The organism is Bacillus cereus group sp. BfR-BA-01310, assembly GCF_022664325.1.
In the GTDB taxonomy this organism is placed as follows: domain Bacteria; phylum Bacillota; class Bacilli; order Bacillales; family Bacillaceae_G; genus Bacillus_A; species Bacillus_A paramycoides.
Window position 1 is genome coordinate 57672 of record NZ_JAKUHD010000014.1, and the last position, 56636, is coordinate 114307.

Sequence of the window (56636 nt, forward strand, 5' to 3'; positions counted from 1 at the left end):
GATTACTGAAGAATTACAGCATCATTTAGTATGGAAATTCCCGCAAGGAAGAGTTGGAGAATCAATGGATGTTGCGCGCTTAATTTCCTTTTTAGTAGGTGATGAAGCGAAGTGGGTTACTGGGCAAGTGATTCATTCGAATGGTGGTTATTCATAAAAATATTATGTTAACAAAGTTGAGAAACAAAAAAAGTTGGCTTATTTTATTTTTTTGTATAAATAAAATGTCAAAAAAGAGAAAAAGTTGATATGAGAGTATATTGCCACATGTAGATTACAATTCTTTATGTGACAATATACTCTTTTTCTTTTATTACGTAGTAGAAAAATAGGGTAGAAGAAACTCGAATATTAAAATCATTTTATCATTTTTTGTACGTATTATTATGAAGATTACTGTCGGAAAGATGGTGATTCGTGTGAAAAGGAATTTTTTAATGGAAAATAGAATCGTAAAGAGGAGGATAAAATTGTAAACATAGGGGGATTTTTATGAAAATGAAAAAAGTCGCTATCGCTTCGATTACAATTGGTACAATGCTTACTATGGCAGCTTGTAGTACCTCCACGGATAAAGATGCAGCGAAGAAGGACCAAGCAACTGCACAAAATGAGGAACAATCAAAAACGACAAGTGCAGATGAAGCGTCAAAAACAACGAAAGATACTGAAAAAGACACAAATACTTCTTCGAATGAAAAAACAGATAAGGATTCAAAAAATACGAAAGAATCATCAAGCACAGAAAGTAACGGCAAAACATCTACTCAAAATCAAAATGGCAAAACGAAAGAAAAAGAAACGACAGGAAAAACGAATGATCAAACTACTAGTGGAAAAGCAACAGATCAAAGCACAAGCACAAGTACAGACAATAATGGGAAAACAACGAAAGATCCGAAGAAAAACGTTGCTGTGAAAACAAATGTGAAAGAAGTAGTTGTACTAATTGAAAGCTTAGACAAGCAATTAGCGGCAAACCCTAAATTTGAAACAGTTAACAAACTTGGAAAGCAAATTAATGAGAAGTGGGATGTAATTGAAAAAGAGTTAGAAGCATCACATCCAACCGAGTATAAAACAATTGGTCAAAGTATGTATCCGTTAATTGTAGGAGCGGAAAAAGAAAAGATAGATGTTAAGAAAATGAAGTCATTAACGACAAAAACGAAACAAGATTTAAATCAATTATTAACGAAGCTTTCATAGTTTCAAAAGCCTACTCGTGTGAGTAGGCCTTTTTAGTTTGTTGAGGTAGTGTGTGGGCTCGTTATTTATTGTTCTTTTCAATTATGATACGAAATGAATCGAACGTTTGTTGAATGACATAATTTTCTTTACTCACTTTATAAGGAAATGGAAAAGCAACTAGCTGGGAAGATGAAAAGTTTCATGAATTATCCACTTTAATTCAATATTCATAGTATAAAACATGAAGACAAAAATATCTGCAGAGGTGAGGTGAATAAAGAATGCTTTCCAAGCATTTTTACAATGAAATGCAAATGCGTCCTTTAGGAGGGCAGGGACCTGCACAAAGTACTATTCAAGCTGTTCATCAGGCTATACAAGCACAGCAACAAGCATTACAATCACAACAAATGCAACAAAGTTATTACCCATCACAATCGTATTACCCATCACAATCGTATTACCCATCACAATCGTATTACCCATCACAATCGTATTACCCATCACAGTCGTATTATCCATCACAATCGTATTACCCATCACAGTCGTATTATCCATCACAATCGTATTGCCCATCACAGTCGTATTATCCATCACAATCGTATTACATGATGTAGATTATACAAGGATGGAATTTATTTTTGATCGTTACTGTATGAAACTGTATATGTTTTATAGCGAACAATGACAAACAGAAATAGCTCTTTGATGGGAACAAAAACCTTTTTAGCTTGATGGGGATAGGACATTGCCATCAAGCTAAACTCATATAACGTCAATGATAAGCGAGATTGTTTGATCTTGTAATCTTTTTTTGTTCTTTTGTTAGCTGACGAATAATCACATGGATTGGCACTTTATCAGTCATTCCTACATAAGCATTGGATATTTTACATGTTTGTCCTGGTTGAAGAGAGTTCATTAAGACCGTCATATTTATTTTGTTAGCTTGATAGCTATGGGGGAGGAGCAGCAAAAAAATATTTTCACATAGGTAGTTTATCGAAGGTTTTACTATTCCTAATGTGGAATAGAATCTTATCCAAGCATTACTAATTTTTTTAGGGGGAATTGTAATGAAATTAAGGATCACCACTTTGACATTAGCTACAGCCTTAACATTCGGTACTCTAGCAGGAAACAATGTGTCTGCGGAAACAAAAACAACATCTAGCTCAACTCAAACAGAAAAAAGTTATTTGATTGCCTTTAAGAAAGATTTACCTAGCAATTATCAATCTATTATTTCGAATGCAGGTGGGCAAATTCTCCGCGTCATTCCTGCCATCGGAGCAATGGAAGTAAAGTCAAGTAACCCTTCCTTCTTGGATAACTTGAAAGGGGTTTCATCTATCCAAGCTGCAAATCAAGAAGTTTTCCACGCTTTAGATAAAGAAGAAATACGGCCAACCGCAGCGGACGGAAAGCCAGTAACGGATATCCCACAGCCAGAAAATATAGACAGCTATTGGAATTATCAATGGGACATCAAAAATATAACAAATGATGGTGCGTCTTATAAGCTGAATGGAGGAACAGGGAAAGGAGCAACAGTCGGTGTAATCGACAGCGGTATCGATGCGAATCATCCTGATTTAATAAAAAACTATAGTGGTGGTCAGAATTTCGTACCAGCTGGTGCGGATGAAACTGAGAAAGGTGATCCTGCTGATGTGAAGGATAGGGGAGGACATGGAACCCATGTAGCAGGCTCAATTGCAGCAAATGGCAAAATAAAAGGGGTTGGACCAGATCTTAAAGTTCGTTCATATCGCGTTTTCCCCGAATCTGGTAGTGCACCGACAGCTTGGATTGTAGACGCTATTGTTGCGGCTGCAAATGATAATGTTGACGTTATAAACATGTCTATCGGTGGATTTGATAGCATGAAATACTATGATAACGGAAAAAAATATAGCGATAATGCGGATGTTCTTATTTGGAAGCGTGCAATTCAATATGCCGTACAAAAAAATGTAACAGTCGTAGCTGCAAGTGGAAACGAATCACTCAATATGAATGATAAGAAAATGATAACAGATTATTTAAATAAGGAGTATGGCTCAGACGATCTTATCTTTAAAGGGCCTTATGTAGAAACTCCGGGTCAAATTCCGGGTGTAATTAATGTATCTTCTTCTAATCAATGGTCAACTGATAAAATTGCATTTTACTCAAACTATGGAAACAGTTTTATTGATGTGGCAGCACCAGGCGGTGATAACGGTCCTGTATATGCTGAAACAGGCGATCTAGCACAGCGAGATTTCCATTATCGTACATTAAGTACATGGCCAACTTATTTGGAACCATATTTCACTTCAGATCTGCATAACTATGCTTTAATGCATGGAACATCAATGGCCTCGCCAAAAGTAGCGGGAATTGCGGGGGTTATTAAAGCGGCTCATCCGACATATTCTCCTGCACAAGTAGAGAACTTAATTAAACAAACAGCAAAAGATTTCGGTAAACCAGGACATGATGCATTATTTGGATCTGGAGAAGCAAATATTTATAATGCGTTATTAAAAATAAAAAAATAATAAAAAAGTGGGATAGCACCTATCCCTATTAAGTTCAGGTACCTGTTGTTCCAAAAAACGGGCAGAATCTACATTGATAAATATCAAAGGATAAAAATCTCGTTTTCGGAGTACTTCAGAATATTAGTTTGATGGATATGTGGAGGTAGGCTATAAAAACATACATTTCATACTTAAACAAAATTTTTTTAGCGAGAGTGTCTTAAAAATAGTTGAATTGCTTGTTCAGGTACATAGAATTTCCCGTTACTTTCTACAACGATGCTTCCTAGTTGATAATCTTTTCCATCGATACAGATAATGTTTTTATTAACAGACAACTTTGCCTCCGTATTATTGCGTTTTACTACAAGTACAGGGTTTGCTACATCTTTTTTATCAATCGTTACAATCGCACCAATTTTTTTAAAGGATGTTTCGGCATCTAAAAATAATTTCTTCGTTATGTCTCCTAATTGGAAGCCCATTGCTCTGGCCATTGTCTTTGCAATGTCCGTATTTTGAACTAAACCGTATGGCTTTTGAGGCCCGTAAGAGTATAAGAATACATCTTCACCCGTATGACCACCAGTTGTAAAACCGAGGTTCGCACGGTTAGCCAATAATGTAGTAAGGATTGGACCTACATCAGCTTTCTTTTGAGCAGCTTTTAATTTTTCACTTTCATTATTAGTTAGGTTGTCTAAACCGTAAAGAGCAGCGACCTCTTTTATATTAGATAAATCATCTTTTAGTTTATTTGTAGCACCTTCAAGTGTCATTTTCGCCTTTTTCAGTGGGGTAATGAAGGCTGATACTGGTGTGGTATCATATCCTTTTGTAGTATTGCTGTTACCAATGGAAAGACCGCTATTTCCATGATCGGTTACAGCGATGACCATAGTATTACGATCTTTCTTCGCAAACTTTAACGCTGCCGTAACCGCATCATCAAATGCCAATACATCGCTAATCATCCCGATTGGGTCATTTGCATGTGCTGCCCAATCTGCCTTACTGCCTTCTACGAATAAGAAAAAACCATCTTTATCTTTTGATAAAGTTTGAATTGCTTTTTCCGTCATTTGGGAAAGAGTTGGTTGTTCAGGATTGGTTGCTGCACGATCTATATCGAATGCAAGTGCATTACTGGAGAAAGAGCCCCAGATTTTATTTGATTTGGAATTTAATAATGCATTCTTTGTTTCGACGAAGTCATACCCTTTATTTTGAATCACTTTTACTAAATCTTCGTTGTCTTTACGAATACCACTGCTTGTCGGAGGCAGAAGTGCTGCCTTTCCACCACCTAATACAACATCTATATTTTGATAAACTTGCTGTTCACCAATTACTTCAAAATTTTTGCGGTTTGCATGGTGGGCAGAGAAACCAGCAGGAGTAGCATGCTGAATTTCTGAAGTAGCTATAATTCCCGTTGCGCGTCCTGAACGTTTTGCACCTTCTAAGACGTTGGCAACTGGACGAAACTTGCATTCTTCTTTGACGGGTTTTAAGCCAGGCGAATTCACAACAGAAGGTAATACGCCCACATAGCCTGAATTTGATTTATTGCCTGTCGATAAAGCTGTGGCTGCTGGTGCAGAATCCGTAATAGCTGATTCTGCCGAATACGTACGAACACCTCCTGATACAATTTGATCGAGTGCAAGAGGTGCCCCTTTATACCACCGAGCCAATGTTGTGACAGAAGAGCTTGTCCCATCCATAACCATGATAATTACGTTTTTTGGTTGTTTCTCTGCTTTTTTCGCCGCAGCTTTTACTTCATTACCACTCAGCATGCCTCCTGCAGCTAATGAACCTAGTGTTATAGTACTGGCTAAAGTTAGTCCTATTATCTTTTTACAAAGATTAGTCATTGTTGTCCCTCCATAGATTGTTTTCGGCATCCCAATCTAACGTTCGTATGTAAACATAGTTTTGATTTTTTCTATTTGTTAGTAGTACCCCATTGCCAAGAAACTAACAAAAACTATTGAGTCAAAATGGTGAACACAAAAAGTTAAATGTAAGCTAATTCTTCAGAAAAATCTTCTCATCACATAAAGTCTTCTTGTATTCTTAAGTTGTACGTTCTTTCCTATAAAAAGAATCTTCTCTTTATTTTATGGGAACTATTTATAAAAAGGATGGTGGGAAGAATGACAATCGATCGCGTTTGTACAATTGGACCAGCAAGCAATAATAAAGAAATATTAGCTCAGTTAATAGACAATGGTATGAAAATTGTTCGGTTAAATTTATCACATGGCACGCATGAAAGTCATAAAGATATCATTCGCTTAGTAAAATCGTTAGACGATTCTATTAAAATTCTAGGGGATGTACAAGGGCCTAAAATAAGATTGGGTGAAATAAAAGAGGAACAAATTACACTTGTAGCAGGGGAGTTATTTACTTTACATACCAATCCAGTTCAAGGGAATAAAGAAGAAGCAAGTGTTGATTATGTGGGGATTGCGAATGACGTGAAAGTTGGGAATAGAATTCTTATTAATGATGGAGAAGTTGAGTTAATTGTTGAAAAGGTAAGTACGGAAAAAATAGAAACGAGAGTAAAAACAGGTGGAAATATTTCCTCACATAAAGGGGTGAACTTACCAGGTACAATCGTAAGTTTACCAGCTATTACAGAGAAGGATAAAAAAGATATTCAGTTTCTTCTAGAAGAGGATGTTGATTTTATTGCGTGTTCTTTCGTTCGAAAACCTAGTCATATAAAGGAAATACGAAATTTTATACAAGAGCATAAAGAAACTTCACCAAATTTAATTGCAAAAATAGAAACGATGGAAGCAATCGAGAATTTTCAAGATATATGTAAAGTAGCGGATGGAATTATGATCGCAAGGGGAGATTTAGGCGTGGAATTGCCGTATCAAATTATACCGCTTTTACAAAAAATGCTGATTCGTGAGTGCAATCGAACGAATACGTATGTCATTACAGCGACACAAATGCTTCAATCTATGGTAGATCATTCTATTCCTACAAGAGCTGAGGTGACGGATGTATTTCAAGCTGTACTGGATGGAACGAATGCAGTTATGCTTTCTGCTGAAAGTGCGTCAGGAGATCATCCAATCGAAAGTGTGAAAACGTTGCGTCTCGTTTCTGAATTCGCAGAGCACGTAAAAAAAGATGGTCCTTATGCTATGAAAGATGTACTTGAATTGTTGCATAAGTCACTTTAGTATAAAAATTTGCATTTATCGTTTATAGTATTAGTTGGATACTTATACTGAATCAACAAGAATTTGTTGTTCTTTCTGTATGAATTCAACTTTTTATGGAAAGATATGTTAGTGAGTATACGTTTTGAACGTTCTATTTTTTAGAGTGTGATAGGAGGAGAATGAATATGTCAGATATTGAAGTAGGCGAAGTGTTTAGCCTTAGCGATGAAAATAATGAAGAGCAAGATGTTGAAGTGCTTGGAGCGATGGATGTTGAAGGAGCAGAATACATTGCAGTTGCCTTTGTAGAAGACATTCAAGCGGAAACAGAGGAAGACGTTGATATCTTCTTTTTAAAAGTAGAAGAAGATGACGAATTCTCATACATTGAAAGTGACGAGGAATTTGAAAAAGTATCTGCGGCGTTTGAGAAGATTATGGACGAGCAAGGACAAGAATAATAATAGTTAGACAAAAGAGGGAGATGCATATCTGCCCTCTTTTTTGATATGGTTGAAAAATCTTTCGCTAACTTCTATTTTTCAATCCGCTATAAATCATACGCTTCTTTTGTGTTCGTGGAAGCGGCATCTAATAGAAGGAAAATCGACGCTATAATATGTATAGCGATTCGTATATAGGGAAAGAAAGCAACTAGAATAGTGAGGATTCCTATATAATTAGCATAGGTTTTCATGCCTTCTTTTTTAGCTAATAAAATAGTAATGATATGTAGAGTAATTACTATAAGTAATGGTATCTCGGATAAGTCAACTATTCCTTGAAGTAAATAACAAAGAATTAATAACAGATGGGAAATACCTGTAGTCCACTTTAATACTTTTACAACTGCCTTCAAAGTAAATTCCTCCTAAATATGCTCGTATGAATATATTACCAAATATAGTGGGTGAATAGATATGTTTTTGTGATTCACATTAAATCGATACGATAATTATATTATGTAAACTAACTCGAATTTTATTTATTCATTAGAAAAACCACCCAAAGGAGGGTGGCACGTATTATATATAGTTATTAAATGTGTTATTTTCTAAAGAAGAGAGGGGAATCTTTACTTCAGTGCCTTCCTTCATATTTCGTAGCACAACGGTTTCTGTAGTAATTTCCTCTTCTCCAATAATAAGTACATACGGGATATTTTCTTTATTGGCGTAATTAAGGGCACGCTTTAATTTACGACCAGCTAGTTCAAGTTCAACTTTTAAGGAAGTTGTAGCACGTAATTTTTGGGCGATTTGTAAACATTGTAATTCTGTCCCGAGTGGAATGATAAATAGATCTGCCGTAGATGCTATCGTTTCTTGTTTTTGTAGCGCTGTATAAATAACATCTAAACCGAATGAAATCCCTACAGTTGGATAGCTCATATTATCACCACGGAAGGCTCCGATTATATTGTCATAGCGACCACCACTACCAATACTCGATGTGATACTTCCATCTTTTAAAAAGATTTCATATATAGTTCCTGTATACATTGTGAGTCCTCTTGCTAAAAACGGGTTGAATATAGTACTTTCTTTAATTCCGAGAGCGAGTAAATATTGCTGTAATTGCTGTAGTTCATTTACTCCATTTGTAACGAGTGTATTATTGAACGCTTTTTCAAAGTCAGTAATATCAAACTCTATGCAAGATTGCACTGTATCACATATTATTTCTACTGTTTCTTCTATAATTCCGCGGTTTTGCAAATCTTTTCGAATGCCATCAATGCCGATCTTTTCAATTTTGTCTAATGATAAGATAACATCATTCGTTAATTCAGTAGGAATGTTAATCGACTCGAGAATACCAGTTAATAATTTTCGATTATTATATTGAATTTGTACATCTAAGTTTAATGTACGAAAAAGTTCAAATGCCATGCCCATTAATTCAGCTTCTGCAATTACAGACTCTACACCAACTATATCAACATCACATTGTATGAACTCACGAAATCTCCCTTGTTTAATTGGACCATCTCGAAATACTTTTCCAATTTCATATCGTTTAAAAGGAAGGCGGATATTTGGGTTCATCGCAACAACTTTAGCGAATGGAATTGTTAAATCGTAGCGTAAGGCAAGCTCACGTTTTCCTTGATCTTGAAGCGTGTATATTTCTTTCAAAATCTCATCGCCACCACCATATTTATATGCCATAAGTTCGTACATATTTAATGTTGGAGTTTCTAAAGGTTTACATCCATATCGTTCAAATGTATCTTCACAAGCTCTTTTAATTTTATTTCGTAATACTTGTTCCTCTGGTAAATAGTCTTTTGTTCCTTTTACATTTTTCATTTCCATTCTAATCACTCCTCTTTTAAATTAAAAAAAGCTATGCAGGTATAAAAATACCCACATAGCTTTATGAACGCTTCGTGGGTCAACAGGAAAAGCCCTGTACCCACGAAGAAAAATTTTTCTTCGGATACACGGCGTTACGTATGATGATGAAGTTGGAAAGAAGTATTAAAAGTTCGCATTACAAATCTCTCCTTAATAAGTTTTTTCAAAAGTATAACAGAAGATTTTTGAAATATCAATATTTTCAGTTTTGAAAAATGAGTGAAGTTATGCAGGGTAATTTAAAAAAGGTGTATAATAAAAGAAATCTTAATAATATGAAATAATTTTTTAAGGAGAAACTCATGAAAAAAGATAAAACAAATGCGATGCGAATATTAGATAAAGAAAAAATTGAATATTCGATGATGTCATATGATCCGGACGATGGGAAAATTGATGGTGTTTCAGTTGCGGGAAAAATTGGTAGGGACGTGAGAGAAGTATATAAAACACTTGTCGCTCAAGGGAATAGTAAAGAATATCATGTTTTTATAATCCCGGTAGATGAGGAACTGAATTTAAAAGCAGCCGCAAAAGCAGTCGGTGAAAAGAAAATAGAAATGATTCCCGTTAAAGATATTACGAAAGTTTCAGGATATATTCGCGGTGGTTGTTCACCAGTAGGAATGAAAAAGTTATTTGCTACATGCATTGATGAGAGCGGCCGATCACTTGAAACGATGATCGTTAGTGGCGGGAAAATTGGTGTGCAAATTGAGCTTAAAGTTGAAGATTTGGCGAAAGTGACGAAAGCGAAATTTGGTGAAGTAACGAAATAAATATACATAGAAAAAGAAGTTCTAGTTTACTGGAACTTCTTTTTGTTTTATGAGGATGTTTCCTAATAGTTGATTTTGTTAATTGAAGTTGACTTCAAATCCATATTTTGTCTGAAATAAAAGCATATAATAAAAGTATGAGGTGATGATGTGGAAGAGATAAATATTCATAAAATAATTGCGGTTAAGAGGAAAGAAAAAGGCATTACACAGGAAGAATTGGCAGCGTATATCGGGATTACGAAGGCGTCTGTTTCAAAATGGGAAACGGGGCAAAGTTATCCAGATATTACATTTCTACCACAGTTAGCATCGTACTTTAATATAAGTATAGATGCACTAATAGGGTATGCACCACAAATGACACAGGAAGATATTAAAAATTTATATCATAGACTTGCGCAAGCCTTTAGTGAAAAGCCGTTTGATGAAGTAATGATGGAGTGTAGAGAAATGATAAAAAAATATTATTCCTGTTTTCCTTTATTACTTCAGATGGGCGTACTATTTATTAATCACCATATGTTGACGGAAGATACGGATGAAAGAATTGAAATAATAGAAGAGACGATTCATCTTTTTAATCGAGTACAGGAAGAAAGTCAGGATGTTTTTCTTGCTAAAGAGGCAGCCTCGTTAGAAGCGACATGTAATCTTATATTACAAAGGCCGAATGAAGTTCTACATTTGCTCGGTGAAACGATACGTCCTAACCTTCCAGATGAAGAGCTAATAGCGCAGGCGTATCAAATGCTTGGGAATGCGCCAAAGGCGAAGGAAGTGATGCAAATTAGTATGTATCAGCATTTAATGCGACTAGTTGGGGTAATACCAAACTATTTACTATTAAATGCATCAAGTGTGGAAAGGGTAGACATCATTTTAAATAGAGCATTTATACTTATAGAAATTTATAATCTAGAAAATTTACATCCTAATATGACTTTGAAGCTCTACTACGCTGCTGCACAAGTATACTGCATGCAAGAAAACTATGAAAGTGCGTTGGAAATGTTACGTAAATATGCGACCGTTTGTGGTGCTAGTTTTACATTAAATAGTCTACAATTACACGGGGATTCATATTTCGATGCAATTGATTCGTGGTTTGAGGAGTTTCCACTTGGAGCGAAAACGGTTAGAAGTGAATCCGTTATTAAAGAAAGCATGATGCAAAGTATTATAGAGAATCCACTCTTTACTCCTTTGAAGGAATTGTCAGCTTATAAAAGTATCGTAGCGTCATTGAAGTTTAAATTAAGTATAAAAGAATAGATATGCTATTGGGGATTTTATAAATAAATGAACCGAAATGGGAGGGGATGAAAATATGAGTTTTGATGAATATGAAGTATCGGTAAATAACGGTGTAACGATACAAGGTACAATTACAAAGCCAAGAAGTGTTGGGAAATATCCCGCTGTGCTAATTATCACTGGATCTGGCGAAGTTGATCGCGATGGAACAATAGTGCCACTGAATATGAAAGTGAATATGTATAAAGACTTGGCACATTTAATTACGAACCTCGGAGTAGTTACATTACGTTTTGATAAACGTGGTGTTGGAGCAAGTGAGGGTGAATTTATGAAAGCTGGGATGTGGGATTTAGTATCCGATATAGAAGCTGTTATTGCGTATTTGAAAGAGCAACCTTTTGTAGACTCTGAAAAAATCGTTTTAGCTGGTCATAGTGAAGGGTGTTTGTTAGCAACGATAGTAAATGCAAAAACACCAGCTAATGGACTCATATTACTTACGGGAGCTGCGGAATCGTTAGAAGAAGCTACTAAAAGACAAAGAGAGATTATTTATAAGGAGTTAAAAGAGCAAAAAGGAATAAAAGGAAAGTTAATGCGTCTTCTCAATATTGAGAAACGAGGTGAAAAGCAGGCACAAAAAGCAACAGAGAAAATGATAAACTCCAAAAAAGATATTGTTAAAATTGGATTTAAGCCAATGAATGCAAAATGGCTTAGAGAGCATTTTCAGCATGACATTTATAAAGATTTAATGAAAGTAACATGTCCAGTATTAGCAATTGCTGGTGATAAGGACTTTCAGACAGATCCCGAAAAAGCGAAGCGAATTGGTAATTATGTTAAGGGTGATTCTGAAGTACATGTAATAAAAAATATGGATCATACCTTAAAATATTTTGAAGGTGATTTTAAAGCGTTGGAATTTAAAAAGATTTATGCGGAAGGAGCAGCTAAGCCACTTCATCCACAGTTGCAAGAAATTGTTGTGAATTGGATGGATGCGCATTTTGTTAACAATAAAGAGTTCACATTACATGAGGTCTAACAGTTATAAAAACATATGAAACTATCACTTTTGAATAGTGATAGCTTCATATGTTTTATTATTTAATAAGGTCCCCACCCAATATTCACGCCAACAATAAGAAAAATAAGTCCAATTATAAACCAAATGAGTGCAAGGGGAGCCATAAAACGAATCCATTTCCCGTAAGAAATGCCACTTGCTGCGAGTACGCCCATTAAAACGCCAGAAGTTGGATTTAAGCAGTTTACTACGCCTTCTCCAAGCATAACCGCTTCTACAGTCACTTGGCGTGTAATATGCATTAAGTCTGCTAGAGGCGCTAAAATAGGAATGAAAATAACAGATTCTCCTGTTCCTGATGAAATAAGGAAGTGTAGTGCGGCGCTTCCGATATACATTCCCATAACGCCGAATATAGGACTTTGTCCTTCAAGAAAATGTGCTAGTTGGTTAACGATTGTATCAAGTAGTTTTCCTTGTTCTAAAATGACTGAAATACAACGAGCCATTCCGACGATCAAAGCACCATATATGAGTTTTTGACATCCTGCTAGAAACGTAGAGGCGATATCATTTGCTTTCATACCACCAATGAGCCCAGCTGCAATTGCTATAAAAATAAATGTGGCAGTCATTTGTGAATCCGACCAATGTAGACGAAAAGCCCCTATTAAAAATGCAATTAAAGATAATGACGTAACTAGTAATATTAATTTATGGCGAATTGTCCAAGAGACATCTGTTTTATTTGTTTCTTCATTATTATTTGAAAGTCCGTTGCTTGGAAACCAGTCGTTTCCGAGGATACTGCCTTTATTCGGTTTCTTTAAACGTTTGACATAAAAATGTATATACAAAATCGTAGCAATTAAAAAAGATATATAGATTGCGACACGCAAACCAATTCCAGAAAACATCGGAAGTTCTGCGATTTTTTGTGAAATGCCTAAAGGTGAGGGAGATAATAAAGTAGCATTAAAACCAGCATAAGTGCCTAAATAGATGATTGCTACACCGACGATAGCGTCCCATTTTAACGTGCGTGCAACGATGATGCCGATGGGGATGAAACCGATAACTGAGTTAACGATAATGCCAGTTGTGCCAAGAATGGAAAAGAGTGCTGCGACAATGCAAATGAAAAGTAGTTGCTGATTACGAAATTTGTTAATAACATGATAGATTAAGCCATCAAGAGCACCTGTTTTTTCGAGAATAGCAATTGCGCCACCGGTGAATAAAATTAAAAAGATAATTGGGGCAGCAAGTGTCATTCCTTTTTCAATGGCAGTAAAAAAGGAAACAAACCCTACAGGAGATTGCGGAACAGAATGATAGCTTCCTGGTATTGTTGTGGTAATGGCGCCTTTTGTAACTCTTTTGAATTCTCCAGCAGGAACAAAATAAGTTGCAATTGCACAAAGTAAAGCGATAAAAAATAATAGAACATATGCATCAGGCATTTTAAATCTTGATTGACTAGGCTGTTTTTTCGTCTCGGTTTGTAGTTGCATGAAATCCCTCCTTCTTTCATATGGTTAAGTTTTAATATTCTGAATTTTCTTACGTGTGATAGATTATAATAAAGCTTTCTCCTTAAAGCAATAGTTTTTAAAACTACTTTTTTTCTTATTTGGCTTTTACTTCATATGCAAATTATTACAACATTAGACAGGGAAACGAAAAAAATACAAGAATATGTAATATAAAGAGAAATAGGAAAAGAGGGAAAGAGATGTTGAAAACTACTGATCTATGTGATGAATTTGAAAATGAATTACAAATATGTCGCCAGTCTTTTCAGTCTTATGGGAAGAAAGAGCAATTCTATGGAAAAATCGCAACAGTAAAAGTGAAGGATGATAATGTACTAGTAAAAGAAGGATTACAAACACTTCCAGAAGGAACAGTATTAGTTGTTGATGGTGAGGGCTCTACAAATTGCGCGCTACTCGGTGATAATTTAGCGGCTATTGCGGAAGAAAGAAATTTAGCAGGAATTATTGTGAATGGTTATGTTCGTGATTCTAGAGAGCTGAAAAATATTAATATCGGTATTTTAGCATTAGGGACGATGCCAAATAGAAGTATAAAAGAAGGAAAAGGAGAAAAAAATATTCCATTGCAATTTGGAAAAGTTGAATGGAAACCGAATGAATATGTTTATGTGGATGAAGATGGAATTATTGTTAGTGAAAAGAGCTTACATAGTAAGTAGTGAGTTCTATTAATTAAAGCCTAATAAGATAGTTTTATAGGGAAATAAATCTAATAAAACATGGACAAAATCCTTTGTCAATAGTAAAATAATACAGAAATTTATAATTTACAGAATGTATAGGTTTATCGTTTTACGATAACTTGAAATGGAAGTAAATTTTGCCTAGAAAAGTGAATGTTATCACAATGGTGCGTTCATAAACGAAATTATTTTTCCTATACAAATATAGCCGCGAATCATGCGGATAGGAGGTGTTGTGCGCTTTTTGTTCGACACTTACAAAAAAAGAGTGTCAATCGCACGCCCTTGAAGGGCCTTTTTTTGTGTGAATGTTAGTAAAGGGAGGAATAATTGAGGATGGCAATGTTAAAGAAATGGCTGCTTACATCATTAATGGCAGTCGCACTTGTATTTGTTTCTTTTACGAATTCCGTACATATTGCGTTTGCTGAAGGAAAAACAGCGAAACTTGTAATTGTTGGTGAATCACAAAAAGGAATTATGTTATGTCCGAAAGAAGTTTCCATTGAAGATGGAGAAACAGCTCTTAGTTTGCTCCAAAAAGTAATGGGGGACAAAGTTACATCTGAAAGTATGTCATTTGGAACGTATGTAAAGGGCATTGATGGATTAATGGCTGGAGCAACGAGCGGCTGGATGTATGATGTAAATGATAAATCTGTAGAAGTTGGTGCGGATAGTTATAAATTAGAATCTGGGGATGTTGTTGCATTTCGTTACGTTTCAGACTGGAGCAATATGAGTCAAGAAACATTGAAAGAAACGTTAGATAAGTTCGGAACTTGTAAAACGGAAGAACCTAACGGCGAAACAAAACCAGAAGGCGAAAATGGTAAACCGACAGGCGAAACAAAACCAGAAGGTGAAAATGGTAAACCGACAGGCGAAACAAAGCCAGAAGGCGAAAATGGTAAACCAACAGGCGAAACAAAACCAGAAGGCGAAAATGGTAAACCGACAGATGGAACGCAAACAAATGATAAAACAAAAGAACAACCAAAGCAAGAGAATATTCAAATTCCAGCGGCACAATTAAACGAAGCAATTTCTAAAACGTCAGAAAAGATGTTACAAGATGGAATTGGTAGTGATTGGGTAGCGATTGGGCTTGCTCGTTCAGGTGTAAACATTCCGGTTGAAACGAAAGTAAACTATGTTAAGCCAGTAGCCGAAAAGGTTAAGAAGCGTTTAAATCGTTTTTCAGCAACAGATTTAGCTAGAACGATTATCATGATGAATGCAATGAATGTAGATCCTACAAAGATAGAGGGACAAAACTTAGTACAAAATTTGTTTGAATCAGATAAAGTGGATTCTGTAACAGGATACGCATTTGCTTTACTTGCATTTGATACAAAGAAATATGAGGTTCCAGTTGAAGCGAAATGGAATCGAGTTGCATTAGTACAAGCACTTTTACAGGCGCAACATACAGATGGCGGCTGGACGTATGATAGTTCAAGTAAAAAAGAAAGTGCTAGTAACATTGATGTAACAGGTATGGTTTTATCAGCATTAGCTCCTTACCAAGAACAACAAGATGTTAAGCCAGTTATTCAAAAAGCTGTTGATTACTTATACAAGCAGCAGTTAGACAATGGTGGCTTTGCTGCTGATGGACAAGAGAATTCTAATAGTACTGCACAAGCAATTATTGGACTATCGCTAGTTAAAGATGTAGATCACACTCGTCTTAATAAAGCAGTACAAAATTTAATGTCATACCAGCTTCCAAATGGTGAGTTCAAATGGTTACCAAAAGATCAAAAAGGTAGCGGAATGGCTACAGAGCAAGCATTTTTAGCTTTACTTCAGTTTAAAGATCTTGGGAAATCGATTTATGATTTGTCAAATGTATCAGGTAATGAAATCGATACGAAACCAATTGTAGAACCAGAAACAACTGTAGAAGAAAAAGAAGTTGTAGAACAGCCGAAACAACAAGAAGAGTTACAAAAACAACCAAAAGATGAAAATTTGAAAGTTGTTGTAGATAACGAACGAGTTAATAAAGAAACAAACAAGAATAAAAATCAATTACCAAAAACAGGAGCATCTTCTCATAGTGCAGCTACAGAAGTAGGTATGGGTGTATTATGTATTGCTTCTGCATATGTATTATGGAGACGTAAAGCAGCTTAACAAAAATTAGGAGCAATTATTTGCTCCTAATTTTATTATGAAAGGTGAGGGGCAGCATGAGTAAGATGAAATGGTTCATTTCTTTATTTCTTTCTTTGGGATTATTAGCCGGATGTGAACAAATAGCTGTAAAGCCTGAGAAGAAGGCAGAACCAAAGCAAGAAGAGCAAAAAGAAGTAGCGAAACAAGAAGAACAAAAAGAAGATACGAAACCGGAAGAGAAACAAACTGAACCGGAACAAAAACAACAAGAAGAGCAGAAAGATAAGCAAGAACAAAAAGAAGAAAAAGCGCAGGAACAACCTGAAATAAAGAAAGAAGAGAAACCGAAAGAACAACCTGCTGCAAATAAACAACCAGAACAACAAAAAGTACAAGAAGAGAAGCAGCAACCGAAAGCACCAGAAGTAAAAGAAGAAGCAAAGGTTGTTAATCAGCCGAAAGAAACACCAAAACAAGAACAAAAAGAAGATCCGAATAAAGGCCAACAACAGGTAACTGTTCCGGCTCCATCGCAACCAAAACCAGAACCAAAGCCGGAGCCAAAACCAGAGCCGCAAGCGAAACAAGTTACTATCTCCGTAAAAGGTCATGAAGGATACTTATTAGGTGCGAAAAAGGTTGACGTACAAGAAGGCGATACAGTTTACAGTGTGCTACAGAGTACAGGACTAGAGGTTGATGCAATGGGCTCTAAAGACAGTATTTATGTAAAAGGTATTAATGATTTGTACGAAAAAGATATTACTGCTACTAGTGGGTGGAAATATCGTGTGAACGGTGCTTTTCCAAATTATAGTGCTGGTGTAGTTAAAGTAAAACCAGGAGATACAATTGAGTGGGTGTTTGTATTAAAATAGGAAAGGATCTTCGGTAAAGGACTATGAAAATAAGCTTTTCTTCTTTACATCCTTTTGTGAATTTTTTCTATTATATTGGGGTGATGATACTATGTATGATGTGTCTTCATCCTCTTTTTTTAATTGGAGCGATTGTACTAATAGTAACCATAAATATAGTACAAGGGAATGGCGAGAAAATAAAAAAGATGCTGTCGAGTACTATTGTATTCTTTTTAATGGTAATTTTATTTAATTCTTTATTAACACATAGAGGAGCGACTACGTTATTTCGTTTAGGAGATAGCCGGATTAAGCTTGAGGCCTGTATGTATGGACTTGTTATGGGATTATTATTAGTTGCGGTAATGTTTACTTTTGCATCTTATAACGATATTATTTCAAGTCATAAATTTTTATATTTGTTTTCAAGAATTTCACCGAAAGTTGCACTATTAACGATGATTACAGTGCGATTTGTTCCTTTATTTATTAGGCGGTTAAAGAAAATTACACTCGTTCAAAAAACGAAAGGTGTACAATTAGATTCAGGTTCACTCATTGAGCGTATAAAAAATGGGATGAAGTTACTGCAAGTATTGTTAGTTTGTTCGTTAGAAGACGCACTACAAACGGCTGATTCTATGCAAGCTCGCGGATTTGGTGTAACGAAGCGTACGACGTATATTCGATATAGAATGGAAAGACGTGACTGGTCTACGTTGAGTTATTTAGTTTTTCTAATAATAACTTCATTCATATGTAGTTATTACGGCGGAGGCAAATTGATCATTTATCCGAAAGTGGAATCAATACTATTCCAGCAATACGATGGAATTATGTTTTTGTTATTTATGATGTTTATTAGCTTACCGCTTGTAATGGAAGGAAGGGAATGGATATGGTGGCGCATGCAGAAATAAAGAATTTATCATTTGTATATGCTGATGAAAATGAAGAAGCGTTACAGCACATTTCTCTTTCTGTTCAAAAAGGAGAATTTATCGTACTTGCTGGCGGTTCAGGTTCTGGGAAGACAACTTTATTAAAACATTTTAAAAAGGAGTTACTTCCAATTGGTACGCGTTCTGGACATACATATTATGATGGTGCTTTATTAGAAGATGTACCAGATTTATTATCTGCACAAGAAATTGGTATGGTATTTCAAAACCCAGAAAATCAGCTCGTAATGGATACAGTGATTCAAGAACTAGCATTTTCTTTAGAAAATATCGGATTACCATCACATATTATTCAAAAAAGAATAGCGGAGCTCATTAGTTTTTTAGGGTTTCAAGATTTGTTACACCAATCTGTTCATACTTTATCTGGTGGGCAAAAACAACTAGTAAATTTGGCTGCGGTGTTAGTCATGCAGCCGAAGTTATTATTACTGGATGAACCAACAGCGCAGTTAGATCCGATTGCTGCGAAAGAGTTTTTAGGATTGTTAAAGCGTATTAATGAAGAACTTGGAATTACGATTATTTTAAGTGAACATCGTTTAGATGAAGTGATACCGCTAGCAACTCGTGTCGTTTGTATGAATAACGGGAAAATTGTTTATGATGATATTCCAAAAAGTGTGATAGCGAAAATGTGGGAAGTAGACAAATTCCGTCCGTTCATTCCGCAAATTCCAAGATTGTTTTTAGAGTGGAATGTGAAAGATATTCCGTTTACAGTGCGAGAAGCACAAATGAAAATGAATGATTTTAAGGCGATACAATATACGGATCAGCAAGTGGAACAAGGTGAGAAGCAAGAAGTAATTTTAAGTGCAGAACATATATCTTTTCAATATGAAAAAAATAGTCCAATCATTTTGCAAGATTTGACAGTGAATATCGAAAAAGGAAAATGGACAGCACTCGTTGGAAAAAATGGTACCGGGAAGTCTACACTGTTAACGATTTTAGCAGGATTACAAAAAGCTAGAAGAGGGAAAGTAAAGTGGAGTGGAAAAGTGATACATAAAATCGATTCGAAAGAACGATTTAAAAGTATAGGATACGTATCACAACATCCGTACTATCATTTCACATTTGATACAGTGTGGGAAGAGGTTTATGAGCGTGCTCGTGAATTATATGGCGAACAGGCCCAAAAATTAGCAGAAGAAATGTTAAAGAAATTTTGGCTAGATTCGCTTATCGATCGGCATCCGCATGATTGTAGCGGGGGAGAACAACAACTACTCGCATTATGTACAACGTTATTATCAAAGCCAACTTTATTATTACTTGATGAGCCAACGAAAGGCCTGGATCCATGGAAGAAAGAAAGAGTAGGAGAGTTATTTAAGCAGTTGCAAAAAGAGGGTACAACGATTGTGATGGCAACGCATGATATTGAGTTTGCAGCAAAATATGTAGATCAATGCATGATGTTATTTGATGGGAAAGTTATTATGAATGATGCACCGAAAGAGTTCTTTAGTGGCAATTTCTTTTATACAACATCTATTAATCGATTCATTCGAAAAGAGTTGCCATTTGCATTAACGTGGGAGGATGTGTACGAAGCGTGTCCAAACGATATGTTGCATTCATAATACTTATTTTTGCTATTGTAATATGTACACTACTCTTTACGACTCTTATTATGGATGGCTATTACATGGTAAGTAGTTTGTTTTTATTAGCTGTCATTATGTTACCTTTCTATGTCCGCTTTGAACGGAAAGCGTTTGTTTCACGTGAAATTGTTATCGTTGCCGTGTTAGCAGCAATCGCAGCGGTTAGTCGAGTGCCATTTTCGATTTTACCGAGTGTACAACCGACTTCCTTTGTCATTATCGTTTCTGCAATTGTTTTTGGGAGTGAAACTGGCTTTATGATTGGTGCAACAGCGGCCATTGTATCTAATATTTTTTTAGGACAAGGTCCGTGGACGCCGTGGCAAATGTTTTCGTGGGGAATGATTGGATTTATAGCTGGACTATTGCGCAACACATTTTTAATGAAAAAGCTTTGGGGAAGGCTCATATATGGCTTTGTCGTTGGATTCGTTTTTGGATGGATTATGAATTTCTGGGGGCTTCTTGGTTTTATACGAGAAGCAACGTGGGAAACGGTTATTGCCTACTATGTCGCAAGTTTTTCTTTCGATCTTAGTCATGCGATATCGAATGTTATTTTCCTACTGTTATTCAGTACTTCATGGATTACAATCCTCACAAGATTTAAAAATAAATATGGTATATTAGATGAGCATAAGGTGACATAGAAAAGCATACTCATATAAGGTAGGGTCGCGACTTACATATTCGTTTGCCTCTTTCATGCTTCTTACAAATTGTAAGAAGCATTTTTTTATCCCGTAAACGCCCGATTGGTGCGGGCTAATAATCAGTGGGGAACGAACAAAACCCCTACTGATTAAAGTTTCACTTTATTGTAAAAGTGTCAAAGAATAGATTTAATATATCTTCGTTTTTATATGAAGTTATTTGTATAATAATAGGTGAGAATTATTTTCAAAAGGGAGGTGTATATTTAATGAAGTTAGTTATTCCGAAGCAGCATGGAGCATGGGCGATGCTTGTCATTCCATTTCTATTAAGTGTATTACTTGGTAAACCTACTTTTTATCATATTCCATTGTTTTTAGCTTGGTTTTTTATTTATTTAGCTACGTATCCATTTCTCATGTACATAAAGCAAAGAAGAAAAAAAGAGTTTCTGCACGCTGCAATTGTATACTTTATTTGCGCATTCGTATTTGGGATGATTTCTTTATTATATGAATGGCGAATTCTTTTATTCGTAGTATTACTGATTCCTTTGTTTATTGTAAACATGTATTACGCTCGTCAAAAAAATGAAAGAGCATTACTAAATGACATTTGCGCGATTGTTGTGTTTTGTATAGGCGGCTTAATCAGTTATTATTTCTCAATGAAATTTATTGATAGAACAGCAGTATTCATTGCGCTTATTTCATTCTTATATTTTTTAGGAAGCACGTTTTACGTGAAAACAATGATTCGTGAAAAAAATAATCCGAAGTATCGTTATATATCTTGGGGATATCATATTGTATTAACGGTAATCGTATTTGCTATAAATCCATGGTGTTCTCTCATATTCGTACCAAGTGTCATTCGAGCAATTATGTTGTATGGTAAAAAGATTTCTATATTAAAAGTAGGGATTTTGGAAATTGTTAATTCTGTATATTTTTTAATAATAACGGCAATAATGATGAAGTATGCCATTTGAAAAAAACTTCCCATCTTTTGATGGGAAGTTTTCATTCTTGTTCTAAAATATGAACGGTATAATCACATCTTTGTAATGCTTCTTCCACAGCATAAAGGGATTGTTCAATACGTGCGCGATTACTTTCTTTTTCAACAGTTTGTAATGCATCTTCTAAACAATGCTTCGCTTCTTGTAACGAATGAAATGAATCTTGTACGTATCCACGGGCGTTCTTTTGCAACGTAGTAACCTCCTTTTGTACATCTGTTTGTAGTATGAACAATAAAGAAGAAAATATAATTTATTTGACAATTACAATAAAGATACGTATAGTTAAATTCAAAGTGAATATTTTCTTATCCAGAGAGGTGGAGGGACTGGCCCGATGAAACCCAGCAACCGCGATGCAGGTGCTAATTCCAGCAGAACATATTTGTTCTGGGAGATAAGACGAAGATATATACGTAACTTCTTCTTATCGGAGAGGTTTTTTTGTTGCAAAAAAACCGATTACGAAAATACATAATAAGAAGAAAGGGGTTGCGAAGTACTGTGACACTCGAAAAATACGTAAAACTGCGTAATGCAGTTTATGAATATATGATAGAGCAAGATAAGCCAATATCATTGTTAGATATTCAAGAACATATCGTTTCGCATCATGAAGGAAAATTCACGAAAAAAATGTTACATCAATTTTATTTATCAAGGCTATTAGATGAACTGAAACTGGATGGGAAAATTACTTTAGCTTCTGATGAATATCTCTATGCTGAAAAAGGGGTATTTTATAAAGCGAGAAAAGGGAGCTAAGCTCTCTTTTTTTCTTGGAATAACGAAGTATGTAGAGTAAAAGACTGCTAAAGCAGCCTGATACAAGGGAATGGTGTTGAGTGTGTAGTGTCAAAAATTGAATGTACCTGAAAGAGGCACTTCATATCGGCTACAAATAAAAATAGACACCTTCGCCGAATAGGTGTCAGTTGTTTTGTCACGTAGACTTGCTACTTGACAGTAATTAGAATAACACGCAGGGTTTTGGAAGTCAAAAGGGAATTAAAGGAAGAGGTGCTGTTATGTATGCTTATTTATTAAAAGATATAACGAAATGGATTCCAAAGTACATTATAGATAGAGGCTATGAATATTATGAAGAAGGACATGTAGAAGATGTTGAAATACACGACAAGAAAGTATTTGCTTTCGTTACTGGAAATGCAGGGAATTATGAAGTGATTATTGATCTTGAAGATTTTACAGAAAGTAGCTGCGAGTGTCCTTATGAAAATTATTGCAAGCATATGGCAGCGGTTGTTTATGAAATTCAAGGTGCTGGTGAGAGTACAGTTAAAGAACAACTAACAGGTTTAGAAAAAGAAGAGTTACTAACAGTGTTAAATCGTTTATTACAAAGTTCGAAAAATGTGCAAATTGTAGAGAAGATGTTAAAGAAAGGGAAGATTTAACTGTAGAAGGGAGTTACTTTGTAGTGAATGTATTAATTATATACGCTCACCCTAGTCCTTCAAGTTTTAATGCATCGATTTTGGAGCATGTTCAAAAAGGACTGCAAGAAACAAATCATTCTGTTACACTACTCGATTTATATAAGGAACAATTCGATCCAGTACTTGTATTTAATGAGGAGAAGAAAAGACGTGATTTACTACATGAAGAAGAGACGAAGCGATATAGGGAATTAGTGCAGAAGGCCGATACGCTTCTATTCATATATCCGATATGGTGGTGGGGCATGCCTGCTATTTTAAAAGGATTTATCGATCGTATTTTTGTAGCTGGATTTGCTTATAAATATGAGGGGGCATTACCGAAAGGTTTATTTAAAGGAAAGAAGGCGTGGGTTATTAACACGTTAGACTCACCGTTATGGTACGTGGCACTATTATATCGATCAGCGGATTGGATTATGATGAAAAGAGGAGTTTTACGCTTTTGTGGCATTCGTAATATAAAGCGTTCTGTTTTTCAATCTGTGAAAACGAGTAAAGTAACGAAGCGTGAAAGATGGCTGTTACAAATAGAAGGAGAGGCTCGTAAATTATGAATGAAATCGATCGTATTATAAAGTGTTGTAATTATGAGGACGAACTTTTTCGTACGTATATTAAGTGTTTAGTTCAATTGAAGAAATGCAGCGAAACGTTTAAACAAATTCAGCTGCAATTAAGAAATGATTTTTTAATAAGAGGGATTTGTGAAAGAGAAGTTGATGAGGTGATAAGGGGAAGTAAAGAATATGAGAAATATTTTCTTCCTAAAGTGTTGCAGTGGAATTTCTTAAAGGACAATCCTCATATGATTGAAAAAGTGTGCGAAGATTTGTTTGCATATGAAGTGTTAAATCATACAGAGATAGTGTGGAGAAAGATAATAAATTGTATAGAAAGCGAATAATTTATCATATAAAAAAGCTAGTATAAAACTAGCTTTTCGAGTAATTAATTATTTAAATGAAAAGGAAACATAGGCTTATAATTACGCCGGCATAAAGTAAATTAACAACACAAAATCCCATAATATCACGAGCTCCTAAACCAGCTATCGCCAATGCTGGTAACGCCCAGAAAGGTTGAATTAAATTCGTCCAAGCATCGCCCCATGCGATTGCCATCGCTGTTTTTGCAGCGGGTACACCAAGCTCAGCGCCAGCTGGAATCATGATTGGCGCTTGCACTGCCCATTGACCGCCTCCAGATGGAACGAAAATATTAACAATTCCAGCACTTAAAAATGTAAAGAGCGGGAATGTGTTTTCATTTGAAATGCTAATAAAGAAAGTAGAAATAGCTCCTCCAAGTGAAAGACCTTCACTATTCACTCCAATCATCATCCCCATAATTCCTGCGTAGAACGGAAACTGAAGTAAAATACCAGAAGCGCTTTTTGTTGAGTCAGAAAAAGCACGAATATATTGAATCGGAGTACGGTGGAAAATAAGTCCCGCAATTAATAACATAAAAATAACGATATCAAGTGTAAGGTTAAAGCCTTTCGTACTAAAATAGTTAAAAATATAAATAAGACCTAATAATCCGATGCAAAGTGTAATGACAATACTATTCTCCATTTTTTCAGCGAATGTGTTTTGCTCTACTTCTTGAGCAGCAGCTTCTTCATGAAACACACTTGGATCTACTGTAATCGTATGTTTTTCATCTGGATGCATTGCTTTATTAATGAGAGGCATCGTAATTAAAAAGATAATAACTGGAACGAGAGCGTATGGTGAGAATAACGTTTCTGTTATTGGAATCGCTTCTTTAATACTTCCAGCTGTCGTTTTGATTAACGTTTCGCCACCAGTTGCTAACGTAAGAGGGATAGAAGCAGAAAGACCTGCATGCCAAATGAGAAATCCGGAGTAAGAAGAAGCGATTGCTAGTCTATAATCAAGTCCGTCTAACTGTCTTGCGACTTCCTTTGCATATAAAACAGATACAACAATGCCAAATCCCCAGTTTATATATGCTCCTAGTAAACTAATAATAGAAATGGCAATAATACCTTGGCCATTTGTTTTGGGTAGTTTCGCCGCTTTCGTTAATCCTTTTTTAATAAGAGGAGCGTTTGCTAAAGCAGATCCTGTCACGAGTACAAGAGCCATTTGCATAGAAAAGGCAAGTAAGCCCCAAATACCATTACCCCAGTGAGTAATCATTTCAACTGGTGTTTGATGTGTTGCAAACATGCCGAAGAAGATAACGAAAACCGTTAATAAACAGGATAAAATAAACGGTTCTGGTAAGAAGCGTTGCACTAAGGCGACGCAACCATTTGTAAAGGAACGAAACAAAATAAATCAACCTCCTTATGTATATTTATTACAATATTCGAGGGTGTTTGAGTAATAACCTTTAATATATAGAAAATTCAGAAGTTTTAGATGATTGTCGTAATTTATTGATAGATCAATATTCTATGTAGAAACGTTATTTCATTTTGCGTTGAAGTATTTCAAAGGAGGGTAAAGCCACATGCCCATCAAATAAAGAATTTTGTAAGAACCTCAAAATTTGTTTGTTCCGCCAAAGTGCTCGATTGCGGAAGATAATAAACATCTTTAACATAATGCAACCACCTGTTTCAAACATTTGCTACTCGTAGGTTACATCATTCTACTTTTCGATTCTTACGAACTTTTATAATCTATAGTAAAAATAAAATTAGAGGAGTTGAAATCATGGAATTCTATAAAAAGCTAAAAGAAGAACGCTTAAAGCATAACTTATCACAAGAAGAATTGGCTCTTAAATTAAACATAAGCAGACAATCAGTTTCTAAATGGGAGCTTGAAAAAGGTTATCCAAATATTGAAACACTTATTACATTAAGTGATTTATTCAATATTAGCATTGATGAATTAATTAAAGGAGATGACTTCTTGAAAGATAAAATCATCAAAGAAGGAAAAATGGGGGAATTAAAAATGACAGATCAATTCAAATGGTTATATGTACTGAGTTCAATTTTAGTAGTATTTTGGCTTTTTGTACTTCCTTGGTCCAATCCATCAGGTCTAACATTAAGCATAATTAATCTCATAGCTGTTATTTACTTTGTAATTGTCGTTAACTACATCAAAAATAACAAGAAAAAATTTTTTAATTAAACTTTAAAATTAAAGCCGACAGCAATCGGGGAGATGAATAGTATCTGATTGCTGTCGGCTTTAGTAAATTCATACTTAATCACAATTTTGGATACGCAAACCTTTGAAATGACGGCTGTACCCCATGCCCATCAAGTTAAAATCTCATATCACCCAGAGAACGAAAAGTTTGTGCATTTTACTCGTATTTATTGTTTGGGGATAACTCGTTCTTTTAGCTTGATGGCGATGCGTCAGCACCCCATGAAGAAAAGACACCCTTATATGGTGTCTTTTCCGATAGTTTTTTTAGCAGAAGCAAGCAGCTCCAACTATGATTAATAAAATAAATAATACAACTAATAAAGCAAATCCTCCAGAAAAGCCGCAGCCACAACTACCACCAAATCCCATAATAGTTCCTCCTTTAGATAAGAGGGGAAAACTAGGGTTCACTCATGTTTTTTAATGGATTCACTTTACTTTATGTTTTTACGCGTTAATTGAGCAGGTCCTTTTGAAAATAAAGAAAAGACACTCGTATATGAGTGTCTTCCCCTGACTTTTTTAATTAAACATTTTTCTTTTGTATCAGTTGTTGGTTTTATAAGTATAGACGATGAATTATTTATTACTTTTCTTTGACTTTTTCCGCTAATCTAAGTTTCACCTTATTAAAAAGAGAGGATCAATTGGTACTGCTTGTTATTTGACTATTACTTTTCCATCCATTCCTTTCAGGTAGTGGAACCGACAGATTAGTTCATATGTACCGGGAGTTTCAGGTTTTATGGTAATGTTTTTTTCTTTTCCTGACGGGACTTCGGCGTCGATTCCGAGCTTTTTCACCGTAAAGGTGTGATCTCTATCTCCTTTGTTTTTCAATAGCAGCGTTGTCGTCTTTCCAACCGGAACAGTGATGACATTCGGATTAAAGTAATCATCATTCAATTCGACCTCAATAGGCTGTGTTACAACGTCGGATTCGGCAAATAAACGGAGTGATCCTAAAGTAGTCATAACTACAATCATCGCAAGTGAAATGATCAATACAGTTAATTTCTTTTTCACAGACATTCGCAATCCCTCCTTTCCTAAGTACTAGTGTTTTCAAATTTATAAAATATTATCAATATTAATGGGGGGTTGGCGCGTTTCGAATAGTAATTCTTTCAGCATCTCCTAATAACGAAATGATAACTGAAATAGGATTGGTGTAAATAAACCACTCCAATAAGAAGAAAGCTTTCACTAGTGTGAAAGCTTCTCTAAATGATTTGCGATATCAACATACATATTTGAATAAATCGAATGTATTTCATTACTTGGCGTAGCGTTAGAAGAGAAGTGGACGATCACCATATTTGCTTTCGGGTCGATGTAAAGTGTTTGTCCGTAACTGCCTAACACTTCGAAAGCACCTTGTTCATTGTGGGGAATCCACCACTGATTATGATAAGAAATAGAAGCACCACGGTCAATTGCGAGTTCACCTTCTTGTACATTTTTCAAACTTTCTGTTATAGAAGAAGGGATGATTTGTTTGCCGTTATATTGACCGTTATTTAATAATAGTTGACCGAACTTGGCCATATCTCTAGCAGTTGCATTTAAACCAGCGCTTGCTTGTTCTACTTTTGTTTCATCTGTAACGTAATAAGCGTTTTCTTCCATACCTATTTGAGACCAAATTCGTTCGCTTACATTTTCAGCTAACGATTTACCAGTGATTGTTCGAATAATCCAAGCGAGTGTTTCTGTTGATCCGTTATTGTAAGAAAAAGCTGAACCAGGCGGTGCAGTTTCTTCTGCTTCTAGTAACATATCATAAATTTTCATAGGACCGCTGTAGTTTTTACCTCGGGGTAAAATATTACTAGCTAAATATAGTTGTGCATCTTGATTTTCTAGTCCAGGCTGTACATATCCGTGCGTAGGGTATTCTACAGAAACTTGCATATCCATTAATTGCTGAAGTGTTGCTTTGCCGAACGGTGTATTTTTTAATTCTTTTATGTAAGTGTCAGCTGTTTTCTCTACATCAATACGATTTTCTTCAGCGAGAGATTGTATGATTGCACCAGTAAACATCTTTGCTAACGATGCCATTCCATGAGGTTCGCTCCCGTTATATCCATTGAAATATCGTTCATAAACAAGTTGTCCATTATGTACAACGACAAAAGCATCTGATTTGTTTTCGTCTAAAAGCTTCTTTAGAGGGATCGTATTTCCAAATCCGCGTTCAACTGCAAAATTGTCTAAGTTTTGTAACGCAGTAGGGAAGTGAGCAATTTGGTCAGGATTGTTTTTTACTTCATTAATTAAAGTGAATTCTTTCATATGTGTATACGACCAACGTAAGTAAGGGTCATTTAACCAGTTTTCTTTCGTGACATTATCTTTAGTTGGAGTCGTTTTATTATGTTTGAAGAAAGTAAACCCAAGCCCTGTAACTACGAATAGTAATACTAATAGCAATAATAGCAGGGGAGATTTCTTTATATTCATGTATGTACCTCCTTTTGTTTCTATTATAAGTATACGCTCGTCTTGAAAGAAATACAAAATAAGGAAAGTAAACGGGGAAGTTTACTTTCCTTATTAACGTTACGCGGATATTTGTCCGTCTGTACGTTGCTTTTTGAATTTTTGTTTTCGTCCGTGTAATCCATAATAAAGAAGTAAAGTGAACGCAACGATAATAGCTGCGATAAAATACATATTATGATAACTTGATTTGGCAGCGACTATACCTAAAATGAAAGAACCAAAGCCGATACCACTATCAAAGAACGAGAAGTAAGTAGCTGTCGCAGAACCACGTCGATGGTTTGGAGCGGCAGAAATTGCAATCGTTTGGAAACTTGGAATTAATGTTCCGTAACCTAAACCGATTAACATACCTGCGCCAAGGAACCAAAATGAAGTTTGCGCTTGGCTTAAAATGAACATTCCAATTGTGAAAATAATAATAGCTGGATAAATAAGTACATTTTCACCGAAACGATCAAAGATTTTTCCTGTGAACGGACGAGAAATTACAACAACAAGTGCGTATAAAATAAAGAAGTAACTAGCAACTTCTCCTAAACCGAGCTCTTTCGCATAAATAGGAATAAAGGATAAAATACCACTATAAGAAAAGGCTAAAACAAATCCTGTCAGAGCAATCGGAATAGAGGATGGTTCAATTAAGTCTTTCCATTTCATTTTTTCGCGTTTGTGTTTACTTACTGGTTTTTCATGTGGAATATTTACTACTAATCCTAATAAAAATGCGAGTAATGAAAATACCGAACAAACAATAAATAGTGCAGTAAATGAAAAATGAGAAATAATTGTTAAACCTAAAAAAGGACCAATTACCATCGGCAGACTCATGAATACGCCGTAATAAGCAAGTGCTTCACCGCGTCTATGAGCGGGTGCAACATCAGTTACAATGGTTCCAGTTGCTGTCGTTGCCATTCCGAAGCCAATACCATGTAAGAAGCGAAGGGCAAGTAATAAAAATAAACTTTGCGCTCCGAAATACATAACAGTAGCGGCTAAAAATAATGAAAGAGAAATAAATAGTATTTTCTTTCGTCCTAAATCATCAAGCCATTTTCCTGTGAATGGTCTGCATAAAACAGATGAAATAAGGAAAACAGTTGCGACTAAGCCAATTTCCTCAGGTTTTCCTTTTAGGCCGTCTATAACATAGACAGGCAGAGTAGTCATAAGCATGTAAAACGTTAAAAAGAGAAACAGACTACTAAAACAAGTTCCGAGGAAATCCTTCGTCCAAAGTCTCTCACTTTGCATCGTCATCCCTCCATATTAATGATCTAAATTTTTGATAATTTGTTGTAACAATTGAAATGCTTGATGTAAGTCTTCTTCTTTAATACCTTCTAGCGTTTTTTCTTCAAAGGCATCAACTTCTTCTTGCCATACTGGGATCATTTCTATTGCTGTTTCCGATAAGGAAATGAGCTTCTCACGGCGATCTTTTCCTTCTGTACGAATAATCCAGCCCATCGTTTCCATACGTGTTAACGTGCGAGTCATCGTTGGGGATTCAACATTTAAATACTGGCATAATTCTGTTTGGGTACAAGATCCAGTTTGATTAATGCGGAAAATAACAGCCCATTGTGCACTAAATAATCCAGTTGGAGATACACGTTCATTAAATTTCTTCGTAAATTTACGAGAAGTTTGACTGACAATGTGAAAAAAATGTTGTTTTTCGTCCATGTAGTTTGATCCTTTCAAATTAGTTACCTAGCTAACTATATACTTTTTTATAATAATTGTCTAGTAATAGACATGTTGTTTTATGTAAAAATTTCGTATAGATTTTATATTGAGAACATACATTCTACATGGTATCCTTGAAATAAGTAAATAATTTTCTTTCTATTAAAAGAATGGGGGGACTTGTGATGATTAAGCCTGCAACGATGGAGTTTGTTTCATTATCGAATGGAGAAACGATTGCATATCAAGAGGTTGGAAGGCAAAATAAAGAAATACTTGTACTCATTCATGGGAATATGACATCGTCACAACATTGGGATTTAGTTATTGAGCAACTGCAAGATCAATATCATATTTACGCAATTGATTTAAGAGGATTTGGACAATCAACGTATAATAAGTCGATAGATTCATTACAAGAATTTGCAGAAGATGTGAAACTATTTACAGATCAATTAAAGCTAGAGAAATTTTCATTAATGGGATGGTCAATGGGCGGCGGTGTTGCGATGGAGTTTACAGCGAGTCACCCAACTTTTGTAGAGAAACTAATTTTAGTAGAATCGGTAGGAATGAAAGGATATCCAATCTTTAAAAAAGATATTAATGGGCAACCAATTGTATCGAGTTTATTAAAAACGAAAGAAGAAATCGCGCAAGATCCAGTGCAAATCATACCAGTTGTAGATGCGATAAAAAATATGAATAAAGTATATTACCGTACAGTATGGAATCTATTAATATATACACATAATCAACCTGAATCAGAGCGTTATGAAAAGTATTTAGATGATATGTTAACGCAGCGCAATTTCGTTGATGTAAATTATTCGTTAGTTACATTTAATATTTCAGATGAACATAATGGTGTTGTACAAGGAAATGGGCATATTCATCGTATTCAAGCTCCAACACTCGTTATACAAGGTGACCGCGATTATGTTGTCCCGCAAGTAGTTGGCGAGGAATTGGCAAAACATTTGCCAAACGCGAAATTGACGATATTAGAAGATTGCGGACATTCACCGTTTATTGATTGTTTAGATGTATTTATACAACATGTGGAGAATTGGTTGGAAAATTAAAAAATAGGTATGGCAAAGAAGTTAGATAAAACATATCTAACTTCTTTCTTATTATATAATAAAACGTTTATAATGAGTATGGTGAATTGGAAAAGGGAGAGGTTAGGGATGTCAATACGATTTACATTTTGGATTATGGTTGGGATTGTAGCAATTTCCGGTTTATCACAAGGAATGTTACTACCTGCGATTGCCATGATATTCGAACAAGAAGGAGTCGGATCGAGCGTTAATGGTATTCATGCGACGGCATTATACATTGGGATATTATTTATTTCACCGTTTCTTGAAAAACCGATGCAAAGGTTTGGAATGAAACCAATTATTGTAATTGGTGGTTTTCTCGTTATTATTTCATTATTCTTTTTTACACAAACATTTTCATTTTGGGTATGGTTTATTCTTAGATTCCTAGTTGGCGTTGGAGATCATATGCTTCATGTCGGAACACAAACTTGGATTACGACAACGTCAGATCCGAGTAAAATAGGTAGACAAGTATCGATATACGGTGTATTTTTCGGAATTGGTTTTGCAGTTGGCCCGTATTTAGCAAGCACTGTTCAGTACGGTCTAGCAACACCATTTATTGTATCTACTATACTTTGCTTAATAGGATGGCTTTTACTACTACCAACGAAAAATGCATTTCCAGCACAAGATGAAACGAAAGCTGAAAGTGAATCATCATTTTCTCGTTATAAACAAGTCGTTGGATTAGCTTGGATTGCATTAATCGGTCCGCTCGCATACGGTGTGCTTGAAGCGATGCTAAATAGTAACTTACCAGTATACGCACTTCGTAAAGGGTGGTCTGTATCAGATGTTTCCTTCTTATTACCAGCATTCGCAGTTGGGGGCATTATTACACAAATTCCGCTCGGCATGTTAAGTGATAAATACGGAAGAGACCGTATTTTAACGTGGACATTTAGCATAAGCACCGGCATTTTCTTACTCGCAGCAGTATTTGATCAATATTATTGGATTGTCTTTGCATGTATGCTTATAGCAGGTATGGTCATTGGATCATGTTTCTCATTAGGTCTTGGATTTATGACAGATTTATTACCGAGACACTTACTACCAGCAGGTAATATATTATGCGGAATCGCCTTTAGTATAGGAAGTATTATGGGGCCTGTATTAGGAGGCGTATTTATAGAAAAAATACAGTATACAAGCTTTTTTATTGCGGTTATGATTATAATGGGAATTCTCGCACTGTTATATATTATTCACATGAAAAATCAATTCGCATCAAGAAAAATAGAAAGTAGGTTAGGGCATGACAAAACAACCTAATAAGAAAAAATTTGAAGTACTAGAAAACGAAACAATTACAGATTGCTTAGCACGTATGGAACAAGAAGGATATGCACCTTCTCGTCGTATGGAAGAGCCAATCTTTCATGAAGTGAAGAAAGACGGGAAAACAGAAGTTGAACCGTGCGGTAGAAAAATTGTTTTTGAGGGGAAATTGAAGTAATCAAAATAGCAGCTACTCTTTTTTGATACAGAATAAGCCATCCAACTCGCTCGTGTTGGATGGCTTGTTTTTTTACAATTGATCAGTGAAGGAAAAGATATTTTCTAGGAAGAACGAAAAGACATTGGTTGTTCTAGCCTCGTTAATAAAGGGGGTACGGAGAGGACCTTACTAAACAAAAATCTAAAAGTAATCCGGAGAATGCTAAACTTATAGAATTTTGGAGTTGGGACATGAATTATAGAGCCCTAACTATAATAGTTTGCTATTTAAACTTTGCAGTTGTAAAGTCCACCGTTTGTTTCTTAATCTTTATTGCATCGATTTTGTTGTTTGAAAGAAAAATTCAATATCGTAACGCCACTTCCTTTTTCATTTCTCCTAATTGGCTTCTTTATATGAATCGCAGAAAATATTGCTACTTTTTTCGGAAATTGGTAAAATAAGTTCTTGGGTCTTACTTGTTGTTATCAGTATAATGATTGTCGCTCAACTTAAAGAAATTAGTTACAAAGATTCCACAATATATAAAGGGGGTACGGCAACGATTCCCTCTTTTTGGAGCCACTCACAAACGTAAAGCAAGAGAGGAGGCTATATGAACTATTCTCCTCTCTTGTTTAGATTAACCAGCTACTACAATTGGAACAGATATATCAAATTCAATATCTGGAGGATGCTGATTAGAATCTAGTCGACATCCTGGTGGATAATGTTTTTCTAGCAATCTAACAATCTATCAATTCTGATGGAATCGATAGATTGTTAGAAAGTGGAAAATGATTATCCGCATATTCTGAAGCAGATGTAACAGAGTGTCCTTCCATAATTAAGTGTAAAACCAAAATACGCTGTTTTAAAAAGTTATTTGTTAGAACTGGTTATAAGTAATAAAACAGAAAAGAGGATCACATGTTAGATAATTTACAGAGAAGTGAAAAATTTTTTTTATTATGTCTTATTTTTTTAGTGCTTTTAACCGCTTGCGGTAATACAGATGTTAAGCCATCTAAAGCCTCAATAGCACCGGCTCAATCAAATACAGATAAATTATTAAAAGCGCCAAATTGGGTAGATAAAAGTCCTATTCAACAGTCTCCTAATTTTATTGAAGATAAAAAAGTAAAATCGGTTGTGAATTTAATAGCAACGGGTGATAATTTATATCATGACGCAGTAATTACAGATGGCAAACAAAAAGACGGTTCATATGATTATCACTATATTTATGAAAATATAAAAGGTGCTGTTCAATCAAGTGATCTTGCTATAGTGAACCAGGAGACTCCAATTGCAGGAAATAATCTAAAAGTACAGGGATATCCTACTTTCAATACACCTGAAGAAGTAGGTCAATCTTTAGTGGATACTGGATTCAATATAGTGACTCAAGCGACAAATCATGTTATAGATATGGGTATCAAAGGTGTTATGAATACAAGAGAATACTGGAAGAAATATCCGGATGTTATCCCGGTGGGCATTAATGAGAGTCAAAACGAACGTAATGAAATAAAAACGATTACAAAAAATGGTATTCGTTTTGCGCTACTTAATTATACATATGGTACGAATGGAATTAAAATTCCAGCTGATAAGTCTTGGGCATTAAATTTAATTGATAAAAAAGCGATACAAAATGATGTGGAAAAGGCAAAGAATAGCTCTGATATGGTGATTGTTATGGTGCATTGGGGAGTTGAATATACCTCTACACCTTCAAAGCAACAAAAAGAAGTTGCTCAATATTTAACAGATTTAGGTGTAGATGTAGTAATTGGAAATCATCCACATGTAATTCAACCAATTGAGTGGAAACAAAATAAAGATGGACATCAAACGCTAATCTATTATTCTCTTGGAAATCTTATTTCTGCTCAAGAAAAATTAGAAACATTGGTTGGAGGACTATCTTATATACAATTCGTCAAGTATGAAGATAAAACTTTTGGTATACGACAAGCGGCAGTCGTACCGATAGTAACCGACTATGCTGATGGTAAGAAACATTTTAAAATTCAATTTTTAAAAGATTATTCGGATGAAAATTCTAAAAATCATGGGATTAAAGAATTTGTCGGCCCTGTTTCTTTGAAGAATTTCAAGGATATTCCTAGAGAAGTGTTGGGAAATTGGTATAAAGACTAATAAACAAAAAGGAATGAGATACAATTAAAAAATTTATAATTTTAGCATTGGTATTGGCATTGGGATGGAGCCTTGCTGCTTGTAGTGGAAAACAAACATCTCAGGAAACTACTAATCATAACGATAAAAATAAAGTTGAGATAAATGCGAATAAAAAAGATGTTTTACCTATTTCTGATCTTAATGATTGGAGAATTATTCTTGTAAATAGAGAACAAATGTTATCAAAGGAACTAGGGATTGAATTAACAAGTATCACCCAAAATGCTAAGCCAAATATGAAAATAGATAGCAGAATTGCAACTAGCTATCAGGATATGGTAACAGCTGCAAAAAAAGAGGGGATCAATCTTTATTTAAGGTCAGGTTATCGAGCTATAAAATTACAACAAACTTATTATGATGCGTCAGTTAAAAGCTATAAATCTCAAGGTTTGTCGGATACAGAGGCTAGTGCTAAGGCATTGGAATATCTTCAGTATCCTGGCGCAAGTGAACATCATACTGGATTAGCGTTAGACATTATTTCAGTTGAATGGCAGAATACTGTAGAAGACTTAAATGCAAAATTTGAAACTACCGATGCATTCAAATGGTTAGATAAGCATGCTGCAGAGTATGGGTTTATTCTCCGCTATCCAAAAGATAAAGAGGATATTACTGGCATTAAGTATGAGCCATGGCACTATCGTTATGTAGGAAAAGAAGTTGCTATGTATCTAAAAGAAAAGGGATTAACTTTAGAAGAATATTGCGAAAAAATTAAGTCCGACAAATAAAAATACAATTTGATTTTATTAAAAAGCCAGTGGACATTATTCCCTTCCTCAAAGGAAATAAATTATGCACTGCTACCGGAAAAGGCGGATTAGGAGGATGTGTTAATCTTCCTCCTAGTATTGCAAAAACTGTGTATAATAATTTAAGCACGTATGAACCGGTTATCGTGTACTAGTAAATAGCAACCTCGTGTGAAGCGATGTATGTATCAAGAACTTAAATTTATAAAAGAAGCAGTGAAAAGGGATCTGATATGAATATCAGATCCTTTTTCATTAGTAACATAGTATACTTGCTTACTGTATCTGCTTAACTAGACTTTAGAAACTGCTTGCTTTCCAGATGCTACAATATTAACCTCGTCATTTTTTTTGTTTTGTGTGTTCGCTTTTCTTAGCTTGATAGACATGTGGAGGTAGCCCAAATACTGCGATTGGTAGTGTTTTTTTATTTGGTTACATGTTTTATGCAACTAATAAATAAGATAATGGTCACTACTACTTTCATTTCTGCTATAAAGAATTCTACAATAGATAGTAGAACGTATATTTGGTATAATCGAAACATACTACTTGAAACGATGTGCATAGTTTATGGAATTCATGTAATGAGATAAGGAATTCATGACAATAACTAAATTAAAAAGTTCCAGTACATATAGAATTCAGTTCATGTTATACAAATCCATTGTTAGGAAGGAAAAGATGTAATGAATCAAATTTCATTTGAAGATTTATTTGAAGAAGAAAAAGAAAAGGTGGAGGTAGCTGAGATACCAGTACCTTTATCACCACTGCAAAAAGATATATTGGGAGTATTTAATTCTGAAGAAATAAGTGCATTAGAGCTATGCGAAGAATTAATACGATCTGGTAAAATATCAGATGAAAGATTTACAACGAATAAGCCGAAAGCATATGGACAAGTATGCTTAATATTAGAAGGTTTTGTGACAGAAGGAAAGCTTACTTTTATCAAAAATGATGAGAAAAGAGATAGGGTATATAAATTGAAAGAAGAAGTATAAGATGTACTAAGGGAAATGAATGATTGGTTATCTTTAACTTTCAGTACCGCCAGTTCAGTAATTTCCACAAAAAGGTGTCAATCTTTCCTAGATTGACACCTTTATACTTTTAACATCTTACATATTTACGTTTGAAACCAAGTCTTCCTCTATCAAGTTCTTTCTGAATACTTTCGTGAGCATTTAGCAAACTGCTTTTTTTGTTGTCACGTTTTACTTCTACTATACCAACTTCTTTTGCTGTCTCGACTGCCTTTTCGTGTAGTGGCACATATGAAATTGCCACAGTGTTTAGAAAATTATTCATAGCGGATTTTGTTCGTTCTGGCGAATCATGAATTGTATTTTTCACAATTTCAAGCATAGCGGAAATTTTGCTTTCGGAAAATTCATTGTCTTTGCGATTCCCTAAAAGCCAGCAGTAACAGCTCCAGCCTGCTGACATTCTCAGTTCGTCCCCACTTGCAATCCATTTATCGGCAACGTCTTGTGCAATATCTGATTCTGATAAAGTTACTGCTACTACATAATCAGAAAGCATATAAAAATAAGCCTCATCTATCCAACGATTAAAATCCGACTCATTCATAGCTTTTGGATCTGCAATAATACCTGCAAAGTACATAGCATCGTAGTTGCCTGTGGAATAAAGTTCTTCAGCTAACTCTTGATTTAATTTTATTTTCTTAGCGATCGGTTTCATAGCCCCTGTAGCTACGCCAAAAACCGGTTCGTGCGCACCATTAGATATGTATATTTTTTTCGTTCGCTCTTTACCGAGGGATTCAAGTTCTTGCATAACTGTTTTAAAATCCATAGCTGTGCACTTCCTTCCTTAATATAAAGACCATTTTAATTGTAATTATCAAGTTTGTATTTTTTAAGTCTTTCATACTTCTCAATGTTAATACTAATTGTATTCTAGAGGTATGTCTACTTTCAATAATCCCCCAACATTCGGCCTGATGTTTGAATAAAATGAATTGCATTTTATTGTAAATGAAGCCAGAGCTAATTGGGAGAATGGTATAATATAGAAAAAAGTGAATGGTAAAAATCATGAGTTTTAAATTAGTCGATAACATATAAAGTTAGTTCTACAAGATAAGAATTAAAGGAGAAGTAGAATGGATAAGACTCAAATTGCGAAAATAATGAGAGATTCCATAAAGAGTGGTCAATTGGACATGTTAAGAGCTCTACTTGGGAAAGAGCCGGAGATGTTATCGTATGTGACGCCATTTGGTACGTGGTTACATGTAGCGACAGCTCATGGACATTTAGAAATAATAGAGTACTTAATCAATTCAGGGATAGATATTCATGCAAAGGGTGGGACTTTTTCTACAAATGCCCTTGAAAGAGCGGCTACAAAAGGATATTTACATATTGCAGAGTATCTCATTAAACATCATGTTGAAATGGATACTAGTGAGCCGGATCGAAATCCTCTGTTTGCTGCAATATATAGTGGTCATTTTGAAATCGTTAAATTACTAGTTATGAATGGTATAGATATAACGATAAAATACTCCGGTAATAATATGAAAGATATGGATGCTTATACATTCGCTGTTGAAAGAGGAGAAATGAAAATTGCTGAGTATTTAAAGCGTAGGTTGAATGAGAGAGTATAATATTTTAATAAAGGAGGATGCTATTAATGGAAGTACATGGAATGGTTTCAATATGGTTAGGTAATATGAAAACGCAAGATCAGTTAGATGCATATATGGATGTTACGTATGATGAAGAGGGAGACTCTATACCAGCAAAGTTTTTTGTTGATTTTAATATTGATATGATAGATGTAGATGATGATTTTATCGAGAAGGAAGTGTTAGAAGAAACGAGTGATGATATTTCTGTGTTATTAGCGGGATGTTCATATGATGATGAAATACTTTCTAGAATTAAGGAAGGAGTTAAATTAGGGAAACCCTATAATTCTATTGTTTTAATTTATAATTTTCAGTATGACAATTCGGTTAGTGATTTTGAAGACTTTGATTTTTTAACTGCTACAAGCTATCTATAATTGTGAGAAAATCACAGTAAGGTAAGGAAGAATAAAAAAATTATATGTATAGTTTTTCCAATGAATATTTGGTATGATGGTGAATGGGAAAAATATACAGATGGTTAATGGTTAATAGAAGGGGGGATCGTATTGAAAAGAACGCCTGAATTCGTACTAGGTTTAATGGGTGGCATTTTGGGAATGATTATTTCCATAATATTAATAGTTGTAGCCATTAATATTATGGAAGGTTTTGATTACAAACTTTTAGCTTATTACTCTACTATTTTGGCGGTTCAAATAGGGTTATTCGTTTTAGCGTGTTTAGTAAACAAGGTTAATAATAAAGTTTATGGAGTTTGTATGATTGTGGTTCCTATAGTTACGTTATTTATGTCATTATTCTTTTTGCTTATTCCAACAATATTACAAATTATGTCTGGTTCATTTGCATTTAGAACATTAAAGTTAGAATCTAATTGATGAATATAAGTTAAGTGTAATTTTTAGTGTCCGTATATTCAGAAAAATAGGTATGTTCGTGTGTAGTTCCAATTAACATAAGGTACAAAGTTGTATGCTTTAGGAGGAGAAACAAATGATTATTTGGTCTGGTTGGGGTTTTTTAGTCGCAATTATTGTAATTATTAATACTCTTTTGGGGAAGGTTTTCTTTGAATCTATAACGGGAGACGTTACATATTTTCAAGAACATAGTTGGCCAATGGCAGTAATGTTTATTATATCAGGGCTTATGTCTTGGTATTTAGGAAGATATATTAATAAACCAAGTGGGAAAATTTATATAGATGCTGAAACTGGTGAAAAAGTTATGTTTAACAAAAGGCACTCACTATTTTTTATAAAAATGGAATATTGGGGGCCGATTCTAGGCGTTATTGCGGTTATAACTTTAATTGCAAGATAAAGATAGAGGATGAGTATAGTACGAATAAATAGTTAATTATTCAAACAAAAGGAGAAATTATTCATGAACGCCAAGAAACTACTAGGGGTAGCAGTTCCAGTTATGTTGTTATTTGGTTGTGGAGTTTCTGAGAAAACAAACACTTCTAAACAGGAGAAAACAGAAGAGTCTAAAGTAAAAGAATCGAAGTCTAATATTAAGAAAGAAAAAGTTTCGAAGGAAGATTATCCTAATAAAGTTTATAAATTAGGGGTAGAGTTTGATAAGTTGTTTGCCGAGCATAACAATATTACAAGAGAGGTATTTGACGGTAAGAAAAAGAAATCAGACATAGTAGATAGCGTGAAAGAATTAAATAAAGTGTTAGATAAATTCGAGTCGATAGATCCACCGAAAGAGTATGTAACTCAACAAAAGGATTTTGAAAAAGCAATTAGTTATTTTAGAGAGTCGTTTGCTTTAATAAATGAAGTATTCACCCGAAAGGAAAAACGAGAAAAAGGTGAAAAGACCGATAAGGAGTTAATCGAGAAATCAGAAAAGCTAGTGAAAGAAGGCGATGTTTACTGGCTTAAAGCATTCAAAGATCTTGAAGGGGATATTAAAATTGGTGATGGTACAGTATCTATTAAGGATATAAAAGAGTTAGATAAGAAAGCTGGAATCAACACGGATAACGTTATGAAGAATGTGAAAGATGGTACGGAATTAATCGGTAACTGGGGATTCCAAGGAACAGACGGTTTCAATATGTCACTCATTCTAAAAGGTGATAAGACATTTGAAACGTATGGAAAAGGTGAGTATCCAAATAAGAAGAATTATATTGAAGGAACTTGGGAGTATGATAAGGAAGCTTTTACAATCTATTTACATCTCAATAAACGTTTAGTAGACGGTGTAGAAGATACAATTCAAAAAAAGAAAATAGCATATAAAGTTCAAGATTATGATGGGAAGAACTTGCAATTATTTAATGAGACGTCATTCAATACAATTAAGTATGTGAAGCAAAGTTAAAGTTATGTAGGGACTAGGTTTAAATGGCCTAGTCCTTAATTTAAGTATGTGAGGTTGTTTATAAATGATAAAGAAATTTACTAGAGTAGTATTAACTGCGGTTATGCCAATCGGTCTTATTGCGGGTTGTGGCACTGCTGAAAAAACTGAAGCAAAAGAGCCGAAAGCGGTACAAACGGAGCAAAGGGACTATATGGATTACTCATATGGTAACGCGGGTATATTAGTAAGCGGCAAAGCGAAAGAACGTCAACAATACGAGATTGGGTATATTGACGATAACATGTTAATTGGAATTAATGAAAATATTGAGGATTGTATTGTTTTAGACAATAAGGATGAAGCAGGTTACATTTGGAAACAACTAGAGCATGGATCTATTATTGAAGTGCAATATGGTAAGAATCGTAATGATATCGTAGGCGTGCAATTCGTAGGAGATCGTGAGCCATACGAAATTAGTGACAAGCTAGATCGAAATACGATAAACGAGATTGTCGGAAAAGTTAAAGGTAATTTGTAATAGATGTATTTCGCTAGTATATAATCTACTTTCATGAAATGGCGAATCGCATACATAAAAATTTGGAATCAACGGCATTTTTAATATGAAAATGCCGTTGATTTATTTTAAAAAGTGAATACTATTTTATAGTCTTGTAGAAAAACACTTATAAAAAAACGCACAAATGAATTATTCTTCTTTTATTTATGATGATCGTCGTAAGGTCATTGCCCAAAATAATAGAGCACAAGCACTAACGGATGCACCTAATATACATACTCCGTTCCATCCGTAGCTTGCATAAATGATTGTTGAAAGAATTGCACCTGTAGCACTACCAATAGAATAAAAAATCATGTAACTAGCAGTGAGGCGACTTCTTGCTTCAGGACGCACTGTGAAAAGTATACTTTGGTTCGTGACATGTACGGCTTGCACAGCTAAATCTAAAAGGATAACGCCGATAACTAGTATTAATAGAGAGTGGTTAATAGATTTAATTAGGAACCATGAAAGTAATAATAAAGTTAAAGCTATGCCAGTAGTTCGTTCCCCTAATCCGCGATCAGCAAGTTGCCCGGCCTTAGTGGCAGCTAATGCACCAGCGACTCCAGCAAGACCAAATGCTCCGATAGCAGTATGTGATAGATTATATGGTGAAGCACTTAGAGGTAAAACTAATGAAGTCCATAAAATACTGAAGGAAGTAAAAATGAGCAATGCTAATATTCCACGAATACGTAAGATCCTTTCTTCTACAAATAATAAGAGAACGGAACGTAATAAATTACGATAGGTCATAGCTGTTTTTTTATGTTCAAGATTAGGTAAATTACGATACAACAAACCAATTACGAAGAGCATAAGTACAGCAGAGGTAAGATAAACGGAACGCCATCCAGCTAGATCTGTTAATGTTCCGGCAAATGTACGTGCAAGGAGAATTCCTATTACGACACCACTCGTAACGAAACCTACAATTCGCCCACGTTCTGTTAGGTTAGATAAAATGGATGCATATGCGACGAGTGTCTGTGTAACAGTCGCAAGAATTCCGACTAAGGCCATACCTATAAAAAGTACGGTACTTGAAGGAGCGACTCCGACCACAATTAAAGCGATAACGGATAAAAGCATTTGAACAATAATGAGTCTCTTTGTGTTTAACAAATCACCAAGTGGAACTAATAAAAGTAATCCGAGTGCATAACAAACTTGAGTAATCGTAATAACGACACCGATAGTTGAATGGTTAATTTTAAACTCATTTGATAAAGAATCAAGTAGAGGATGAGCGAAGTATATATTCGCTACAGCCATCCCGCAAGCTATTGAAAATAATAGAGTTATATAGCGAGGCATGATTGTATTGATAGGTGATTGGAACTGATCATTATTCTGAGTAAGAGCAGTTGTCATTTTTCCTTTAGCATTCATAACATCATCTCCTTTTGTATTTTTAAAAATAACGTACCGAACGGTATGTTATTTCGTAAGTAAAATATAATCAGGGAGAAGTTAATATGTCAAGTGAATTGTAAAATGATTTCAGTTTCTTTTGACATATTATTTATAATTTAATACGATATATAATATACTGATTGGTACATAAAATGGTGATTTATAATTTAGAAAACAGTTGAAGAAAGAGGAGAGGTTAAATGGCTCGACTACGCGAATTTGATGAAGAAAAAGCTTTGGATGCTGCTATGCAACTTTTTTGGGAAAAAGGATACGCTGCTACTTCATTAAGTGATCTAACTGCTAAAATGGGAATACAAAAACCGAGTTTATATTCAGCCTTTGGTGATAAAGAGGGTTTGTTTGAAGCTGCATTACGGAGATACACGAATTTACACGCGACTAGTATTCGAACAAAACTTCAAAAAGAACAATCTGTAAAAGAGGCCATTCGTACATTTTTTGAAAATATGGTGGAAGAGGAATATAAAAAAGAATCAAATAAAGGCTGTTTTTGTATTAATACGATGGTGGAGCTTGCTCCTCATAATGAAAAATTTGAAGTGTTGACTAGAGAACATCAAATGTATCTTTCAGTTATATTTCAAGAATTAATCGCCAAAGGTATTCAGTCTGGAGAACTGCAAAGTGATGCGAATGCTAAAGCATTAGCACAAACACTAGTCACTTCATTAATTGGATTAACAGTGTTAATGAAATCTCGTCCAGAACGTTCAGTTGTAGATAATTCGGTATCTATCTTATTATCGTTACTCAAATAAATGTACTAGAATTGTATTTCAATCGACTGTGTCAATTATAGACACTGTTATCTATAAACTTCCAATTTTAAAGCACTGAATTGTCTACGAAGGCAATAAGTGCTTTTTGCTTTCGGGTAAAAATGAGCAGGTAAATAATAATGGTTGACTGCAATGTATGAAGATTGCTCGGGACATATGTAATTAGAAATCAGATAGGAGATTACATTTCAATCTAATCTAGAATTATTAGATGGGAATAATAACACTATATAAGCCCCTTCCAAGCCCCTCATAAGCACCTACCAAGTAATAAATCACTAAGAAAAAACAAAACAAAAACAACTACAAGAACAAAAAAGCGCGAAAAAAAATAAACCGTCGTCGTAGTAGTAAAAAAAATTGAAATTCGAATGCCAAAACCGTTTGCTCATCCCTATATTTATATTGAAGGATTGGAATTTTCCTATTTACTAATAAAGGGAGGAGGGAAACATATGGCGGTGTACCGTAATATGCAGGTGAAGTTTTGGCAAGATGAATTCATCTTAGATTTAACGCCAGAAGAGCGTTATTTTTACATATATTTGTTAACTGGTACGAAAACGAAGCAATGTGGTATTTACATATTACCGAAGCGTTTAGCAGAGTTAGAGACTGGTTACAGTATGGAGACTGTTGAGAAGCTATTAAACCGGTTTGTTGAATACGGGAAGATTTTATATGATGCGGAAACGAAAGAGTTATTCATTATAAATTGGCTACGCTATAATCCTATTTTAAATACGAACGTAGAGAAATGTGTATTACGTGAGCTGAAAACGGTGAAAAGTAAAGAGTTCATACATATGTTTTTACGTAAATGTCTTGAAGAAGAATGCAAGATTCCATTATTACTGCAGCATTTTGGTATGCCAAAAGAAGAGGATAATAGTAGTTCGCAAGCAGTTATTGAAGAGAAAGAAGATGTGGAAGAGGTAGAAAGAATAGAGGAGGCCACTTCACATAGTGAAGTTTACAAGTTTTACGAACAAAATATAAGTAGCCTATCTCCATATATCGTGAAGGAATTAAAGGAATGGATGCAAAGGATTTCAGGAGATACAGTACTAGAGGCACTTAAAATTGCGTTTAAAAATAATAAGGGAACACTTGCTTATGTAAAGGGGATCTTGAGGAATTGGTATAGGGAAGGATGTGTAAAGTTCAGTGAAGTAAAGGATGTAGTGCGTAAGAGAGGATTATTCAGTTTGTATGATCCATAGCAGGAGCAAGTAAGGTTTCTTACTTTTTCTTAAAGGTTCTTCCGTAATAGAAGCGAATAGTTTGAGAGGGGAGGGGTTTTATGGAAGTCGTCATAAAGAAGAAACGAAATAGGGGAAAAAGGATTTTTATTTGGTCTAGTAGTATCGTTCTTTTGTTGATTATTTGCGGTGCGATTTTTTTGAACGTATATACGCTGAGATCTATGCCGAAGATTGATGGAACGATAAAACTTGAGGATTTACAACATGCTGTTGCGGTGAAGCGAGATAGTAAAGGGGTACCTCATATTAAAGCGGAAAATGCACATGATTTATATTTTTCGCAAGGATATGTACAAGCGCAAGATCGTTTGTTTCAAATGGATTTAAGTAGAAGACAAGCTTCCGGGATGTTAAGTGAAGTTGTTGGTGGAGCGGCTGTTGATAGGGATAAGTTGTTTCGAACACTTGGTTTACGGCGAGCGGCAGAAGCTTCTGTAAGTCAATATGATGGGGAAGCGAAATACGCTTTACAGTCATTTGCCGATGGGGTGAATGCCTTTATACGTGAGGCAAAAGAGGAAAAGAAATTGCCAGTTGAGTTTACTCTATTAGGTTATGAACCTGCTGAATGGTCAATCGTTGATTCTTTAACGATTGGAAAGTATATGGCCTTTGATTTAGGAGGGCATTGGCACGGGCAGGCGTTTCGATATTGGGCGCTGAAAAATCTTCCGAAAGAGCAAGCAAATGAGCTATTTCCTACATATCCGAAAGATGCACCTAGATTACTAGCTGAACTAAAAAATACAAATGTGAATGTAGCGCAAAGTTTTTCAAAGACGGTTATTCCGCCAGAGTTTAATGGGAGTAATAACTGGGTTGTGAGTGGTGAGAAGAGCGCTTCCGGTAAGCCGATTTTAGCGGATGATCCGCATCTTTCTCTCGCAACACCGTCCATTTGGTATCAAACAGAGTTAGAAATGAAAGATGTAAATGTGAGTGGAGTTATTTTCGCAGGTGTTCCTGGTGTTATGCTAGGGCATAATAAGGAAATTGCATGGGGCGTTACGAATACAGGACCAGATGTACAAGATTTATATATTGAAAAGCGAAATCCTAATAATGAAAATGAATTTTTGTATAACGATAAGTGGGAAAAGGCTACTGTTGTTGATGAATCTATTAAAGTGAAGGACGGAAAAACAATTCCTTATAACGTTACAATTACGAGGCATGGTCCAGTTATTTCGGAATTTGCGGATAAGGGGAAGGAGAAGACGAAAACAGTATTCGCTCTGAAATGGACTGCTTTAGAACCTTCAGCTGAATTAAAGGCAGTTTTAAATATGAATAAAGCAAAAAACTGGAATGAGTTTGAAGCTGCCCTTCAAGATTTTCACACACCGACTCAAAACTTTTTGTTTGCATCAAACGATGGAACAATTGCGTATAAAGCGAATGGAAATATACCAATTCGTAAAAAAGGTGATGGTAGTCTACCTGTACCTGGATGGACAGATGAATATGAATGGGAAGGGTATATCCCGTTTGACCAGCTTCCGAAAGTAATCAATCCAAAACAAGGGTTTATTTCGACTGCGAACAATAAAATTGTTGATGATAATTACCCGTACCATATTAGTAATACGTGGGCACAGCCATATCGGCAAATGCGTATTCAAGAATTTTTGCAAGAGAAGGATAAGTATACGGTGAAAGATTTAGAAGAATTACAGATGGATCAAAAAAATTTATACGGGAAAGAGTTTGCACCTATATTTTTAAAGGAGTTAAATAAAACAGCTTTAACTGAAGTAGAGAAAGAAGGGGTGAAAGAGTTAACGAAGTGGAATTTTTACGATAGTAAAGATGAAGCAGCCCCATTAATTTTTCATTTGTTAATGAAAGAGATTTCTAATACGTTATTTTCAAAAGAAATACCGAAAGATGTGATGGAGTTATTTGAAGGGAAACAACAAGTTGTCGATGAATTAATTCGTAAGCAAGTAAACGGTGAAAATAGCGCTTGGTTTACGAAGTACGGAGGCTTCACAGAAGTTGTGCATACATCGTACGCAAATGTAATGAAGAAATTACAGAAGGAGTATGGAGCGAATTTAGCGGAGTGGAAGTGGGGCGATTACCATCAACTGGCTTTTACACATCCAGTTTCGAGATCATCTAGCATATTAGCATTACTAGCATTTAATCGTGAGAAACCAGTTCCGATTGGAGGAAGTCAAGTTACGGTTCAAGCAGCGAGTTACGGAGAGAACGGTATTGTCTATCATGGGGCTTCTTGGAGATTCGTCATTGATACGACAGATATGTCAAATGGTTATCATATAGTGGGGCCGGGACAATCAGGACATTTTAGAAGTGATTGGTATCATGATCAAATAGATGACTGGGTGAATGGAGAGTATCATACAACTACACTTAATACAGATGGGATTGAAGGAAAAGTGTTAAATTTAGTCCCTAAATAATGTGTGGATATTTTGAGTTGGAATGGTTTGTAAAGGAGCGGGAGAACTGCTCTTTTTTTGAATTGTTTTTCTTCTGGAATATATGTGAAAATTTGTATAAAATAATCAAGAAAGCCAAAAATTATAGGGGGAAGCTTATGAAGAAAAGTAAGAGTTTAATAAGTGTTTTAGGAGTGTTAATTATGCTGTTTTCTTTTAGTTTTCAAGGAAATGTACAGGCAGATGTAAATACTGTTCAATCCGGAAAAATTAAGTCAGGAAACGTAACGGTGTGGGAAGTTGGAAATGTAGCGAAAGTGTTAGAAGATGTGGAGCGCTTAAATTTAAATACTGTGAATGTACCTATTCAAGTTGATATTCCGAATGTGAATTCTGCTAATATGGTAATCAATCAGGCGCAAAAGAAACAAGCTATTATTTTAATTCAAGAATTATTAAAGCGTAATATACAAGTTATAGTGGAACCGTTCCCATATATTCAGCAAGGAAATATTGGAGAAACGGAGTGGAACCCGAGTAATATTAACGATTTCTTCTGGAATTGGAAAACGGTTGTTTTACAAGATATTTTTAATTCAATTACAAGTAAATACAATATTTACGGGTTAAAGATCGCTTCTAATTTCGTCAATATGGAATACGCAGAAGGGTACTGGAATGATACAATCGATTTTGTTCGTCAGCAGTATAAAGGAAATATTTTGTATCAGATGAACTGGTGGTTAACTGCAAGTTGGGATCCATCTTATGAAGCGAAGTTTATCGGAAAGATCAATCGTCCGTATTTAAAAAAGGTGGACATTGTAAGTATTGATAGTTGGTTTGAAGTTTCAGGAAAAAGAAATCCATCATACGAAGAAGTGAAACAAAGTTTATTTGCGACGACAGTATATAATCGTGGCCAAAACGTCGTTCAGCAACTTGAGCAATTACATAAAACAACAGGAAAGCCAGTTTATTTTGGTGGATTTAACGTTCCGGCACGTGAACTAGGACTACAAAACCCATGGAATCCAGATGTTACGAATGTATTTTCAAAAGATGTACAACTTAACGGGTGGCGTGCTTACCGAGAGGTATTAGAACCGAAGCCATATTTTAAAGGTTTTTCAATTTGGTTTATTGGCTCTAATGACAGTAGTCATTCTTATCAAATACATAGTAAAGAAGCAGATGCAGTTATTAACGGTTGGTATAGAAAATAATTTTTAAAAAATAGGCAAGATTTTAAGTCTACTACATATATTTTTAGTGAAAGGCCTTTCACCATCTTATCACTTAGGGGGCAATCATAATGAAATTTTTGTCTTACCTTACAGTTATATTGGTGATTCTTGGCGGTTTGAATTGGTTATTTGTAGCGTTAGATTATAACGTAGTTGAGAAATGGTTTGGTTCTATGCCGGCGCTTGTGGATACCATTTATTGGCTCTTTGGTCTTTCAGCTATTTATCAAATTTTTGATCGGTTCTTTATGAACGAGTAGCTATTATACTTTTATTACTAGAGTGTTAAGTACGATTATGTACTTAACACTTTTTTGTATGTTTATAAAAAATGCAATGTAACTGCAAGCGATTCCATTGCGTCTTACGCCGTAATAATGGAAAACAAATTGACCGTATATTGTATATGGGTTATAATTCAGAAAGTTTAAAATTAATAAAAATTATAATTAGGGAGGTTATCCGGGTGATGGAGAGAGTGTATAATTTTTCAGCAGGACCATCTATACTCCCTTTGCCAGTTTTAGAGAAGGTGCAAAAGGAGCTTGTAAATTATAACGGGACAGGCATGTCTATTATGGAAATGAGTCATCGATCTTCTTATTTTCAAAGTATTATTGATGAAGCGAGTAGTTTGCTTCGTGAATTAATGAACATACCTGATGATTATGAAGTTTTATTTTTACAAGGTGGTGCGTCATTACAGTTCTCTATGATACCGTTAAATTTAATGAGTACGTATAAAAGAGCTGGGTACGTACTGACAGGCTCATGGTCTAAAAAGGCACTGCAAGAGGCAGAGAAAGTAGGGGAAGTGCAAATAATTGCTTCTTCTGAAAAAGAGAAGTTTTCAGCCATTCCTACAATAGATGTTTTAAATAATGATTTAGAACTAGATTATGTACATATTACAACGAATAATACAATTGAAGGGACAAAGTATGTGGAGTTACCGCATGTAGAAATGATTCCGCTCGTTGCGGATATGTCCTCAAATATTTTATCAGAGCAATATGATGTTACGAAATTTGGTCTTATATATGCGGGTGCGCAAAAGAATTTAGGGCCAGCTGGTTTAACGATTGCAATTATAAAAAGAGACTTGATTGGTCGTGCAAATAGCTCTTGTCCTACGATGTTAAACTATGAAACTTACAGTAAAAATAACTCCTTATATAATACGCCGCCATCCTTTAGTATTTACGTAACGAAACTTGTACTAGAGTGGTTGAAAGAACAAGGCGGGGTATCTGCGATTGAAGAACAAAATAGAAAGAAAGCGTCACTTCTTTATAGTTTTTTAGATGAATCCCAATTATTCACTTCACCTGTTGATCCTACGTATCGATCACTTATGAATATTCCATTTACAACACCGTCAGAAGAGCTTAATGAACAGTTTTTACAAAGAGCTAAAGGTCATGGACTTGTTACGTTGAAAGGCCACCGGTCAGTCGGAGGTATGCGTGCTAGTATTTACAATGCAATGCCAATTGAAGGTGTACAAAAATTAGTAGATTATATGAAGGAATTTGAGCTTGAGAATAGATAGGGAGATGGGGATATGTTTCGTGTTCAAACGTTAAATCAAATTGCGGAAAAGGGTTTGCAAATTTTTGATGGAAATCGCTATGAAATAGGAGATGAAGTAGCGCACCCAGATGGTATGTTACTTCGCAGTTATTCTTTACATCAAGAGGAGTTTTCAGCAGATTTAAAGGCGATTGCAAGAGCTGGTGCAGGTGTAAATAATATTCCAGTAGAGCGTTGTACGGAAAAGGGAATTGTGGTGTTTAACACGCCAGGAGCTAATGCGAATGCAGTAAAGGAACTTATTATCGCAAGTCTTATTATGTCTTCACGTAATATTATAAACGGAGTGAGCTGGACGAAAGGATTAGACGGGGAAGAAGTACCACAACTTGTTGAAGCTGGGAAAAAACAATTCGTTGGATCAGAGATTGCAGGGAAACGTTTAGGGGTTATCGGCCTTGGTGCAATTGGTGCCCTCGTTGCAAATGATGCGTTATCTTTAGGTATGGACGTTGTCGGATATGATCCATATATATCAGTTGAAACAGCATGGCGCCTTTCTACGCAGGTGCAAAGAGCATTTAGCTTAGATGAAATTTTTGCAACATGTGATTATATTACATTACATATTCCTCTTACGAATCAAACGAAGGGGATTATTGGTGAACACGCTATAGAAACAATGAAAAAAGGGATGCGTTTATTCAATTTCTCAAGAGGAGAACTAGTTGATGAAACAGCTCTTCGAAAAGCGCTAGATGAAGAGATTATTAAACAATACGTAACGGATTTCCCAAATGAAAATGTTATAAAGATGAAAAATGTAATAGCGACTCCTCATCTTGGTGCATCTACGTCTGAGTCTGAAGAAAATTGTGCGGTAATGGCTGCACGCCAATTACGTGAATATTTAGAGACAGGTAATATTCGTAATTCAGTAAATTATCCAAACGTAGAACTTCCGTACATTGGAAAGAAAAGAATTACGATTATGCATGAAAATGTTCCGAACATGGTAGGACAAATTACAGGGTGCTTAGCAGAACATCATATTAATATTGCTGATATGATTAATCGTAGTAAGCATTCATGGGCATACACAATGATTGATATTGATAATGGAATTGATGATATAATAAAAGAAAACATTGTTGAGAATATAAGAAAAATTACAGGTGTTGTAGCCGTTCGAATGATTGTGTAAAGGAGAGATAAACTTGGCAAAAATCCGACCGTTTCGGGCCATCCGTCCAGTAGAAGAAAAAGCAGTGCAAGTTGCAGCTTTACCTTACGATGTATTAAATAGTGAAGAGGCGAGAGAAGTTGTAAAGGGAAATCCATATTCTTTCTTACACATTGATAAAGCAGAAATTGATTTAGACCCGGAGATTTCACCGTATGATAGTAGTGTATACGAAAAAGCGAGTGAGAATTTACAACGCTTTATACGAGAAGAAGTATTCATTCAAGATGAGGAGCCAGCACTGTATATTTATCAACTTACGATGCAAGGTAGAACACAGTCTGGGCTTGTTGTTTGTACATCAATTGATGAGTATGAGGATGATACAATTAAAAAACATGAGCGAACACGCCATGAAAAAGAACAAGATCGTATTCGCCACGTAGATGTGTGTGACGCAAATACAGGTCCTATCTTCTTAACGTATCGTACAAAAGAAGAAGTGACGCAATTTATTGCAAGTTGGAAAGAGGAACATGCACCAATTTATAAATTTACGGCAGAAGACGGAGTCGAGCATGTAGCATGGAAGATTGTAGATGAAGATGCGATTGCGAAATTAGTAGCAGCATTTGAAGAGATTCCTAATCTTTATATTGCGGATGGGCATCATCGCTCGGCGTCAGCGGCAAAAGTTGGGCTAATGCGAAGAGAACAATATCAGAATTATACAGGGGAAGAGGAATTTAATTTCTTCCTATCTGTTTTATTCCCTCATGATGAACTATCTATTTGGGATTATAATCGTGTTGTGAAAGATTTAAATGGTTTATCAGTAGAACAATTTTTAAAGCAAATTGCGCAATATTTTTATGTGGAAGAAGCAACTGTTTCTCCATATAAACCAAATGAGTCAAAATCATTTGGAATGTATGTAAATGAGAAATGGTATAAGCTCACTGTGAAAGAGGAAACATTTGATGCGAATGATCTTGTTAGACGTTTAGATGTATCTATTTTACAAGATCATTTATTAAGTCAAGTACTTGAAATACATGATCCACGCTCGGATTCACGCATTGATTTCGTCGGTGGAATACGCGGGTTAGAAGAACTAGAGCGTCTCGTTAATAGCGGTGATTATACAGTAGCATTCGCATTATATCCGACATCAATGGAAGATTTATTAGCGATTGCAGATGCCGGAGAAGTTATGCCGCCGAAATCAACGTGGTTTGAACCGAAACTTCGCAGTGGGTTGTTTATTCATTCGTTAAAGTGAATATAGAAAAATAGACTTCTGTAGTTTTTAAAACCCGAAATGATTTTGAATTTCGGGTTTTCTTATTTACCAAATGAAACATTATTTTAGTTAACTGTGTATTCGAGAATATTTTTGAGGAGGAAGATTGATGGCATTACAAGTAGGCGAAAAAATCACCTTTGAGCGAACTTTTACAAAAGAGGATGTTGTCTTATTTACGGAGGTATCTAAGGATGAGGGAATTCATCATGTTACACCAGATGAACAAGGGCGATTTGTTGTACAAGGTCTTTTAACATCAACACTGCCTACAAAAGTTGGTGGTGATTATAATGTATTGGCTCGTAAAATGGATTTTGAATTTTTACGTCCTGTTTTTAGTGGTGATACGATTCGTTGTGACGTAATGATTGAACAATTTGAACCAGATGAAAAAAATCGTACAAAAATTACTGCGGCGTTTACGTGTATGAACCAAATTGAAAAAGAAGTGTTAAAGGGAAGTTTTTCAGGAATAATTCTTTAATCATTAGGCTGAGGGATCAAATGAAAAAGATGTAATCAATCAGTGGGGGGATGGAAAAAACCCCACTGATTAAAGTTTCACTTTATTCCACTCCACTTTCTAAAATACAGAAAGTGCCATTATTACAATCAATTGCTGTCATTGCGCCGTAAGGCAAAATAAACTTCGGTTCGGTATGGCCGAAATTTAAATTATAAAGAATTGGCAAATCTTCTAAATTATTTTCCTTCATAATCTTAAGTATTGCCTGTTTATATTCTTCATAATATTTTTCGTCTTTCGGTTTACCAAAGATAATACCCTTTGTTTTTTGCAGAATGCCTTGTGCTGCATAATTTCGTAACCAATACTTTATATAATTTGGTTCTGGATGTTCTTCAGATGTTTCAAAGAAAAGGATACTATTTTCCCAATGTTTTTTCTCAGGCCAAAGCTCTGTTCCTTTTACAAATTCTAGTACTTCAATACAACCACCAATTAAACGCCCTTGTACAGTGGTAGAGCCTTGAAGTACCTCATATCCGTTGTTTTGCTGCATTGTTCGTCTTTGATTCTTATTCAACTCTATCCATTCTAAACGCTCACTCGTCCATTCATGAGCTGGTTGAATTTTGCCAATAGTTTCATTTGAAAAGAGAGTTCGATTCACCGTTTCAATCGTATATGGATCCATCTCCACATTTTCGGCAAAATCGGTTAAAATAGCTGGACCGTAAAAAGAGGAAATTCCTGCTTTATGACAAAACAAATGTGAAACGGTATCGTCAGAGTAACCCATAAAAATTTTTGGGTTTTCGCGTATAACATTAAAATCAATATAAGGTAGTAAACGGATACTATCTTCGCCACCAATATTCGTAATAATTGCTTTAATGCGAGTATCTTTAAATGCTGTCATTAAATCTTCCGCACGAGCTTGTGGATTTTTATAAAGGTATTCGCTACCTTTTAAACTATTTGGCATTGGGATAACTTTAAGACCGAAAACGTCTTCTAATCTCTTTACTCCTTGCTCATAACGCCATCTTAGATTAGCATCACCTGCTCCTCCCCACGAAGCACTTACTGTTGCCACAACATCTCCTGGCTGTAATCTTTTTGGTTTCATTAACATATTAATTCCGCTCCTACATAATGTAATTAACTACGATTATACAAACCGTAGAGTTGAAGAACATAGTACATGACATTTAATTTCGCCACCATCAACAAATGCACCTGCTGTTATTTATGAATTCAACACTATCGCTGAATATAGGAATAAGATACAATAAATCTTTTTATCAAACTTTATATTTAAAAATTACAGTATGCATCATTGCATGAGAAAGATGGTTGCTATTTTTTATATACTGTAACTATAACAGTTACAGTTTGGTCGTATCCAATCAAACAAATAAAATCATCATGAATGAGATGTTACACAATGGGTATGAAAAAAATAATCTTAGCTGGTGCTTTAGGTATCGCAGCATTATCAGGAACGAATTTACCAGGATTAGAAATAACAAAAGCGAGTGCTGCTTCTATTGAATCGAATTTCTCTACGTTAGAAGGACGAGTAGTAGAAGTGGATAATGGTGTGATTGTTGTGAAATCTAAGCAATATGAGGAACCTGTTAGCGTTTATATTGATTCGCTTTCAAATGTGAAAGTAGGAGATGAAGTAAAAGCTACTGGATCTATGATGCGTAATTTTACAGAATATATGGTTGCGACTACAGTTGAAAATACAACAAACAAGTTAGGTATGCACATGAAAGAAGATGGCTCACCTGATTATGTGATTGGAGAAGTATCAAAAGTAGGAACGATGGAAGATGAGGGAGTCGGTTCTACTAAATATGTCGTAGTTGAGTATCCATCGGTAAATGGGAAGAAAGATATTATTGATGTTTTCTTAACAAAGGGACAAGTGTTTAATATGGGTGAGAAAGTGAAAATTGATATGAAGTATGTAGGTTGGGGCGGAAGTTCTATTAACTGGAACACAGTTGATCATATCGAAAAAGTTTATGAAGCAAAGAACAACTTTGAAAATAATGATGATGTGTGGATCTGGTCTTAATAAGGCGAGTATAAGTCGTTATTTGCAATTTACTCCAAATAATAAATGTAAAAACTAAAGTATCATGCAGTACCCATCAAATTATCATGTGTATGACAATTTGATGGGTACTTTTTTGTTTTGTGTTTTTTTGAGAATAAGGGATTTTCGATTAGAATATGATGTTTACACTGGAGTGAATGTGAAAAAATACAATATTGAAAGAGGTGTTTAAGGGTGGAGCGAGATGAGATTTATTTACGAGCTAAAAAAAGGATGGAGAATTTAAAAGCGTTTTACATTCATTTAACGGTCTATATACTAGTTAATTTGATGCTTTTTTTAATAAATGTAAGCTCTGATTCAAGTGAATTATGGTTTTTATATCCACTTGGAGGTTGGGGGATCGGTCTCCTTATACACGGTTTGACAACTTTTCCATTTGGGATATTCGGAAAAGAGTGGGAAGAACGAAAGATTAAAGAATATATGGAGAAAGATAAGTAAATCTATTTCTGGAATTTATGAATATAAAATACAATAGCAAGTATCTTTTAGAACATAGCATGTTTATAAAAAATAAACTTAAATCTGCTGGAGAAGAATCCATTTTGATTAAACTTTATTTTGAATCTACATTAATAAGTGTGGGGAGACGGAAGGTAGAAGCCAATTAAGAGGATATCAGTTGGAATTAGTGATGATAGTAATAGAAATCTACAAACTGAAATAGTAATCAATACTGAGGTATAAGCAGGTATAAAATTTCATATAAATCTCTGTGATCAAATGCTTGATGCGAAGTCTATTCTATGGCTTCGCCTATTTGTTTTTTATTCGAAGTTTGTGCGAGTGAGTGTTCATATTCATTTTTTTGCGTGAATTGTATGTGAAATCAAAATTTTATTTGTAGTACATAATAAATAAAGTCGTTTTACTTTTTTAATTACATGTGAATATAGGATAAAGTTGATTTGTTATCTTATATTAAAATAAAAACAAACCACTGTTCGGTTTGAATATTCCACGATATAATGGTGAGAGTTTATGCCTGAATAAATATTTTTATAAGAAGTGAGGTACTGTATGAAAAAAAGAACCACAGACATTATTTTTATTATTATTGGTGCATTCCTTTTTGCGTTAGGTGTGAATTTGTTTGTTATCCCGAATGAGTTCGGTGAAGGAGGGGTAACGGGTATCACGATTATTACCTACTATTTATTTGAATGGTCACCAGGCTTAGTCAACTTAATTTTAAATG

At 35.0% G+C, this 56636-nt stretch carries 59 protein-coding genes and 1 riboswitch (1 of these 60 only partly in view); of the genes, 45 read left to right on the plus strand and 14 right to left on the minus strand.

Annotated elements, in window-relative coordinates:
- The 4 genes from MR109_RS21840 to MR109_RS21860 form a co-directional block, all read left to right on the plus strand.
- Positions 1-157, plus strand: the 3' end of a protein-coding gene (locus MR109_RS21840; RefSeq protein WP_071719043.1) for an SDR family oxidoreductase. The gene continues 602 nt to the left of window position 1, outside the view; the window shows 157 of its 759 coding nt (coding positions 603-759); its start codon lies beyond the left edge, outside the window; its stop codon occupies positions 155-157.
- A 335-nt stretch (positions 158-492) separates the two neighbouring features.
- Positions 493-1209, plus strand: coding sequence for a hypothetical protein (locus MR109_RS21845; RefSeq protein WP_242273848.1), 717 nt, complete (start codon positions 493-495; stop codon positions 1207-1209).
- Between the two features lie 263 nt (positions 1210-1472).
- Entirely contained in the window at positions 1473-1808 is a 336-nt protein-coding gene (locus MR109_RS21850; RefSeq protein ID WP_242273849.1) for a hypothetical protein, read from the plus strand.
- A gap of 459 nt (positions 1809-2267) precedes the next feature.
- Positions 2268-3737, plus strand: a complete 1470-nt coding sequence (locus MR109_RS21860; RefSeq protein WP_002172679.1) for a S8 family serine peptidase — start codon at positions 2268-2270, stop codon at positions 3735-3737.
- A gap of 188 nt (positions 3738-3925) precedes the next feature.
- On the opposite strand, the gene MR109_RS21865 is transcribed toward MR109_RS21860, so the two are convergent.
- Positions 3926-5599 (minus strand): alkaline phosphatase, encoded by a 1674-nt coding sequence (locus MR109_RS21865; protein WP_242273850.1) that lies wholly within the window; start codon positions 5597-5599, stop codon positions 3926-3928.
- A 282-nt stretch (positions 5600-5881) separates the two neighbouring features.
- Here MR109_RS21865 and MR109_RS21870 point away from each other — a divergent pair, with 282 nt between their 5' ends.
- Entirely contained in the window at positions 5882-6934 is a 1053-nt protein-coding gene (locus tag MR109_RS21870; protein ID WP_242273851.1) for a pyruvate kinase, read from the plus strand.
- 167 nt (positions 6935-7101) lie between these two features.
- Positions 7102-7377 (plus strand): DUF1292 domain-containing protein, encoded by a 276-nt coding sequence (locus MR109_RS21875; protein WP_098307783.1) that lies wholly within the window; start codon positions 7102-7104, stop codon positions 7375-7377.
- Positions 7378-7466: 89 nt separating this feature from the next.
- Here MR109_RS21875 and MR109_RS21880 read toward each other — a convergent pair whose 3' ends face one another.
- Together MR109_RS21880 and MR109_RS21885 are read right to left on the minus strand one after the other, a co-directional pair.
- Complete coding sequence (locus tag MR109_RS21880) at positions 7467-7775, minus strand: hypothetical protein (RefSeq protein WP_242273852.1); 309 nt, start codon at positions 7773-7775, stop codon at positions 7467-7469.
- Between the two features lie 166 nt (positions 7776-7941).
- The gene (locus MR109_RS21885; protein ID WP_071719035.1) at positions 7942-9234 is read right to left on the minus strand and encodes a histidine--tRNA ligase; all 1293 of its coding nucleotides are present in this window, start codon (positions 9232-9234) and stop codon (positions 7942-7944) included.
- 344 nt (positions 9235-9578) lie between these two features.
- Here MR109_RS21885 and ybaK point away from each other — a divergent pair, with 344 nt between their 5' ends.
- The 3 genes from ybaK to MR109_RS21900 all read left to right on the plus strand — a co-directional run bounded on the left by ybaK (position 9579) and on the right by MR109_RS21900 (position 12363).
- Positions 9579-10055, plus strand: a complete 477-nt coding sequence (gene ybaK, locus MR109_RS21890; RefSeq protein WP_242273854.1) for a Cys-tRNA(Pro) deacylase — start codon at positions 9579-9581, stop codon at positions 10053-10055.
- A 150-nt stretch (positions 10056-10205) separates the two neighbouring features.
- The gene (locus MR109_RS21895) at positions 10206-11330 is read left to right on the plus strand and encodes a helix-turn-helix domain-containing protein (protein ID WP_242273856.1); all 1125 of its coding nucleotides are present in this window, start codon (positions 10206-10208) and stop codon (positions 11328-11330) included.
- A 55-nt stretch (positions 11331-11385) separates the two neighbouring features.
- Positions 11386-12363, plus strand: a complete 978-nt coding sequence (locus tag MR109_RS21900) for an alpha/beta hydrolase family protein (protein ID WP_242273857.1) — start codon at positions 11386-11388, stop codon at positions 12361-12363.
- Between the two features lie 62 nt (positions 12364-12425).
- On the opposite strand, the gene MR109_RS21905 is transcribed toward MR109_RS21900, so the two are convergent.
- Positions 12426-13859: a YfcC family protein gene (locus tag MR109_RS21905; protein WP_178939487.1), complete on the minus strand. Its 1434-nt coding sequence runs from the start codon at positions 13857-13859 to the stop codon at positions 12426-12428.
- Positions 13860-14080: 221 nt separating this feature from the next.
- Between MR109_RS21905 and rraA the strand changes: the two genes are divergently transcribed.
- The 7 genes from rraA to MR109_RS21940 all read left to right on the plus strand — a co-directional run bounded on the left by rraA (position 14081) and on the right by MR109_RS21940 (position 21794).
- Positions 14081-14563 (plus strand): ribonuclease E activity regulator RraA, encoded by a 483-nt coding sequence (gene rraA, locus MR109_RS21910; protein WP_048373118.1) that lies wholly within the window; start codon positions 14081-14083, stop codon positions 14561-14563.
- A 360-nt stretch (positions 14564-14923) separates the two neighbouring features.
- Positions 14924-16729, plus strand: coding sequence for a DUF4430 domain-containing protein (locus MR109_RS21915; RefSeq protein ID WP_242273859.1), 1806 nt, complete (start codon positions 14924-14926; stop codon positions 16727-16729).
- 56 nt (positions 16730-16785) lie between these two features.
- A complete protein-coding gene (locus MR109_RS21920) occupies positions 16786-17589 on the plus strand; it encodes a DUF4430 domain-containing protein (protein WP_242273861.1) in 804 nt (267 codons plus the stop codon).
- Between the two features lie 23 nt (positions 17590-17612).
- Positions 17613-18491 carry an energy-coupling factor transporter transmembrane component T gene (locus MR109_RS21925; RefSeq protein ID WP_242273862.1) on the plus strand — a complete coding sequence of 293 codons (879 nt, stop codon included), beginning with the start codon at positions 17613-17615 and terminating at the stop codon, positions 18489-18491.
- Positions 18464-20125 carry an ABC transporter ATP-binding protein gene (locus tag MR109_RS21930; RefSeq protein WP_242273863.1) on the plus strand — a complete coding sequence of 554 codons (1662 nt, stop codon included), beginning with the start codon at positions 18464-18466 and terminating at the stop codon, positions 20123-20125. The genes MR109_RS21925 and MR109_RS21930 overlap by 28 nt, the downstream gene beginning before the upstream one ends.
- Entirely contained in the window at positions 20098-20799 is a 702-nt protein-coding gene (locus tag MR109_RS21935; protein WP_242273864.1) for an ECF transporter S component, read from the plus strand. The genes MR109_RS21930 and MR109_RS21935 overlap by 28 nt, the downstream gene beginning before the upstream one ends.
- Before the next feature lie 272 nt (positions 20800-21071).
- Positions 21072-21794: a YwiC-like family protein gene (locus MR109_RS21940; RefSeq protein ID WP_002172661.1), complete on the plus strand. Its 723-nt coding sequence runs from the start codon at positions 21072-21074 to the stop codon at positions 21792-21794.
- A 31-nt stretch (positions 21795-21825) separates the two neighbouring features.
- Here the strand turns inward: MR109_RS21940 and MR109_RS21945 are convergent, their stop codons facing one another.
- Positions 21826-22017: a hypothetical protein gene (locus MR109_RS21945; RefSeq protein ID WP_002172660.1), complete on the minus strand. Its 192-nt coding sequence runs from the start codon at positions 22015-22017 to the stop codon at positions 21826-21828.
- 112 nt (positions 22018-22129) lie between these two features.
- Positions 22130-22228: riboswitch (SAM riboswitch) on the plus strand.
- A 40-nt stretch (positions 22229-22268) separates the two neighbouring features.
- On the opposite strand from MR109_RS21945, the gene MR109_RS21950 reads away from it, so the two are divergent.
- The 4 genes from MR109_RS21950 to MR109_RS21965 all read left to right on the plus strand — a co-directional run bounded on the left by MR109_RS21950 (position 22269) and on the right by MR109_RS21965 (position 24191).
- On the plus strand, positions 22269-22589 hold the full coding sequence (locus MR109_RS21950) for a hypothetical protein (protein WP_002172659.1): 321 nt from the start codon (positions 22269-22271) through the stop codon (positions 22587-22589).
- Positions 22590-22852: 263 nt separating this feature from the next.
- Positions 22853-23242 carry an SWIM zinc finger family protein gene (locus MR109_RS21955; protein WP_071719025.1) on the plus strand — a complete coding sequence of 130 codons (390 nt, stop codon included), beginning with the start codon at positions 22853-22855 and terminating at the stop codon, positions 23240-23242.
- A 23-nt stretch (positions 23243-23265) separates the two neighbouring features.
- On the plus strand, positions 23266-23841 hold the full coding sequence (locus MR109_RS21960) for an NAD(P)H-dependent oxidoreductase (RefSeq protein ID WP_242273865.1): 576 nt from the start codon (positions 23266-23268) through the stop codon (positions 23839-23841).
- Positions 23838-24191: a group-specific protein gene (locus tag MR109_RS21965; protein ID WP_242273866.1), complete on the plus strand. Its 354-nt coding sequence runs from the start codon at positions 23838-23840 to the stop codon at positions 24189-24191. Before MR109_RS21960 ends, MR109_RS21965 begins: the two co-directional genes overlap by 4 nt.
- Positions 24192-24243: 52 nt before the next feature.
- Here MR109_RS21965 and MR109_RS21970 read toward each other — a convergent pair whose 3' ends face one another.
- Positions 24244-25590 carry a short-chain fatty acid transporter gene (locus MR109_RS21970; RefSeq protein ID WP_048373104.1) on the minus strand — a complete coding sequence of 449 codons (1347 nt, stop codon included), beginning with the start codon at positions 25588-25590 and terminating at the stop codon, positions 24244-24246.
- 387 nt (positions 25591-25977) lie between these two features.
- Between MR109_RS21970 and MR109_RS21975 the strand changes: the two genes are divergently transcribed.
- Positions 25978-26406, plus strand: coding sequence for a helix-turn-helix domain-containing protein (locus MR109_RS21975; protein WP_242273867.1), 429 nt, complete (start codon positions 25978-25980; stop codon positions 26404-26406).
- Between the two features lie 288 nt (positions 26407-26694).
- Here the strand turns inward: MR109_RS21975 and MR109_RS21980 are convergent, their stop codons facing one another.
- The 5 genes from MR109_RS21980 to MR109_RS22000 all read right to left on the minus strand — a co-directional run bounded on the left by MR109_RS21980 (position 26695) and on the right by MR109_RS22000 (position 30630).
- Positions 26695-26799, minus strand: coding sequence for a YjcZ family sporulation protein (locus MR109_RS21980; protein ID WP_081806744.1), 105 nt, complete (start codon positions 26797-26799; stop codon positions 26695-26697).
- A 291-nt stretch (positions 26800-27090) separates the two neighbouring features.
- On the minus strand, positions 27091-27462 hold the full coding sequence (locus MR109_RS21985) for a cupredoxin domain-containing protein (RefSeq protein WP_242273895.1): 372 nt from the start codon (positions 27460-27462) through the stop codon (positions 27091-27093).
- A gap of 174 nt (positions 27463-27636) precedes the next feature.
- Positions 27637-28896 (minus strand): serine hydrolase domain-containing protein, encoded by a 1260-nt coding sequence (locus tag MR109_RS21990; protein WP_098307815.1) that lies wholly within the window; start codon positions 28894-28896, stop codon positions 27637-27639.
- 99 nt (positions 28897-28995) lie between these two features.
- Positions 28996-30195, minus strand: a complete 1200-nt coding sequence (locus tag MR109_RS21995) for an MFS transporter (protein WP_048373097.1) — start codon at positions 30193-30195, stop codon at positions 28996-28998.
- 15 nt (positions 30196-30210) lie between these two features.
- Positions 30211-30630, minus strand: a complete 420-nt coding sequence (locus MR109_RS22000; protein WP_002172648.1) for a MarR family winged helix-turn-helix transcriptional regulator — start codon at positions 30628-30630, stop codon at positions 30211-30213.
- A 188-nt stretch (positions 30631-30818) separates the two neighbouring features.
- Here MR109_RS22000 and phaZ point away from each other — a divergent pair, with 188 nt between their 5' ends.
- The 6 genes from phaZ (at position 30819) to MR109_RS22040 (ending at position 37162) form a co-directional block, all read left to right on the plus strand.
- Positions 30819-31718 (plus strand): intracellular short-chain-length polyhydroxyalkanoate depolymerase, encoded by a 900-nt coding sequence (phaZ, locus tag MR109_RS22005; RefSeq protein WP_242273869.1) that lies wholly within the window; start codon positions 30819-30821, stop codon positions 31716-31718.
- 108 nt (positions 31719-31826) lie between these two features.
- Positions 31827-33023, plus strand: coding sequence for an MFS transporter (locus MR109_RS22010; protein ID WP_025148639.1), 1197 nt, complete (start codon positions 31827-31829; stop codon positions 33021-33023).
- Positions 33007-33207: an NETI motif-containing protein gene (locus MR109_RS22015; RefSeq protein ID WP_000166302.1), complete on the plus strand. Its 201-nt coding sequence runs from the start codon at positions 33007-33009 to the stop codon at positions 33205-33207. The genes MR109_RS22010 and MR109_RS22015 overlap by 17 nt, the downstream gene beginning before the upstream one ends.
- Before the next feature lie 912 nt (positions 33208-34119).
- Positions 34120-35355: a CapA family protein gene (locus tag MR109_RS22025; RefSeq protein ID WP_242273871.1), complete on the plus strand. Its 1236-nt coding sequence runs from the start codon at positions 34120-34122 to the stop codon at positions 35353-35355.
- Positions 35356-35402: 47 nt separating this feature from the next.
- Entirely contained in the window at positions 35403-36134 is a 732-nt protein-coding gene (locus MR109_RS22030; protein ID WP_083594742.1) for a M15 family metallopeptidase, read from the plus strand.
- 710 nt (positions 36135-36844) lie between these two features.
- The gene (locus tag MR109_RS22040; RefSeq protein WP_242273873.1) at positions 36845-37162 is read left to right on the plus strand and encodes a DUF3895 domain-containing protein; all 318 of its coding nucleotides are present in this window, start codon (positions 36845-36847) and stop codon (positions 37160-37162) included.
- Positions 37163-37271: 109 nt separating this feature from the next.
- Here the strand turns inward: MR109_RS22040 and MR109_RS22045 are convergent, their stop codons facing one another.
- A complete protein-coding gene (locus tag MR109_RS22045; protein WP_071719013.1) occupies positions 37272-37979 on the minus strand; it encodes a DNA alkylation repair protein in 708 nt (235 codons plus the stop codon).
- A gap of 310 nt (positions 37980-38289) precedes the next feature.
- Here MR109_RS22045 and MR109_RS22050 point away from each other — a divergent pair, with 310 nt between their 5' ends.
- The 6 genes from MR109_RS22050 (at position 38290) to MR109_RS22075 (ending at position 41653) form a co-directional block, all read left to right on the plus strand.
- Complete coding sequence (locus MR109_RS22050; protein ID WP_071719012.1) at positions 38290-38799, plus strand: ankyrin repeat domain-containing protein; 510 nt, start codon at positions 38290-38292, stop codon at positions 38797-38799.
- Between the two features lie 26 nt (positions 38800-38825).
- Complete coding sequence (locus MR109_RS22055) at positions 38826-39200, plus strand: immunity 22 family protein (protein WP_071719011.1); 375 nt, start codon at positions 38826-38828, stop codon at positions 39198-39200.
- Between the two features lie 132 nt (positions 39201-39332).
- The gene (locus tag MR109_RS22060; protein ID WP_242273875.1) at positions 39333-39665 is read left to right on the plus strand and encodes a DUF4064 domain-containing protein; all 333 of its coding nucleotides are present in this window, start codon (positions 39333-39335) and stop codon (positions 39663-39665) included.
- Between the two features lie 115 nt (positions 39666-39780).
- Entirely contained in the window at positions 39781-40110 is a 330-nt protein-coding gene (locus MR109_RS22065; RefSeq protein ID WP_242273877.1) for a hypothetical protein, read from the plus strand.
- Positions 40111-40173: 63 nt separating this feature from the next.
- A complete protein-coding gene (locus MR109_RS22070; RefSeq protein WP_242273878.1) occupies positions 40174-41130 on the plus strand; it encodes a DUF3994 domain-containing protein in 957 nt (318 codons plus the stop codon).
- 64 nt (positions 41131-41194) lie between these two features.
- A complete protein-coding gene (locus MR109_RS22075) occupies positions 41195-41653 on the plus strand; it encodes a hypothetical protein (RefSeq protein ID WP_242273880.1) in 459 nt (152 codons plus the stop codon).
- A gap of 186 nt (positions 41654-41839) precedes the next feature.
- On the opposite strand, the gene MR109_RS22080 is transcribed toward MR109_RS22075, so the two are convergent.
- Positions 41840-43072 (minus strand): MFS transporter, encoded by a 1233-nt coding sequence (locus MR109_RS22080; protein ID WP_242273881.1) that lies wholly within the window; start codon positions 43070-43072, stop codon positions 41840-41842.
- Positions 43073-43296: 224 nt separating this feature from the next.
- On the opposite strand from MR109_RS22080, the gene MR109_RS22085 reads away from it, so the two are divergent.
- From MR109_RS22085 to MR109_RS22125, 9 genes are all read left to right on the plus strand, one after another.
- Positions 43297-43878 (plus strand): TetR/AcrR family transcriptional regulator, encoded by a 582-nt coding sequence (locus MR109_RS22085; protein WP_242273882.1) that lies wholly within the window; start codon positions 43297-43299, stop codon positions 43876-43878.
- A 392-nt stretch (positions 43879-44270) separates the two neighbouring features.
- The gene (locus MR109_RS22090) at positions 44271-45122 is read left to right on the plus strand and encodes a DnaD domain-containing protein (protein WP_242273883.1); all 852 of its coding nucleotides are present in this window, start codon (positions 44271-44273) and stop codon (positions 45120-45122) included.
- A gap of 80 nt (positions 45123-45202) precedes the next feature.
- Entirely contained in the window at positions 45203-47593 is a 2391-nt protein-coding gene (locus MR109_RS22095; RefSeq protein ID WP_242273885.1) for a penicillin acylase family protein, read from the plus strand.
- Positions 47594-47730: 137 nt separating this feature from the next.
- Positions 47731-48798, plus strand: a complete 1068-nt coding sequence (locus tag MR109_RS22100) for a glycoside hydrolase family 113 (protein WP_242273886.1) — start codon at positions 47731-47733, stop codon at positions 48796-48798.
- An 89-nt stretch (positions 48799-48887) separates the two neighbouring features.
- Positions 48888-49079: a DUF378 domain-containing protein gene (locus tag MR109_RS22105; RefSeq protein ID WP_002172636.1), complete on the plus strand. Its 192-nt coding sequence runs from the start codon at positions 48888-48890 to the stop codon at positions 49077-49079.
- 209 nt (positions 49080-49288) lie between these two features.
- Entirely contained in the window at positions 49289-50371 is a 1083-nt protein-coding gene (serC, locus tag MR109_RS22110) for a 3-phosphoserine/phosphohydroxythreonine transaminase (protein ID WP_048373074.1), read from the plus strand.
- A 12-nt stretch (positions 50372-50383) separates the two neighbouring features.
- The gene (locus tag MR109_RS22115) at positions 50384-51556 is read left to right on the plus strand and encodes a phosphoglycerate dehydrogenase (RefSeq protein ID WP_048373072.1); all 1173 of its coding nucleotides are present in this window, start codon (positions 50384-50386) and stop codon (positions 51554-51556) included.
- A gap of 13 nt (positions 51557-51569) precedes the next feature.
- A complete protein-coding gene (locus MR109_RS22120) occupies positions 51570-52817 on the plus strand; it encodes a DUF1015 domain-containing protein (RefSeq protein ID WP_242273888.1) in 1248 nt (415 codons plus the stop codon).
- Positions 52818-52947: 130 nt separating this feature from the next.
- Positions 52948-53325, plus strand: coding sequence for a hotdog family protein (locus MR109_RS22125; RefSeq protein WP_002172632.1), 378 nt, complete (start codon positions 52948-52950; stop codon positions 53323-53325).
- Positions 53326-53407: 82 nt separating this feature from the next.
- On the opposite strand, the gene MR109_RS22130 is transcribed toward MR109_RS22125, so the two are convergent.
- On the minus strand, positions 53408-54439 hold the full coding sequence (locus tag MR109_RS22130; RefSeq protein WP_242273889.1) for a S66 family peptidase: 1032 nt from the start codon (positions 54437-54439) through the stop codon (positions 53408-53410).
- Positions 54440-54751: 312 nt separating this feature from the next.
- Here MR109_RS22130 and MR109_RS22135 point away from each other — a divergent pair, with 312 nt between their 5' ends.
- The 3 genes from MR109_RS22135 to MR109_RS22145 form a co-directional block, all read left to right on the plus strand.
- Complete coding sequence (locus MR109_RS22135; protein ID WP_242273890.1) at positions 54752-55393, plus strand: hypothetical protein; 642 nt, start codon at positions 54752-54754, stop codon at positions 55391-55393.
- Between the two features lie 216 nt (positions 55394-55609).
- On the plus strand, positions 55610-55879 hold the full coding sequence (locus MR109_RS22140) for a 2TM domain-containing protein (RefSeq protein WP_048373060.1): 270 nt from the start codon (positions 55610-55612) through the stop codon (positions 55877-55879).
- A 579-nt stretch (positions 55880-56458) separates the two neighbouring features.
- On the plus strand, positions 56459-56636 hold a 178-nt coding region (locus MR109_RS22145), incomplete at its 3' end, for a YitT family protein (protein ID WP_242273896.1).

Excerpts from the sequence above, each read along its gene's own strand:
- MR109_RS21845 (WP_242273848.1), top strand. The coding sequence starts at position 493 with ATGAAAATGAAAAAAGTCGCTATCGCTTCGATTACAATTGGTACAATG.
- MR109_RS21850 (WP_242273849.1), top strand. The coding sequence starts at position 1,473 with ATGCTTTCCAAGCATTTTTACAATGAAATGCAAATGCGTCCTTTAGGA.
- MR109_RS21860 (WP_002172679.1), top strand. The coding sequence starts at position 2,268 with ATGAAATTAAGGATCACCACTTTGACATTAGCTACAGCCTTAACATTC.
- MR109_RS21865 (WP_242273850.1), bottom strand. The coding sequence starts at position 5,599 with ATGACTAATCTTTGTAAAAAGATAATAGGACTAACTTTAGCCAGTACT.
- MR109_RS21870 (WP_242273851.1), top strand. The coding sequence starts at position 5,882 with ATGACAATCGATCGCGTTTGTACAATTGGACCAGCAAGCAATAATAAA.
- MR109_RS21875 (WP_098307783.1), top strand. The coding sequence starts at position 7,102 with ATGTCAGATATTGAAGTAGGCGAAGTGTTTAGCCTTAGCGATGAAAAT.
- MR109_RS21885 (WP_071719035.1), bottom strand. The coding sequence starts at position 9,234 with ATGGAAATGAAAAATGTAAAAGGAACAAAAGACTATTTACCAGAGGAA.
- ybaK (WP_242273854.1), top strand. The coding sequence starts at position 9,579 with ATGAAAAAAGATAAAACAAATGCGATGCGAATATTAGATAAAGAAAAA.
- MR109_RS21900 (WP_242273857.1), top strand. The coding sequence starts at position 11,386 with ATGAGTTTTGATGAATATGAAGTATCGGTAAATAACGGTGTAACGATA.
- MR109_RS21905 (WP_178939487.1), bottom strand. The coding sequence starts at position 13,859 with ATGCAACTACAAACCGAGACGAAAAAACAGCCTAGTCAATCAAGATTT.
- rraA (WP_048373118.1), top strand. The coding sequence starts at position 14,081 with ATGTTGAAAACTACTGATCTATGTGATGAATTTGAAAATGAATTACAA.
- MR109_RS21915 (WP_242273859.1), top strand. The coding sequence starts at position 14,924 with ATGGCAATGTTAAAGAAATGGCTGCTTACATCATTAATGGCAGTCGCA.
- MR109_RS21920 (WP_242273861.1), top strand. The coding sequence starts at position 16,786 with ATGAGTAAGATGAAATGGTTCATTTCTTTATTTCTTTCTTTGGGATTA.
- MR109_RS21925 (WP_242273862.1), top strand. The coding sequence starts at position 17,613 with ATGAAAATAAGCTTTTCTTCTTTACATCCTTTTGTGAATTTTTTCTAT.
- MR109_RS21930 (WP_242273863.1), top strand. The coding sequence starts at position 18,464 with ATGGATATGGTGGCGCATGCAGAAATAAAGAATTTATCATTTGTATAT.
- MR109_RS21940 (WP_002172661.1), top strand. The coding sequence starts at position 21,072 with ATGAAGTTAGTTATTCCGAAGCAGCATGGAGCATGGGCGATGCTTGTC.
- MR109_RS21955 (WP_071719025.1), top strand. The coding sequence starts at position 22,853 with ATGTATGCTTATTTATTAAAAGATATAACGAAATGGATTCCAAAGTAC.
- MR109_RS21965 (WP_242273866.1), top strand. The coding sequence starts at position 23,838 with ATGAATGAAATCGATCGTATTATAAAGTGTTGTAATTATGAGGACGAA.
- MR109_RS21975 (WP_242273867.1), top strand. The coding sequence starts at position 25,978 with ATGGAATTCTATAAAAAGCTAAAAGAAGAACGCTTAAAGCATAACTTA.
- MR109_RS21980 (WP_081806744.1), bottom strand. The coding sequence starts at position 26,799 with ATGGGATTTGGTGGTAGTTGTGGCTGCGGCTTTTCTGGAGGATTTGCT.
- MR109_RS21985 (WP_242273895.1), bottom strand. The coding sequence starts at position 27,462 with ATGTCTGTGAAAAAGAAATTAACTGTATTGATCATTTCACTTGCGATG.
- MR109_RS21990 (WP_098307815.1), bottom strand. The coding sequence starts at position 28,896 with ATGAATATAAAGAAATCTCCCCTGCTATTATTGCTATTAGTATTACTA.
- MR109_RS21995 (WP_048373097.1), bottom strand. The coding sequence starts at position 30,195 with ATGCAAAGTGAGAGACTTTGGACGAAGGATTTCCTCGGAACTTGTTTT.
- MR109_RS22000 (WP_002172648.1), bottom strand. The coding sequence starts at position 30,630 with ATGGACGAAAAACAACATTTTTTTCACATTGTCAGTCAAACTTCTCGT.
- phaZ (WP_242273869.1), top strand. The coding sequence starts at position 30,819 with ATGATTAAGCCTGCAACGATGGAGTTTGTTTCATTATCGAATGGAGAA.
- MR109_RS22010 (WP_025148639.1), top strand. The coding sequence starts at position 31,827 with ATGTCAATACGATTTACATTTTGGATTATGGTTGGGATTGTAGCAATT.
- MR109_RS22015 (WP_000166302.1), top strand. The coding sequence starts at position 33,007 with ATGACAAAACAACCTAATAAGAAAAAATTTGAAGTACTAGAAAACGAA.
- MR109_RS22025 (WP_242273871.1), top strand. The coding sequence starts at position 34,120 with ATGTTAGATAATTTACAGAGAAGTGAAAAATTTTTTTTATTATGTCTT.
- MR109_RS22040 (WP_242273873.1), top strand. The coding sequence starts at position 36,845 with ATGAATCAAATTTCATTTGAAGATTTATTTGAAGAAGAAAAAGAAAAG.
- MR109_RS22045 (WP_071719013.1), bottom strand. The coding sequence starts at position 37,979 with ATGGATTTTAAAACAGTTATGCAAGAACTTGAATCCCTCGGTAAAGAG.
- MR109_RS22050 (WP_071719012.1), top strand. The coding sequence starts at position 38,290 with ATGGATAAGACTCAAATTGCGAAAATAATGAGAGATTCCATAAAGAGT.
- MR109_RS22055 (WP_071719011.1), top strand. The coding sequence starts at position 38,826 with ATGGAAGTACATGGAATGGTTTCAATATGGTTAGGTAATATGAAAACG.
- MR109_RS22065 (WP_242273877.1), top strand. The coding sequence starts at position 39,781 with ATGATTATTTGGTCTGGTTGGGGTTTTTTAGTCGCAATTATTGTAATT.
- MR109_RS22070 (WP_242273878.1), top strand. The coding sequence starts at position 40,174 with ATGAACGCCAAGAAACTACTAGGGGTAGCAGTTCCAGTTATGTTGTTA.
- MR109_RS22075 (WP_242273880.1), top strand. The coding sequence starts at position 41,195 with ATGATAAAGAAATTTACTAGAGTAGTATTAACTGCGGTTATGCCAATC.
- MR109_RS22080 (WP_242273881.1), bottom strand. The coding sequence starts at position 43,072 with ATGAATGCTAAAGGAAAAATGACAACTGCTCTTACTCAGAATAATGAT.
- MR109_RS22085 (WP_242273882.1), top strand. The coding sequence starts at position 43,297 with ATGGCTCGACTACGCGAATTTGATGAAGAAAAAGCTTTGGATGCTGCT.
- MR109_RS22090 (WP_242273883.1), top strand. The coding sequence starts at position 44,271 with ATGCCAAAACCGTTTGCTCATCCCTATATTTATATTGAAGGATTGGAA.
- MR109_RS22095 (WP_242273885.1), top strand. The coding sequence starts at position 45,203 with ATGGAAGTCGTCATAAAGAAGAAACGAAATAGGGGAAAAAGGATTTTT.
- MR109_RS22100 (WP_242273886.1), top strand. The coding sequence starts at position 47,731 with ATGAAGAAAAGTAAGAGTTTAATAAGTGTTTTAGGAGTGTTAATTATG.
- MR109_RS22105 (WP_002172636.1), top strand. The coding sequence starts at position 48,888 with ATGAAATTTTTGTCTTACCTTACAGTTATATTGGTGATTCTTGGCGGT.
- serC (WP_048373074.1), top strand. The coding sequence starts at position 49,289 with ATGGAGAGAGTGTATAATTTTTCAGCAGGACCATCTATACTCCCTTTG.
- MR109_RS22115 (WP_048373072.1), top strand. The coding sequence starts at position 50,384 with ATGTTTCGTGTTCAAACGTTAAATCAAATTGCGGAAAAGGGTTTGCAA.
- MR109_RS22125 (WP_002172632.1), top strand. The coding sequence starts at position 52,948 with ATGGCATTACAAGTAGGCGAAAAAATCACCTTTGAGCGAACTTTTACA.
- MR109_RS22130 (WP_242273889.1), bottom strand. The coding sequence starts at position 54,439 with ATGTTAATGAAACCAAAAAGATTACAGCCAGGAGATGTTGTGGCAACA.
- MR109_RS22135 (WP_242273890.1), top strand. The coding sequence starts at position 54,752 with ATGGGTATGAAAAAAATAATCTTAGCTGGTGCTTTAGGTATCGCAGCA.